The organism is Cohnella sp. 56, assembly GCF_037963805.1.
GTDB lineage: Bacteria > Bacillota > Bacilli > Paenibacillales > Paenibacillaceae > Cohnella.
In genome coordinates, this window is the sequence record NZ_JAZDQE010000021.1 from 1 (window position 1) to 57671 (window position 57671).

At 62.0% G+C, this 57671-nt stretch carries 36 protein-coding genes and 3 CRISPR repeat arrays (1 of these 39 running past the window's edge); of the genes, 25 read left to right on the forward strand and 11 right to left on the reverse strand.

Annotated features, from left to right (window positions below; translation table 11 throughout):
* The first annotated feature begins 145 nt into the window (after positions 1-145).
* A CRISPR array of direct repeats spans positions 146-513; the repeat unit is 32 nt; unit sequence GTTTCAATCCACGCTCCCGCACGGGGAGCGAC.
* A 272-nt stretch (positions 514-785) separates the two neighbouring features.
* On the reverse strand, positions 786-1640 hold the full coding sequence (locus VQ071_RS25910; RefSeq protein ID WP_340517292.1) for a helix-turn-helix transcriptional regulator: 855 nt from the start codon (positions 1638-1640) through the stop codon (positions 786-788).
* Positions 1641-1778: 138 nt separating this feature from the next.
* Here VQ071_RS25910 and VQ071_RS25915 point away from each other — a divergent pair, with 138 nt between their 5' ends.
* Positions 1779-3077, forward strand: a complete 1299-nt coding sequence (locus VQ071_RS25915; protein ID WP_340517293.1) for an alpha-glucosidase/alpha-galactosidase — start codon at positions 1779-1781, stop codon at positions 3075-3077.
* A 183-nt stretch (positions 3078-3260) separates the two neighbouring features.
* On the opposite strand, the gene VQ071_RS29365 is transcribed toward VQ071_RS25915, so the two are convergent.
* The 4 genes from VQ071_RS29365 to VQ071_RS25930 all read right to left on the reverse strand — a co-directional run bounded on the left by VQ071_RS29365 (position 3261) and on the right by VQ071_RS25930 (position 6421).
* Positions 3261-3794, reverse strand: coding sequence for a sensor histidine kinase (locus tag VQ071_RS29365; RefSeq protein ID WP_445293341.1), 534 nt, complete (start codon positions 3792-3794; stop codon positions 3261-3263).
* Complete coding sequence (locus tag VQ071_RS25920; RefSeq protein WP_340517295.1) at positions 3736-3972, reverse strand: sensor histidine kinase; 237 nt, start codon at positions 3970-3972, stop codon at positions 3736-3738. Before VQ071_RS25920 ends, VQ071_RS29365 begins: the two co-directional genes overlap by 59 nt.
* 2 nt (positions 3973-3974) lie before the next feature.
* A CRISPR array of direct repeats spans positions 3975-5002; the repeat unit is 32 nt; unit sequence GTTTCAATCCACGCTCCCGCGCGGGGAGCGAC.
* A 340-nt stretch (positions 5003-5342) separates the two neighbouring features.
* Positions 5343-6023: a GAF domain-containing protein gene (locus VQ071_RS25925; protein ID WP_340517296.1), complete on the reverse strand. Its 681-nt coding sequence runs from the start codon at positions 6021-6023 to the stop codon at positions 5343-5345.
* 23 nt (positions 6024-6046) lie between these two features.
* Entirely contained in the window at positions 6047-6421 is a 375-nt protein-coding gene (locus VQ071_RS25930) for a helix-turn-helix domain-containing protein (RefSeq protein ID WP_340517298.1), read from the reverse strand.
* A 143-nt stretch (positions 6422-6564) separates the two neighbouring features.
* On the opposite strand from VQ071_RS25930, the gene VQ071_RS25935 reads away from it, so the two are divergent.
* Both VQ071_RS25935 and VQ071_RS25940 read left to right on the forward strand, forming a co-directional pair.
* The gene (locus tag VQ071_RS25935) at positions 6565-8607 is read left to right on the forward strand and encodes an EAL domain-containing protein (RefSeq protein WP_340517300.1); all 2043 of its coding nucleotides are present in this window, start codon (positions 6565-6567) and stop codon (positions 8605-8607) included.
* A gap of 62 nt (positions 8608-8669) precedes the next feature.
* Entirely contained in the window at positions 8670-9023 is a 354-nt protein-coding gene (locus VQ071_RS25940; RefSeq protein ID WP_340517301.1) for a metal-sensitive transcriptional regulator, read from the forward strand.
* 83 nt (positions 9024-9106) lie between these two features.
* Here VQ071_RS25940 and VQ071_RS25945 read toward each other — a convergent pair whose 3' ends face one another.
* A complete protein-coding gene (locus VQ071_RS25945) occupies positions 9107-9574 on the reverse strand; it encodes a YhcN/YlaJ family sporulation lipoprotein (protein ID WP_340517303.1) in 468 nt (155 codons plus the stop codon).
* A 158-nt stretch (positions 9575-9732) separates the two neighbouring features.
* Here VQ071_RS25945 and VQ071_RS25950 point away from each other — a divergent pair, with 158 nt between their 5' ends.
* Positions 9733-9987 (forward strand): hypothetical protein, encoded by a 255-nt coding sequence (locus VQ071_RS25950; protein WP_340517305.1) that lies wholly within the window; start codon positions 9733-9735, stop codon positions 9985-9987.
* 48 nt (positions 9988-10035) lie between these two features.
* Positions 10036-10683 (forward strand): class F sortase, encoded by a 648-nt coding sequence (locus tag VQ071_RS25955; RefSeq protein WP_340517307.1) that lies wholly within the window; start codon positions 10036-10038, stop codon positions 10681-10683.
* A 54-nt stretch (positions 10684-10737) separates the two neighbouring features.
* Here VQ071_RS25955 and VQ071_RS25960 read toward each other — a convergent pair whose 3' ends face one another.
* Complete coding sequence (locus tag VQ071_RS25960; RefSeq protein WP_340517309.1) at positions 10738-11181, reverse strand: hypothetical protein; 444 nt, start codon at positions 11179-11181, stop codon at positions 10738-10740.
* 117 nt (positions 11182-11298) lie between these two features.
* Positions 11299-14454 (reverse strand): glycoside hydrolase family 2 TIM barrel-domain containing protein, encoded by a 3156-nt coding sequence (locus VQ071_RS25965; RefSeq protein ID WP_340517311.1) that lies wholly within the window; start codon positions 14452-14454, stop codon positions 11299-11301.
* A 118-nt stretch (positions 14455-14572) separates the two neighbouring features.
* Between VQ071_RS25965 and VQ071_RS25970 the strand changes: the two genes are divergently transcribed.
* The 8 genes from VQ071_RS25970 to VQ071_RS26005 all read left to right on the forward strand — a co-directional run bounded on the left by VQ071_RS25970 (position 14573) and on the right by VQ071_RS26005 (position 28234).
* Positions 14573-15397: an AraC family transcriptional regulator gene (locus VQ071_RS25970; RefSeq protein WP_340517313.1), complete on the forward strand. Its 825-nt coding sequence runs from the start codon at positions 14573-14575 to the stop codon at positions 15395-15397.
* Between the two features lie 305 nt (positions 15398-15702).
* A complete protein-coding gene (locus VQ071_RS25975) occupies positions 15703-18015 on the forward strand; it encodes an alginate lyase family protein (RefSeq protein ID WP_340517315.1) in 2313 nt (770 codons plus the stop codon).
* Positions 18016-18238: 223 nt separating this feature from the next.
* Positions 18239-20389: a CBM96 family carbohydrate-binding protein gene (locus tag VQ071_RS25980; RefSeq protein ID WP_340517317.1), complete on the forward strand. Its 2151-nt coding sequence runs from the start codon at positions 18239-18241 to the stop codon at positions 20387-20389.
* 579 nt (positions 20390-20968) lie between these two features.
* Positions 20969-22369, forward strand: coding sequence for a carbohydrate ABC transporter permease (locus tag VQ071_RS25985; protein WP_340517319.1), 1401 nt, complete (start codon positions 20969-20971; stop codon positions 22367-22369).
* Positions 22370-22384: 15 nt separating this feature from the next.
* The gene (locus VQ071_RS25990) at positions 22385-23215 is read left to right on the forward strand and encodes a carbohydrate ABC transporter permease (RefSeq protein WP_340517321.1); all 831 of its coding nucleotides are present in this window, start codon (positions 22385-22387) and stop codon (positions 23213-23215) included.
* A 104-nt stretch (positions 23216-23319) separates the two neighbouring features.
* Positions 23320-24711 carry an ABC transporter substrate-binding protein gene (locus VQ071_RS25995; RefSeq protein WP_340517323.1) on the forward strand — a complete coding sequence of 464 codons (1392 nt, stop codon included), beginning with the start codon at positions 23320-23322 and terminating at the stop codon, positions 24709-24711.
* 154 nt (positions 24712-24865) lie between these two features.
* A complete protein-coding gene (locus tag VQ071_RS26000; protein WP_340517325.1) occupies positions 24866-26587 on the forward strand; it encodes a sensor histidine kinase in 1722 nt (573 codons plus the stop codon).
* An 18-nt stretch (positions 26588-26605) separates the two neighbouring features.
* A complete protein-coding gene (locus VQ071_RS26005; RefSeq protein WP_340517327.1) occupies positions 26606-28234 on the forward strand; it encodes a response regulator transcription factor in 1629 nt (542 codons plus the stop codon).
* 147 nt (positions 28235-28381) lie between these two features.
* Here the strand turns inward: VQ071_RS26005 and VQ071_RS26010 are convergent, their stop codons facing one another.
* The gene (locus VQ071_RS26010; protein WP_340517329.1) at positions 28382-29281 is read right to left on the reverse strand and encodes a copper amine oxidase N-terminal domain-containing protein; all 900 of its coding nucleotides are present in this window, start codon (positions 29279-29281) and stop codon (positions 28382-28384) included.
* 327 nt (positions 29282-29608) lie between these two features.
* Positions 29609-32040: direct repeats of the CRISPR family, unit length 34 nt; unit sequence GTTTCAATCCACGCTCCCCGTGCAAGGGAGCGAC.
* Between the two features lie 464 nt (positions 32041-32504).
* Between VQ071_RS26010 and VQ071_RS26015 the strand changes: the two genes are divergently transcribed.
* The 11 genes from VQ071_RS26015 (at position 32505) to VQ071_RS26065 (ending at position 52489) form a co-directional block, all read left to right on the forward strand.
* Complete coding sequence (locus VQ071_RS26015) at positions 32505-34010, forward strand: PucR family transcriptional regulator (protein ID WP_340517331.1); 1506 nt, start codon at positions 32505-32507, stop codon at positions 34008-34010.
* A gap of 103 nt (positions 34011-34113) precedes the next feature.
* Positions 34114-35454, forward strand: coding sequence for a 4-aminobutyrate--2-oxoglutarate transaminase (gene gabT / locus VQ071_RS26020; RefSeq protein WP_340517333.1), 1341 nt, complete (start codon positions 34114-34116; stop codon positions 35452-35454).
* Positions 35455-35456: 2 nt separating this feature from the next.
* Positions 35457-36932: an aldehyde dehydrogenase family protein gene (locus VQ071_RS26025; RefSeq protein WP_340517335.1), complete on the forward strand. Its 1476-nt coding sequence runs from the start codon at positions 35457-35459 to the stop codon at positions 36930-36932.
* A 165-nt stretch (positions 36933-37097) separates the two neighbouring features.
* Positions 37098-37874: an alpha/beta hydrolase gene (locus tag VQ071_RS26030; protein ID WP_340517337.1), complete on the forward strand. Its 777-nt coding sequence runs from the start codon at positions 37098-37100 to the stop codon at positions 37872-37874.
* 1 nt (position 37875) lies between these two features.
* A complete protein-coding gene (locus VQ071_RS26035; protein ID WP_340517339.1) occupies positions 37876-40128 on the forward strand; it encodes a glycoside hydrolase family 2 protein in 2253 nt (750 codons plus the stop codon).
* A gap of 940 nt (positions 40129-41068) precedes the next feature.
* Positions 41069-42754 carry a hypothetical protein gene (locus tag VQ071_RS26040; RefSeq protein WP_340517341.1) on the forward strand — a complete coding sequence of 562 codons (1686 nt, stop codon included), beginning with the start codon at positions 41069-41071 and terminating at the stop codon, positions 42752-42754.
* An 81-nt stretch (positions 42755-42835) separates the two neighbouring features.
* The gene (locus tag VQ071_RS26045) at positions 42836-43765 is read left to right on the forward strand and encodes an ABC transporter permease (RefSeq protein WP_340517343.1); all 930 of its coding nucleotides are present in this window, start codon (positions 42836-42838) and stop codon (positions 43763-43765) included.
* A 108-nt stretch (positions 43766-43873) separates the two neighbouring features.
* Entirely contained in the window at positions 43874-44749 is an 876-nt protein-coding gene (locus VQ071_RS26050) for a carbohydrate ABC transporter permease (protein ID WP_340517345.1), read from the forward strand.
* Positions 44750-44782: 33 nt separating this feature from the next.
* Positions 44783-46603 (forward strand): sensor histidine kinase, encoded by a 1821-nt coding sequence (locus VQ071_RS26055; protein ID WP_340517347.1) that lies wholly within the window; start codon positions 44783-44785, stop codon positions 46601-46603.
* Positions 46581-48290 carry a response regulator gene (locus VQ071_RS26060; RefSeq protein WP_340517349.1) on the forward strand — a complete coding sequence of 570 codons (1710 nt, stop codon included), beginning with the start codon at positions 46581-46583 and terminating at the stop codon, positions 48288-48290. The genes VQ071_RS26055 and VQ071_RS26060 overlap by 23 nt, the downstream gene beginning before the upstream one ends.
* A gap of 17 nt (positions 48291-48307) precedes the next feature.
* A complete protein-coding gene (locus tag VQ071_RS26065) occupies positions 48308-52489 on the forward strand; it encodes a glycoside hydrolase family 9 protein (protein WP_340517351.1) in 4182 nt (1393 codons plus the stop codon).
* A gap of 575 nt (positions 52490-53064) precedes the next feature.
* Here the strand turns inward: VQ071_RS26065 and VQ071_RS26070 are convergent.
* Positions 53065-55008, reverse strand: a complete 1944-nt coding sequence (locus tag VQ071_RS26070; RefSeq protein WP_340517353.1) for a helix-turn-helix domain-containing protein — start codon at positions 55006-55008, stop codon at positions 53065-53067.
* Positions 55008-56780: a sensor histidine kinase gene (locus VQ071_RS26075; RefSeq protein ID WP_340517356.1), complete on the reverse strand. Its 1773-nt coding sequence runs from the start codon at positions 56778-56780 to the stop codon at positions 55008-55010. The genes VQ071_RS26070 and VQ071_RS26075 overlap by 1 nt, the downstream gene beginning before the upstream one ends.
* Positions 56781-57042: 262 nt before the next feature.
* On the opposite strand from VQ071_RS26075, the gene VQ071_RS26080 reads away from it, so the two are divergent.
* A protein-coding gene (locus VQ071_RS26080; RefSeq protein WP_340517358.1) for an ABC transporter permease crosses the window boundary here: on the forward strand, positions 57043-57671 show its 5' portion. Its footprint extends 301 nt past the window's final position; 629 of the gene's 930 nt are visible here — the first part of the coding sequence; the start codon lies at positions 57043-57045; its stop codon lies off the right edge, out of view.

Sequence of the window (57671 nt, forward strand, 5' to 3'; positions counted from 1 at the left end):
ATCTACATTTCTAATCCAGGGGGATGGCCCCCAGCTATTTATCGTGAAAGAATGCTATCACAAGCTGCTTAGTAACGGGATTTCTGTATGAGGGTGTTTTCAAACTGCACTTTTTTTGACAACTCCAGGAAAGCCATACGGCATGGTTTCAATCCACGCTCCCGCACGGGGAGCGACTCACGTAGCGGACGACGGTGAGGGCGCCGATGACCGCGTTTCAATCCACGCTCCCGCACGGGGAGCGACGATATTCATAACTGCCATTGCCACTCGTAGGGTAAGTTTCAATCCACGCTCCCGCACGGGGAGCGACTCTCGACCGCCGATACGTTTTGCAGACAGTATTCGTTTCAATCCACGCTCCCGCACGGGGAGCGACTACCAGATCGGCATCCGGTAATGTGGAGCATATTGTTTCAATCCACGCTCCCGCACGGGGAGCGACTGAGAAGCTTGTCCTTGCCCTTCTCGATCTCCAGATGTTTCAATCCACGCTCCCGCACGGGGAGCGACTGCACCCATAACCGGCCTTGCTGCACAAGGGATCTGGGCGATTTTTCGCGAACGTGATTCAACTCAGCGTAATTTAGCGTCTGCAACAGCCAATCGCGCCTAATCCCTTTTGTAGCTTGGTGCGCGAACCTCCCGGGATTTTCATGTTCGCTTGGGGTTCGCGCGTAGAGGGAGACAGGATTATAATACCATGTTTTCCTCGTTGAAAGAGCTATGGCGGCTGACATCGTTCTCCTAGTAGAGTCATCCGCCATAGCTCATATCTTTATTCCTCATTCCCCACCCCGCCCCAGCCGCCTATATGCCGAAGGCGTATATCCCGTCAGCTTCTTGAACGACTTGGAAAAGTAGAGCGGGTCGGTGTAGCCGACGGACAGGGCGACTTCCTCGACGGACAGCGGCTCTGCGAGCAGCGACCGGGCGCGCTCGATACGCAGTTGCTGCAGATAGGCGACGGGCGTCATGCCCGTCTCACGCTTGAACAGCTTGGTCAGGTGCGTGCGGTGGTAGCCGAGCTCGGCGGCCATCTGCGCGATGGTGACCGAGGGTGAGGATTGCTGCGCCTGCAGCCAGCGCGCCGCGCGGTCCGCCTCGACGGCGGCCGCGCTCCGGCGCTCGGCGCCCGCCGCGGGACCGCCCGGCCGGTTCGCCCTGGCCCATGCCGCGAACGCGAGGCGCAGCCAGCCCTCCGCCTCCCAGTCGGCGGTCCAGCCCTTCTTGGCGAAGGCGCCGTTCACGGCCCGAATCGCCCGCAGCGCTTCTTCTCCGCCTCCGCGCACGATGGGATGCGAGGCGTCGATTCCCGCCGCGGCCAGCCAGCGTTCGGCTTCGGGCCCGCGGAAGGCGATCCAGCGGTATCGCCAGGGCTGCGCTTTGTCCGACTGGTAGGCATGCATCTCGCCGGGCAGGATGACGAAGCTGTCACCCGGCTCCAGGTCGTAGTGAACGTCCCGGCATTTGAACCAGCCCTTCCCCTCTGCGATCGTATGAATGAGGATATGATCCAGCTTCTGCGGCCCCATCCGGTGCTCGGGTTCGGTCTGCGAATGTCCGGCGAACAGTACGGACAGCGCGCCCGAGGCGCGCGGGTTCGGGTGCACGGACGTGCGGCTGAACGGATTAGACATGAACGGTGACCCTCCACATAGCAGACTACATAATTCCATAAGAAGCACGAATTGTTCCATATGCCCGGAAGCGCTTTTTATTTATTATAGATCGCAGATAGGCTTAATACTACCGGGAATCAGGGAGGCTGCATCCTCATGTCCAAGATTACGTTCCTCGGAGCGGGCAGTACGGTATTTGTCAAAAATGTACTGGGTGATAGCATGCTCGTACCGTCGCTCCAAGGCTTCGAGCTGGCATTGTACGATATCAATCCGGAGCGGCTCAAGGAATCCGAGAGCATGCTCCGCAATATTCAAGCGTCGTCCGGCAGCAAGTGCCGCATCGTCGCGTATTCGGACCGCAAGGAGGCGCTGCGCGGCGCCAAATACGTCGTCAACGCGATCCAGGTCGGCGGCTACGACCCGTGCACGATCACCGACTTCGAGGTGCCCAAGAAATACGGCTTGCGCCAGACGATCGCGGACACGCTGGGTATCGGCGGCATTTTCCGCAATCTGCGCACGATCCCGGTCATGCTCGACTTCGCACGCGACATTCGCGAGGTATGTCCGGACGCCTGGTTCCTGAATTACACGAACCCGATGGCCGTGCTGACCAACGTCATGAACACCCATGGCGGCGTGAAGACGGTCGGTCTGTGCCACAGCGTCCAGGTGTGCGTCGATCATCTGTTCGACGGGCTCGGCATGGACAAGACGGGGGTAAAGTCCCGTATCGCGGGCATTAACCATATGGCGTGGCTGCTCGAAGTGTCCAAGGACGGCGTCGATCTGTATCCGGAGATCAAGCGCCTGGCGGCCGAGAAGCAGAAGGAGAAGCATCACGATATGGTGCGCTACGAGCTGATGCTGAAGTTCGGCTACTACGTCACGGAGTCAAGCGAGCACAACGCGGAATACCACCCGTACTTTATTAAGAAAAACTATCCGGAGCTGATCGAGCGCTTCAACATCCCGCTGGACGAGTATCCGCGGCGCTGCGTCAACCAGATCAAGGGCTGGGAGGAGATGCGCGACAGCATCGTGAACAATGCGAGCCTCTCGCACGAGCGTTCGCACGAGTATGCTTCGTATATCTTCGACGCGATGGAGACGAATGTGCCGTTCAAGATCGGCGGCAACGTCATGAACACCGGTCTGATCACGAACCTGCCGAAGGAAGCTTGCGTCGAAGTGCCGTGTCTCGTCGATGCGTCGGGCGTGTCGCCGACGTATGTCGGGGATCTGCCGCCTCAGTTGGCCGCGCTCAACCGCACCAACATCAATACGCAGCTGCTCACGATCGAAGCCGCTATGACGGGCAAGAAGGACCATATTTACCACGCCGCATTGCTCGACCCGCACACGTCCGCTGAGCTGTCGATGGACGACATCGTCTCCCTGTGCGACGATCTGATCGAAGCGCACGGCGACTGGCTGCCGAAGTTCCGCTGATTGGCTGAGAGAAGTGGTCCATGCCGTGTGCATGGGCCTCTTTGCGCTGATCCGATACAGTCCCCGCTCCTCGAGGACGCCTCATCTAGAAGCAATCCGTGTCCTCATATGCTCCCCTTGCATCTGAAATAGGAGTTCCACTTGGGAGAAAGTCGGAGCGCAGCAGAAGGCGGAAGCCTGCCATCACGAAGGAGGCGAGCTGGACCGAATTGAGGGCCAGATGCGTAGCTCAGGGGGCTGATCGAACGGGATACGTATCCGACAATGTACTGAGCCAGATCGCCTCCTTGCCGTCTGCGCTGAACAGCATTGGGGCCGGTTGAAGAGACGATCCGCAAGCTCGGCTACGACCAATCTGACGCGCTCATCCGTCACGTGCCAGGGCCTCCGCGAGGTCGGCGGAGCGGCAGCCCCCCCGTCAGGCAGCGTCGGGACGCGTACCGTCACCGCGGTCCCTTCGTGCGGCGCGCTAGTGATGACCAGGCCGTAGCGTTCTCCGTACAAAATTTTAATCCTTCGATCGATATTGGCGAGGCCGATGCCGTTGTCGCCGCCGGCCTCCGGCGCCGCCCGGGCGGAAGTCAGGCTGTCGCGCAGAGCGGCCAGCTCCTTCGGCGTCATCCCCGCGCCGTTATTTTGGATGACAAAAAGTAAAAATTCATCCTTGAGGAACCCCGGATAGCAGAACGTCCGCCTCCAGCCACGGCTTGAGCCCATGGTAGATGGCGTTTTCCACAATCGGCTGCTGATTGAACTTAATCACCCGGCATTCGAGGATAGCGGAACCCACATCCCATTCGAACCGGAAGCAGCCCCTGATCCGGATGTCGATGATACCGAAATAGTTGCGGATGCACGCCAGCCCCTCCTGAACCTGCCAACCGCGGAGCCGCATTTGTTTCTATCCACGCTCCCACGTGGGGAGCGACGGGGCGGCACAACCGGAGCGCCGGAAGGAAATGCGGTTTCAATCCACGCTCCCGCGCGGGGAGCGACGTAACCTGACTCGTTCTTTTTCCCATATGACTGCGTTTCAATCCACGCTCCCGTGCGGGGAGCGACGCAAAGTCGATGCGTTCAGATGCTGCTTCGGCAAGTTTCAATCCACGCTCCCGCGCGGGGAGCGACACGGACCAACCGCGCGAGTCAGCCGAGAACCAAGGGTTTCAATCCACGCTCCCGCGCGGGGAGCGACGTTAGCGATCGAATAAGGAGGGAGGGTACAAAATGGTTTCAATCCACGCTCCCGCGCGGGGAGCGACTCGGCAGCAAAGAAGACCCGGAGGACGTCGCCAAGTTTCAATCCACGCTCCCGCGCGGGGAGCGACAGTGCCTCGTCGATTTCGTTTGCCTGCAGATGCTTGTTTCAATCCACGCTCCCGCGCGGGGAGCGACACGCTGCGTCGCCTTGCGATCCAGCTCCGGCAACTCGTTTCAATCCACGCTCCCGCGCGGGGAGCGACCCGACAACCGTCGAGGAGCTATACGATCACGCGATGTTTCAATCCACGCTCCCGCGCGGGGAGCGACGACGTTATCGCCGGCACCGCGGTATACGTAGTGGTTTCAATCCACGCTCCCGCGCGGGGAGCGACTGGCGACAGCCGCCTTGGAGTACCTGCTATTTACGTTTCAATCCACGCTCCCGCGCGGGGAGCGACTGAGTCTTACAACGGTGGAGAATGCTCCGTCGTTGTTTCAATCCACGCTCCCGCGCGGGGAGCGACTATACGGCACCTCGTGCTTGCTTAAGATGCTGCCGTTTCAATCCACGCTCCCGCGCGGGGAGCGACAACATCAGGCGCACCTGCAACCGACTTCGGATATGGTTTCAATCCACGCTCCCGCGCGGGGAGCGACTGGGGATCGCGCAGAGCCTCGGCCACCCAAGGTGTTTCAATCCACGCTCCCGCGCGGGGAGCGACTGCACCCGTAAACCGGCCTTGCAGCGCAAGGGATTTGGGCGATTTTTCGCGAACGTGATTAACTTATTGTAGTTTATCGTTTCTTCGACTTCCATACGCATACAATTCCAGCAGTGGCGTGTTGCGCGAACCTCCCGAGATTTTCATGTTCGCTTGGGGTTCGCGCGCACAGCGGATATAGATTATAATACCATCTTTCCCACGGTAAATGAGCTTTCGGGTCTCACTCTCCAACGGAGTCAGCCGCCATAGCTTATATCCTTTCTCTCAATAGTTCCGCTAATCTGGCTGCAAGTAATCGTAAGAATCAAAAGGCCTTGAGATCCGGTCAGCGCCGGACTCAAGGCCGTTTTTTGTGTTTGTGTGCCGCCTGGGGTTCGGCTCGCTCGAACTGATCGATCATATAAGGCTTGATGGCGGCGAGTTCCCGTATCAAGTAGGCGGATGCGGCGGAGAAGCGCGATAGCTCTTGGGCCGTGAACTCGCGCGGACGCTCGGCGGAGATGAACTGATAGCCGATCGATTCGCTCCCGTGGACCAGCGGCAGCGTGACGAACGATTGGATCGCTGCCCGCTTGTACATATCGTAGTGGTTGCTCACGATCGGATGGTCCGAACGGAGCACGTTTTCGATTTTTAGCATATGGGTCGCATAGACGGGGGCGGGCGACTGCTCGGGGATATCCGGCCCCACATCCAGGCCTTGCGTGTATTCATTGAATACGTCGGGCATATGGGAGACCGAAGCGTTCCAGATCCGCAGCTTGTCCGTATCGTACAAGTACAGCGCGCCCCTTAATTCGGGGCAGTCGCTTCGCAAGCGGCTGAGATAGTGTCCCGTCGCAATCTTCGCCCGGAGGGCGAGGTATTCCGAGCGACCGATCAGCTCTTCCTGGTAGAGCTGCAGCAGCTGCACAGCTAGGTTGCTCTCATGCTTGCCCGACGGATCGAGACGGGCGAGCAGCTTTTTCAGCTCCCGGGTCTCCTTGAACTTTCTCAAGGAAGTGACGATTTGCTCCATAACCAAACATCTCTCCGAATTATTTAGGATGACTGTTCTTCTGCAGTTCGGCGTTTGTTATTGATTAGGATCGCTTCGATGAATTCGCGGATCGTCTCCAGCTCATGCTCGTCCAGCTCGGAACCGTCCCAGTGCAGCGTGCCGGCTCCCGCACGAATCTCTACAGGGGCCTGCAACAGCGGCTGTTCCTCGACATCCGTCAAGCCGAGCAAATAGTCGGACGTCGTATGCAGGACATGAGCCAGCCTGGAGATGACGGCGAGCGGCGGCTCCCGATTGCCGTTCTCGTACCCGGATATCGTCGTCTTGGCTACGCCTACCTCTGCGCCGAGCCGCTCCATGGTGAAGCCCCGCTTTTTCCTGAGCAGCTTCAGGCGGTTTCCGAATGGATTCGTCATAATTCTCCTTCTCATACAATCATTGAAAATAGGACCAATATCCTTTAAAATACAAACCGAGTACTCGAAATGAATACTTTTGCCTACCTTTATTATATCATATGGCCCATCTTGAGCTAAAACAATTATGGATGTGACCGGGGATGGAGCGATATTCGGCATTGTCAGCCGAAGAAGGGCAATTTGAGCAGAGCGCAAGGTTGTTATTGGGGCAGCATTCCGATATTGCATGGTGGATGAACGGGACCGGCGCGATGCTGGGATGCAATGAGGCATTCGAAGCTTTTTTCGGCAGCATTGCGGAGAAGATGTCCAGTCTCTGTTTTGAACGCATCGTCTCGCAGAAGGATCTGAAGCGCATATCGGGTTACTTCCTGAAGGCGAGAACGGGCCGCGCCCAGCATCTTGAGGCCGCCTTCATCCATCGCGATGGCAGAGAGGTTATGCTGCGCATTTCTTTCGTTCCGGTCTATGCGGGGGGCAAGGTGATCGGTTTATACAGTACCGCTATTCCCTCGCGTCGTGATGAGGCGGCCTGGCTGGAGTTCGCCGCAAGCTGCACGGAGGACAGGCAGACGGACAGTTCGTCTCCTCTCGTGAGGGAATTGGGCCAAGCGATCGACCGGAACCAGCTTCTTGTATATTATCAGCCGCAGCTTCATATTCGTACGGGACGGATTATGGGAGTCGAGGCGCTGCTGCGCTGGCAGCATCCGACGCTCGGGATCGTATCTCCGGGCGAGTTCATCCCGATTGCAGAGGAGACCGGGCAGATCATCCCGATCGGCGAATGGGTACTCCGGCAGGCCTGCGCCCAGATTAAAGCCTGGCAGGACAACGGGATGGAGCCGTTCACGGTCTCGGTCAATCTGTCACCGCGTCAGTTCGAGCAGTCGTCCATCGTCGATACCGTCAGCGCGGCGTTGACGGATACGGGGCTGGATGCCCGGTACTTGGAGCTGGAGATCACTGAAGGCATGACGATGGACGTGGAGCGGTCGAGCGCGACATTGAATGAATTGAAGAAGCTGGGTGTGAAAATCAGCGTCGACGACTTTGGCATCGGCTACAGCTCTCTTAATTATCTGAAGCGCTTTCCGATCGACACGTTAAAAATAGATCAATCGTTCATCCGGGATTGCACGACGGACGAGAGCGATGCCATGATCATCAAGACCATCATATCGATGGCGCATCATTTAAATATGAACGTAATCGCCGAGGGCATCGAGACGCCCGAGCATCTCATATTCCTGCAGCAGCATCTGTGCGACGAGGGCCAGGGCTACCTGTTCAGCAGACCGCTGCCGGCAGATCAATTCCTGCAGGAATACGGTCGGATCGGGTCCGTCGTCGAGAGCCTGGGCCTCAGCGCGTCGCTGACAGATCAGATGTGGATACAGGAGCAGCTGCGCGCAACCCGGCATGACCTGGAGACGACGCTGCGTCAGCAGCAGGGCAAGATTATGAAGTTCAGAGAAGAACACGGCAAGTTCATTCATTCCCTGTGCGACGGCGAGCTGCTCTACCGCATGGGCTTCACGCCAGGGCATATTGTCGGCAAGGAGCTGCGGGATTTCCTCCCCCCGCGCACGGCTGAACGAATCGAGAGCTTCTACAGAAAGGCATGGCTCGGCAACGACAATGTCACGTACGAAGATGAAATCAACGGGATCTGGTATCTCTCCTCGCTGCGCCCGATCCGCAGAGGCGGCAGGGTGGTGGAGGTCATCGGCTCGGCGATCGATATCACGCAGCGCAAACGAGCGGAGGAAGCGCTCCGGCAGATGTATGCCAGATTCCGGCTGATCGCAGAGAATACGACGGACTTAATATCGGTGTTCGACACGGACGGCAAGCTGCAATATGCATCCCCTTCGCACGAGCAGCTCTTAGGATTTGCATTGCAGTCGCTTGAAGGCAAGACGCTGTCGGATCTCATTCATCCTGACGATCATAACGCCGCGGCTGCTTTCTTTTCCGAAGTGGTAGAAAAGAAGAAAGCCGGCCATGAAGCGTTCAGGCTCAGGCATCGGGACGGAGGCTGGGTATGGGTGGAGACGGGCTGTACACCGGTGCTCGGGGGCGATGGCCGTGTCGAACGCATTATCAGCGTAGGACGGGATATTACGGTGAGGAAGCGGGAGGACGACCAGGATGAACACTCATGGAAGCCTGCCGAATGATACGGTTGCCATAGCATAGGGTGGGGGAGTATAATCGAGCTATAAGAAGGAGGCCGACGATTATGCATGCCGAATCTCAATCGCCTATTCCAGCCGAAGTCCCGAACGAAGCGGAATCTTGCCATCATGACGGGTCCGACCGCAGAAGCCACCACTCCGACAAGGTCAAGAGCAGCCTGATCAGCCGGCTGAACCGGATCGAAGGCCAGGTGCGCGGCATCAAGGGCCTGATCGAGCGGGATACCTACTGTGACGATGTGCTGAATCAGATCGCCTCCGTCCAGTCGGCGCTGAACGGCGTCGGCAAGCTGCTGCTCGAGCATCACCTCAAGAGCTGCGTGGTCGAACGCATTCAGGAGGGCGACACGGATGTGTTGGCCGAGCTGATGACGACGATGAACAAGCTGATCAAGTAAAAGGCCATAAAAAAGCAAAAGCAGCGGGTCGCGATTGTCGGCGAGTCCGCTGCTTTTTCTATTTGTACGGGGCCGGGTTCCATTCATCGGAATGGCGCAGTCGCCGTGCGGCCGACGTCCCGGATGATCGCAGCCACGTCTTCAGAGAAGTTGCGGACGGGATGTCCGTCCAATGGCTTCATCTGACCGTGAATTTGCTGAATCCGGGTGTGCAGGTTCCGGTCCGTCGTCACGTGTATGCGGTGTCCGGGCAGCGCCCGCTCGGCGGCTTGTTGGGCCTCCTGTGCGACAAGTGCGGACTGGGGGCCTGACTTGACGTCGAGTCCGACGACCGCTTCATGATTGTTCACCAATACAGTCGCTTTGTCTACGCCTTGAATGCGTGCGATTTTGGCGGACAATTCATCGGCCTTCCGCATATCCTGCGTGGCCGAGTCGTGAATCATGTGCTGCTCCTTCGACTTGGTCTTAACGCCGTTGGATGAAGCGCCGCATCCCGACAATCCGATCGCGAGTACCAGAGCACCCGCCAGCAGCATTGTTTTTTTCATAATTGATCACCTCCGACATTAATTTTCCTCTCCTGCTTGCTTATTATTCGCTTCAGTAATCTGGATGCATTGACATCAACTTGTTCGTTCCTAAATCCCGCAAACGGGGGATGATAGCTCTCGGACCATAAACCAAACATTCAGGAGGCTTGCCACGCGTGAAAAAAATCGCTGTTGCCGTTGTCGCTGCTTGTATGCTGATCTCCGCCAGCTCTGCTGCATCCGCTGCAGCGCCGATGACCGAGAAAAAGCATGAGACGATGCACCACAAACATGCAGGAAAAGCACACAAGCTTCATGCCAAATCGAACGGGAAAATGAAAATGCTGGAAACCGACAAAAAGCTGAGCGCGAAAGATGTAACGAAGCTTCCGAAAACGGGCTTCGGCGGTGCCAGCGAGCAAACCGAATAGCAAAGGAGATAGCCGGAGGAGAGCGCTTGTGGGCGGCTCCTTCGGCTGTTGACCAACCAGATGAAATATCTCCTGAAATGTATCGTCCTCATGATGAGCGCTTTAATTGTAGTTTCTTGCTCCAGTCAGAACGACATTCGCACAAAACCTGAGAAACCCGCGCCGCAATCGCACGATAAGGCGCTAGACATAACGGAAAACAAGAAATCGAATCCAACGCGGTTCGCTCCCCAAGCGACGAATTGGAGAGGCATACAGCCAGTCCGAATGTACATCCCGGCGATCGATCTTCATGCCGATATCGAGCCGGTTCACGTATCGCTTCAAGGAAGTATGGAGGTTCCGAAAAGCACGGAAACAATCGGGTATCTGGAAGACGGCACGCTTCCCGGCGCAAAAGGGAACGCGGTGATGGACGGTCATGTGGACAGCTATACCGGGCCAGCCGTGTTCTATCATCTTAAAAAGCTGAAGCCGGGAGATTCGGTCTATGTGAAGGATGCAAAAGGAACCGCGATTGAATTCAGGGTCGAGGCGATTGGCGTCTACAAAACGGAGAATGCCCCTGTGCAAAGAATATTCGGACCATCTGACGAACCGAGGCTTAACTTAATTACCTGCACAGGCAAATACAGCAGGAAAATGAAAGAGCACCAAGAGCGTCTAGTCGTGTATACGAAACGCGCAGGCGCATAAAGACAGCATCAGACAGCAGCGACGGCACTGACGGCACCGACGGCAGGGCGGACTTCATTTGTGTACGGATGCCGAAGCTTGCCGCATCTGTCGCCTTGCCTTCGCCTGAAGGCCGAGCCAGAGAAAGGGGAACGGAAAAATAAAGGTCCAGTAGATGCGTTCGGGATCGTATTCGAATCGAAATATCTCAGTGATTGCGATGCCTTGAAGGTTGTAGGCCATAAAATAAAGCCAATGAAAGCCCATTCTGCCCGGATGATACCACAGCCAGGCGCCCATCAGTCCGCCGACCAGGCTTACCGGAATGACGGACAACAGGTTGAGCGTTGCTGAACGAAGGGGCTTCAGGTACACGAATGCGAGCGCCGCATAGCCTGCCAGCGCCAGCAGCAGCACGATCGCGTAGCTAATCGGGCCGCGGCAGCCCGAATACAAAAAGCCGCTCGCCGCGAGCACTAGCGCATGAATGGCGAACGAGCGAAGCGAATTGCGCAGCATGCGACAGCCCCTTTTCTATGGATGCCAGAATTATATGTAAATTATACCACATGCAGGTGCGATATAAATAAACAGAGCCGTCGGCAGCCGCCGGCGGCTCTGTCCATCTATATCGGTTTATTGCGTCGGATCGAGAGGCCCGAATGCAAACTTGAACGAATAAGGCCGATTCGCGGGCAGCGTGTACGCTTCGTGCGTGCGCGCGCCCCAGCTGTCGTCGCCGCCGACGCCCATCTGGCGGTAGTTTACACGCACGATGGTGCCGCGGCTCTGCGGCAGCTTGTACGGATGGTCGCTCGCTTCGAGCTCGACGGGCGTCCAGGGCAGCGCGCTCAGCTCAAACGGCATGGCGCTCGTGAATCGCAGGCCGAGCCCGTCGGCGCCGGTCAGTTCGGCATGGCGCACATCGGTCTTGTTGCCGCACTCCTGCGGCCGCAGATACGGGACGAACTGATCGGCGACCTTGCCTGCGAAGCGGCCGAGACGCGCGCCCGTCCGGCGGTCCCAATAGCTCTCGTGCGGACCGCGGCCGTACCAGGAGAGCGCATCCAGCCCGCCGTCCAGCTCGAGCATCACGCCGAATGCCGGCAGCTCGGGCAGCGTGTCGCCGCCCGGACGGAGCTCCTGAGTCACCTCGACGGTGCCGTCCGCTCCGATCGCATAGTGCAGCGTAAGCGCAGTCGACGGATCGTCCGACAGACGGTATGCTGCGATCACGGTGACCTGCCTGTCGCTCGTGCGGCTATCCAGGCCCACGAGCTGCAGGCGGCTGCCCGCCTCGCGCCAGATCGCGCAGCGCTCGGTCATCTTGTTGCCCCGGTCGTTGTCGGTCTCGGGCCGCCAGAAGTACGGGTGCAGCGGCGCGATCAGCAGCTCGCGGCCATCGACCGCGTAGGAGACCAGCTCCCCGGTCGCTCGGCTGAACCGCAAGGCGAAGCGCTCGCCCGATACCGCCAGCGCATCCGCCGATTCGGCGGCGACCGGCGCCTGCGCGTCCGAGGCTTCCACGGGCAGTGCGGTCCGGGCCTTGATTACGAATTGCTCCCAAGCGACCTCGTGCCCTCGGCCGGCCCAAGCCGTATCCGACTTGAGCACGAGCGCCAGCAGCAGCGTCGCCTCCCGGTCGTCCGGCAGCGAAGCCCAGTCGTACGGCACTGCGAGCTCGGCGCTCTCGCCGGGCGCAGCGGCCAGAGCCAGCGTGCCGTGCAGGGGCTTTTCACCGGATGCCGCCCCTTCTCCGGCCGGCACGCCGTCCAGCGCGATCTCCCATCGCAGCTCGTAGGCGGACAGATCGGTGAACAGATGCTTGTTGCGCACGACGAAGCGGCCTTCCATCAGGTCTACCGCCTGCCAGGACGCGTTCTGATAGCACTTTTTGACCTCGTACAGCTTGGGGCTCTCCGTCCGGTCCGCGAAGATCAGGCCGTTGCCGCTGAAGTTGCCGTCGTGAGGAGACTCGCCGAAGTCGCCGCCGTAGGCCATATACTCGGTCCCGTCGGGCGTGCGCGTGCGGATCGCCTGATCCACCCAATCCCAGATGAACGCGCCCTGCAGAATGTCGTGGCGGTCGAACAGCTCCCAGTACAGATGCAGGCCGCCGCAGGAGTTGCCCATCGCATGGCTGTACTCGCACAGAATGTACGGTTTTTTCCCCCGATTGTATACGTAGCGCTCCAGGTCGGCGGGCTTGGCGTACATCGTCGATTCGATATCCGACGCCGCCTCGTAAGCCCGATGGTGAAAGATCCCCTCGTAATGCACGAGTCGGGACGGATCGGCGGCCTTCAAAAAGTCGTGCATGGCGATGAAGTTCTCGCCCCCAAACGACTCGTTGCCGAGCGACCAGATGACGATCGACGGATGGTTCTTGTCCCGCTGGAACATCGAGTTGGCGCGGTCGAGCACATTGTCCCGCCACTGCGGCTTGCTGCCGGGCACGTTGCCCTCTTCCTCCACGCCCTCCTGGTCGTACCGCCAGCTGCCGTGGGTCTCGAGGTTCGTCTCGTCGATGACGTACAGACCGTATTCGTCGCACAGCTCGTACCAGACGGGCTGATTCGGATAATGCGACGTGCGGACGGCATTGATATTGTGGCGCTTCATGAGCAGGATGTCGCGGATCATGTCCGCCTTGGCCAGCGCGCGGCCGGTATCGCAGGAGAACTCGTGACGGTTGACGCCCTTGAAGACGATGCGCTGCCCGTTGATCTTCATGAGTCCGTCCTTGAGCTCGAACGTGCGGAAGCCGATCCTGCATCCGGTCGCATGCAGCAGCGCCCCGTCGTCGCCGTACAGCGTCAATACCAGCGTGTAAAGGCGGGGCGTCTCGGCGCTCCATTTGCGCGGGGCGGCGACGTCGGCGGACAGCGTCAGCGCCAGCTCGCCCTCGGCGGACGAAACGACCGCGGTCGAAGGCGCCGTGTCCCATACCGCGCGTCCGTCCCCGTCGTACAGCTGCATGTCCAGCCGACCGGCGGCACAGCGTCCGCCGAAGTAGTTGTCCAGCTTGACGTCCACGTCCAGCACGGCGTCGCGATAATCCGCGTCGAGCGTCGGCTTCGCGAAGAAGTCGGAGATTCGCAGCGCGGGTGCCGAGTACAGATACACGTCGCGGAAGATGCCGGAGAGCCGCCAGAAGTCCTGATCCTCCAGCCAGCTCGCGTCGCACCAGCGGTACACCTCGACGGCAAGCTTGTTTTCTCCATCGATCAGACAGGGCGTGAGGTCGAACTCCGCCGGCGTAAACGTATCCTCGCTGTACCCGGCCAGCTCGCCGTTGACCCATACGTAAAAGGCGGACTCGACGCCCTGGAAGCTGATGAATACCGGCTGTCCCGCCCACGCCGCGGGCACCTCGAACGTGCGGACGTAGGAACCGACCGGGTTGTAGGCAGTGGGAGCGAACGGGGGCTTGAGCTCCGGCTCGCGCTCGGACCACGGGTAGCGGACGTTCGTATACTGCGGATAGTCGTAGCCCTGCAGCTGCCAATGCGACGGCACCGGCATGTCCGCCCAGCCGCTCGTGTCGAAGTCCATCCGGTAAAAGTCGCGCGCGCGCTGCTCAGGCGTATCCGCCAGCGCGAACTTCCACGTGCCGTTCAGCGAGCGGTAATAGGGGGACGCGGCGGGATCGCCGTTCAGCGCGGCTTCGACGGACGGATAAGCCATCATATGCGCATGCGCTTCCATCCGGTTGAGCTGGAAGACGTCGGGGTTATTGTTCCATTCGGGGTAGCCGTTGGCGGGCGGCGTATAGACGAATTTGTGACGCACGGGCAGCGCTCCTTCAGATACGTATTGGTTAATATATTCACATTATAATAGGTGTGATAGAGTCGTTATATAAAAGGATATTGCCTCCGGGTATTAAAATATGAAACGAGTGATCGCGATGAAAAGCAAGCTGCTGTTCGCGCAGCCCGACCGGACTTCCCTGCTGCCGGTCTACGTCACCTCGGTCGGCTATTGGGAGCATCAGCCGGAGATGGCGCGGGAGGACGGCTTCCCCGATTATCAGATTCACCAGACGCTTCGGGGCACGGGCGAGTATACGCTGCAAGGCCGCACGATCCGGGTCGGGCCGGGCGAGGTATGCGTGCTGTATCCCGGCGAGCGGCATGTGTACAAGTCGGCGGGCGGACGCTGGGAGATGGCATGGGTCGCGTTCAACGGCAGGGAAGCGAGCGCGCTGCTCCGGTATGCGGGCTGGCAGTCGTCGGGCGGCGGCAGGCTCGGGGATACGGAGCTGATCGGGCCGTTCAGGGATATGCTCGGCGGCGACTCTCTCTCCTACGAGGCCAATCTGGAGCGGTCGCATCTCATGTACGCGCTGCTGCTCGAGCTGGGCCGCGCCGCGCGGAGCGCGGGAGGCGGGCAGGACATGAACCGGCTGAAGCCGATCCTGGCGCACATCGAGGACCATCTGCACCGGCCGCTCACGCTGCGGGAGCTGGCGGATGCCGCGGCGATGTCGCCGCAGTATCTGTGCCGCTTGTTCAAGAAGACGATGGCGATGCGGCCGCTTCAATACGTCAACATGCAGCGCGTGGGACGGGCCAAGCAGCTGATGTTCGCTGCGCAGGGCTTGCGGATGCATGAGGTGGCGAGGGCGGTCGGCTTCGACAGCGCCAGCTATTTCGGCGCGGTGTTCAAGCGCGCGACCGGGTTCAGCCCCGAGCAGTTCCGCAGGCTGTACGGCCTGCCCGCGGGGGATTGACGGGGGGCTGGAGGGAGGCTGGCAGGGGGCTTGTGAGGGATTGGCGAGGGGCTGACGAGAGGCTGACGGGGGAGCGGCGAGAGATTGACGAGGGGCTGACGCTGGACTAATGAGGGGCCGGCGAGGTGATGACGAAGTGGTCAAAAAAGTGCACGCATTTGTCTAAATTGCCCTTCGCCTGATCCGCGCCCGGCAGCTATGATTGGAGGAACGGCAGGATTGTCGCAGACAAGGAGCGTGCAGCGCAGGTGGAAGCAAGCGATTGCGGATGCGCCGCGCGAGCCGAAGACGAGGAGCGGCGGGCGATGAGGATGGAACATGACAAGGCTGGATGGGGCGCGAAGGCTGACCCGGCCGAGGCCGCGGACGCGGCTTGGCTGCGGGCCGCCGAGCTATGGGAGAACGCCGGAGCGGATGCGGCGCTCGGGATGCTGCGGGAGCTGGACGGGGCGGATACGGCGCTCGGGATGCTGCGGGAGCTGGATGGAGCGGATGCGGCGCTCGGGATGCTGCAGGAGCTGGATGGAGCGGATGCGGCGCTCGGGATGCTGCGGGAGCTGGACGGAGCGGATGCGGCGCTGCAGATGCTGCACGATCGCTTCACGGGCCCGGCCATGCCTGAGCTGTATGTGAGCGAGGGCGATCGCGAAGCGCTGCTCGCTTATATTCGCCGGCACGGCGGCGAGGAGCTGGAGGAAGCGCTGCGGACGGCCGGAGAAGTGGCCGGGCGGCGGTTCGCGTTCCGGTTCCGCTGGGATATGGAGCGGTCGCATGTGCCGGTCGACTTCCCGGAGCGGATCGACTGGCAGCATGTGCCGGCGGGCGACGAGGAGTGGGCGTACATGCTCAACCGGCACCGCTATTGGGTCGCGCTCGGTCAAGCCTACTGGCTGACGGGAGACGAGCGCTACGCGCGGACGTATGCCGAACAGCTGGCGAATTGGATCGCAGCCAATCCTTGGCGGCCCGGCGAGCCGAGCCTGGCGTGGCGGTCCATCGAGGCGGGGCTGCGGGCGGCGAACTGGATCAAGGCGTTCGCTTACTTCAGGCGCAGCCCGTCCATGACGCCGGAGCTGCTGGGCAGCATGCTGGCATCGCTCTGCGCGCACGCCCGCTGCCTGGCCGAGCAGCCCGGCGGCTGGCGCAGCATCAGCAATTGGGGCGTGCTGGAGAACCAGGGCTTGTTTGCGTTGTCCCTCTTCCTGGACGGGTTCCCGTCCGCCGCGCAGTGGCGCAGCCAATCGCTCGCACGGCTGAAGGAGATGGCGCGGCTGCAGGTGAGCCGCGACGGCTGGCACTGGGAGCAGTCGCCGATGTATCACAATGAGGTGCTGCACGGCCTGCTCGACGTGCTGCTGCTGGCACAGCGTAGCGGGACGGCGCTCGACCCCGCGATCGTCGAGACGGCGCGGCGCATGGCCTACGCCGATCTGTATGTGGCGAAGCCGAACGGGCGTCAGCCGATGCTGGGCGACAGCGACGACACGGACATGCGGGATATCGTGACGTATGCAGCCGGGCTGCTCGGGGACGGCTGTCTGAAGTCGGGCGGCTACGCGTGCATCGATTATGACAGCGCCTGGAGCTTCGGCACGGCGGGCATCGCCGCATATGAGGCGCTGGAAGCTGCGCGGCCGCCTGAGGTTTCGCATGCCTTTGCAGCGTCCGGCAACTTTGTGATGCGCTCATCGTGGGATGCGGACGCAGCATACTTGTTTTTCCACTGTGCGCCGATCGGCGGCGGCCACGGGCATGCGGACCTGCTGCACTTCGATGTCCATGCCTACGGCCGGGATCTGCTCACCGATCTCGGGCGGCACAATTACAGCGAGGGCGACGCGCTGCGCCTCGTGCTGAAGCGCTGCGCGAGCCACAATACGACGACGGTGGACGGCATCGATTTCACCGAATGTCTGGGCACCTGGAGCTTCGGACGCATGGCGCGTCCTGCCGGCGTCCAGTGGCTGTCGGAGGCGGCGTTCGATTACGTGGAGGGCAGCCACGACGGCTATCTGCATCTGCCCGACCCGGTCGTGCCGCTGCGCCGAATCCTATTCGTCAAGCCGGGCTTCTGGGTGCTGTGCGACAGCTTCAGAGCGGCGGGGGCGCATGCGTACGCGCAGCATTTCCACTTCCCGCCGGGAGAAGTGCAGGTCGAGCAGGCGGGAGGCGTCGTCCGGACATTGAACGAGAGTGCGGCGAATCTCGCGATCGTCCCGGTGCGTCCGGAGGAGCTGACGGTGGCGATCGAGGCGGAGCGGATCGCGCCTGTGTACAATCAGAGCGCGGACAACTATGCCGCCACCTGTCGCATGCAGGCCTCCGGCTTCGCTTCGATCGTGCAGGTGCTCTATCCGCTCTGTCCGGGCGAGGCGGCGCTGCCCGTGGTCGAGGCGATTCCGGTGCACACCTATCTCGGCGAGGAGGTCGGTCGCGACACCGCCGAGGCATGCCGGATCACACTGCCGGATTCGGGAGACGTGTACGACGTCCTCATCTGCCACAAGCGGCCGATGCTCCATCACGAGTCGTATGTCGTCGACGACGTACAGGTGTTCGGAGAAGTCGTGCTGATCAAGCGGGATGCAGCGGGCGTAGAGGTTGTGACGGTCAAATAGGGGACCCAAGTGTGCACGTAGATCAACAGTGGGCGGGTGCGTGGGGGCCCGGGAGCCGAAGCGTGCACGTAGATCAACAGTAAGCGGCCCCACTTCCTCCACGCACGTAACAGCCAAAATACTGCACACAAATGTAAAGGAAGTATACGCCGCTCGCATTTGAAAGCGGTTACGATATGGGCGTACCTGCTCGATGCAAGTCCATATCAAAGGAGGAGAATTAATGAGAAAAAGTCTGAAGCTTGTCCTGGCCACCGCACTGCTCGCCGCGCCGGTCGCAACGGCTGCCGTATCGCCCGTCGGGACGGCGAGCGCAGCCGGCACGACATACTACGTCGACGCGTCCGGCGGCAGCGACGGCAACAGCGGCCAATCGTCGTCCGCCGCCTGGCAGACGCTCGCCAAGGTCAACGCCACGACGTTCGCGCCGGGCGACAAAATTCTGTTCAAGTCGGGCAGCTCCTGGACGGGACAGCTATGGCCCAAAGGCTCCGGCGCCTCGGGCAATCCGATCGTCATCGACCGCTACGGCACGGGCGCCAAGCCCGCGATCAACGGCGGCGGCTCGAGCTTCACGCAGACCGTATCGGGCGCGACGACGACGTACAACAGCGGCACCGTATTTCTGAAGAATCAGGAATACTGGGAGATCAACAACCTCGACGTGAGCAACGACGAGAATCTCGCCACCGACAACAACAGCTCCACCGCGCTGCGCGCCGGCGTGTTCTTCGCCATCGACGCCAATGCGAGCGACCGCGTCTACAATCACATCTACATCCGCGGTGTCGACGTGCATGACGTGGACGGCTACAACAACCCGAGCGCCAAGGCGAACGGCGGCATCATCGGCATGATCGTCGGCACCTACAACAAGACGACGGCGACGAGCGCACATTTCAACGACATCCGCATCGAGAACAACACCGTCCGCAAGGTCGACCGCTCCGGCATTCGCCTCACCGATCACAGCCTGTACTTGAGCGACGATTCCTTCAGCACGACATCCGTCCTGAAGTACGGCAACTGGGATACGAATGTGTACGTCGGGAACAACACGCTGTCCGAGATCGGCGGCGACGGCATCGTCGTACGCTGCACGGATGCAGGCATCGTCGAGCGCAACACCCTCACCAGCTTCGGCACCCACGTCACATCCGCGATTGCCGGCATCTGGGCGACCGTCTCGCAGAACAACATTTTCCAATACAACGAAGTGTACGGCGGCCCCGCGAGCAACCAGGACGGCATGGCCTACGACCTCGATCTGTACCTCAAGAATACGACCTTCCAGTACAACTACAGCCACGACAATCCGCAGGGCTTCCTGCTGCTGATGGGCAACAACGAGGGCGACGTGGTCCGCTACAACATCAGCCAGAACGACGGCATCTTCCTCAAGTGGGTCAGCTCCAAGGAGAAGACGCCCGCCTACCTCTACAACAACATCTACTACTACGACGGGGCCAAGGCCAAGATGACGGCGGACGACGCGTTCCCCGCGGGGGCCGGACTCAAGCTGTACAACAACGTGTTCTATAATAAAAGCTCTACGCCGACCAACTGGGGGACGGTCAACTGGGCGGATGCGGCGACGTTCAGCAACAACGTTTTTTATGAGGCGGGAGGCACCCATCCGGCGAGCGAACCTGCGGATTCGGCCAAGGTAACGGCCAATCCGGGCTTCGCGAATGCAGGCAGCGGCGGCATAGGACTCGGTACGCTGACCGGGTATCAGCTAAGCGCCGGTTCGCCGCTCATCAACCACGGCCTCGCCGTCTCCGGCAACGGCGGCCAGGACTTCTGGGGCAATCCGTTGTACAACGGCACGCCCGACATCGGCGCGCACGAGAAGACCGGCGCCGTCGGCTCGGGCACCGAATACGCGCCGTCGGCGGACGCGTTCGTGCGGGACGGCTCCTATGCCGGGACCAACTACGGCACCGCGACCGATCTGATGGTCAAGTCCGACGCGTCCGGCTATGCCCGCAAGACGTACCTCAAGTTCAGCTTCTCCTCGTTCGCCGGCTCGACCGCGGCCTCGGCCAAGCTGCGCCTGTACGTCAGCGGCGTCAACACGGACGCGCTCCGTACGCTGAAGGTGTACAGCACCGGCGAGACGTGGACCGAGACGGGCCTCACCTGGAACAATGCGCCGGCGACGGTGACGGCGGGCCCATCCGTCAACATCGGCAATGCGTCCGGCGTCTGGATCGAGATCGACGTGACCGCGCTCGTGAACGCCAATATGGACGACAAGCAAATCTCGCTGCTGCTCGTCAACGAAGGCGCAGCCAGCAGTAAGGGCGACGTGCAATCCAGCTCGCGCGAGGCATCCACGGCCGCCAACCGGCCGCTGCTGGTCATCTCGTAAGCGCACTGCACGGCCCATCGACACGCCAGAGCCTCCCGGCAACGGGAGGCTTTTTGTCGCACGGCAGCCCGAGTCCGCTAACCTCCTCATGGCCACATAGCGGAAAAAAGTACCGCTATAGGCCGCCAAGTAACCTCCTCTTGGCCGCATAGCGGAAAAAAGTACCGCTAAGGGCCGCCAAGTAACCTCCTCATGGCCGCATAGCGGAAAAAAGTACCGCTAAGGGCCGCCAAGTAACCTCCTCTTGGCCGCATAGCGGAAAAAAGTTCCGTTATGGGCCGCTAAGTAACCTACTCTTGGGCGCATAGCGGAAAAAAGTTCCGTTATGGGCCGCTAAGTAACCTACTTTTGGGCGCATAGCGGAAAAAGGTTCCGCTATGGGTTGCCAAGTAACCACCATACTGCCGCATAGCGGAAAAAAGTTCCGCTAGAGGCCTCTGCACAGCCCCGTCGCGGGCAGAACGTCACCTCCAGGCCGGCAGGTAAAGAAAGTGCACATAACGGTTGAATTCGTCCGTATCTGGCCGCCTGCCCGGATTTTATACTGGGGAGGACAAAAAGACATGAGGTGACCAAACCATGGAACCGATAAAATCGATCGCCACTAACGGGGGGGCGAATCCGGCACCGGCTGCCGGCCACACGGGCTCACCCATCGGTAGCGCCGCCGCCGCAGGTTCCGCCGCCTTGCCAGCCGCAGGAGGACCAGGCGCAGCGCCGGCCGCCCACGCCGCCGCAGGCCCCACCGGCTCGCCGGCCGCCCACGCCGCCGCAGGCCCCACCGGCTCGCCGGCCGCCCATGCCGCCGCAGGCCCCACCGGCTCGCTGGCCGCCCACGCCGCCGCAGGCCCCACCGGCTCGCCGGCCGCCCATGCCGCCGCAGGCCCCACCGGCTCGCTGGCCGCCCACGCCGCCGCAGGCCCCACCGGCTCGCTGGCCGCCCACGCCGCCGCAGGCCCCACCGGCTCGCCGGCCGCCCACGCCGCCGCAGGCCCCACCGGCTCGCCAGCCGCCGCTCCCGCCGGGCCCACGGCCACCCGCGCCGGCGCCGCGCCCGCCACCCCGCCCGCCACCCCGCCCGGCGCAGGCCGCCGCGCCTACTGGACGAACCGCCGCCGGGAAGCGGCCGTCGGGCTGCTGTTCGTCGCGCCGGAGTTTCTGGGCATCATCCTGCTGGGCGTATTCCCGCTGCTGTTCTCGCTGTACCTGAGCTTCACGGAGTGGAACCTGGTCGGCGGCCTGAAGGCGATTCACTTCATCGGCCTCGACAACTACGCGGACCTGCTCCATGACGACAAGTTCTACCATTCGCTGCGCAACAACCTGCTCTATACGGCCGTGACCGTGCCGGCCAGCATGGGGCTTGGATTTCTGTTCGCGGTCGTGATCAACTCGAGCGTCTTCATCAAGGATTACTTCAAGGTCGTCTTCTTCATCCCGTACATCGCGACGACGGTGGCGGTCGCCGCGATCTTCTCGGCACTTTTCCACCCGTCCAAGGGGCCGGTCAACCATCTGCTCATGACACTCGGCATCTCCGATCCGCCCAGATGGCTGGGGAGCACGAATACGGCGATGTGGGCGATCATCATCGTCGCCGTCTGGCAGGCGATCGGCTACAACATCGTCGTCTACATGGCGGGGCTCACCAATATCCCGGACGATCTGTACGAGGCGGCTGAGATCGACGGCGCCACCTGGATGCAGCGCTTCACGAAGATTACGTTCCCGCTGCTCGGACCGACGACGTTTTTCCTCAGCATTACCGCCATCGTCGCTTCCTTCAAGGTGTTCGACCTGATCGCCTTCCTGACCGAGGGCGGGCCGAACAACAGCACCAATGTGCTCGTTTACTACATCTACGAGGAAGGCTTCCGCAACTTCCGCATGGGCTACGCCTCCGCGTTGTCCTGGGCGCTGTTCCTGATCATCGCCGTGATTACCCTGATTACATGGAGAGCGCAGAGAAAACAATTTTAGAAGGGAGGTATTCGTATGCAATCGAAGAGATGGTCCAAAATCATCGTCACGGCAGTAATGGCGCTGCTGTCGGTCGCGTTCCTGACGCCGCTGCTCTGGATGCTGTCCGCGGCCTCCAAGGTCGAGAAGGACGTCATGTCGTTCCCGATCCGGTGGATTCCCGAGCATTGGAACCTGATCGCGAACTTCAAGACGGTATGGATGGGAACGATTCCGTTCGACCTCAACTACTACAACTCGCTGAAGCTGGCCGTCATCGAGACGCTGCTCACGCTGCTGTTCTCGTCGATGGCGGGATTCTCGTTCGCCAAGCTGAACTTCCCTTTCAAGAACCAGCTGTTCATCCTGCTGCTTTGCTTCTTCCTCATCCCGAACGAGTCGACGCTCGTGCCGCGCTTTATTATGATAAGATGGCTACACTTGTACGACACGCATGTCGCGCTCATCCTGATGGGGGCGTTCACGATCACGCTGACGTTCCTCATGCGGCAGTTCATGCTCAGCATCCATACGGAATTCCTCGAGGCGGCCAGGATCGACGGCGCCGGCTACCTGCGCACCTACTGGCAGATCGTGCTGCCGATGGCCAGACCCATCGTCGCGACCGTAGGCATCCTCAAGTTCCTGTGGACGTGGAACGACTACCAGGGACCGCTCATCTTCCTGCGCAGCCCGAAGCTGTTCACGATCCCGCTCGGCATCCAGTCGTTCAACGCCGAGTACGCGAGCAGCTACGCCGTCATGATGATGGCGGCCGTATCCGCGATCATCCCGCTCATCCTGCTGTTCGTCGTGCTGCAGAAGCAGGTCATCAACGGCATCGCGGGCGGCGGCGTCAAAGGATAACCATAATAGTGCACATAGAGATCAAGATACTGCACACCGGGCCTTCGGTGAACCGCTTACAATAACGATGTAACCAATATAAAGTCTCCTAGGGGGAAATGAAAATGAAGGTCGCAAAAGCACTTCTCGTATCGGGCGTCGCTGCGGCGATGCTGGCCGGCTGCGGCAATAACAACAACGGGAAGGCATCGCCGTCGGCAAGCGCAGGCGGCAGCACGGCACCGGCGGCATCCGGAACGGCTTCGGCTTCGGCCTCTGCAAGCACTGGCTCCAAGGTCACGATCAAATACTACAGCTGGGACAACGGCAAGACGAAGGATCAGGTCGACCAGATCATCGCGAACTTCGAGAAGGAACACCCGGAGATCGACGTCGTCAACGAGCCGCTCGTCACGAACGGCAACTCGACCGACTACTACAAGAAGCTCGACCTGATCGCGGCTTCCGGCGATCCGATCGACGTCGCGGCGTTCTCCCATGTCGACTTCCTGAGCGAGCGCGCCGCCCGCGGCGTGCTGATCCCGATCGACGAGTATCTGAGCGCGGACGGCATCAACGCCGACGAAGACTACTACATGACACCCAAGTACGACGGCAAAGTGTACGGTCTGCAGGACCTGTCCTCGCCATGGCTCGTCGCCCTCAACAAGGACGCGCTCGACGCGGCGAACTTGCCGGTGCCGACCTGGGGCTGGACGTGGGACGATTTCCGCGACTATGCCAAGAAGCTGACCAAGGGCTCGGGCGACGACGAGCAGTACGGCGCCTTCTTCCATACATGGGGCGAATACGCCAACCCGATCGCTTACTCGGAGCTGCCGCATCCGTACCTGACCCAGGACCACAAGCCGGTGTTCGACGACAAGTCCTTCACCTACTTCTTCAATCTGCGCCGGACGATGGAGAAGGACGACAAGTCGGCCAAGACCTATTCCGACGTCATCGGCGGCAAGCTGCGCTACGACTCCGAGTTTTTCGGCGGCAAGGCGGCGATGATCCCGACGGCGACCTTCATCGTCAATCTGGCGCTCGACACCGAGAAGTTCCCGCACGACTTCAAGACGGTGTTCGCGCCGCTGCCGGCCGCGTCCAAGGATACGGAGATCGGCACGTCCTACATCGGCGGCCACTATCTGGCGGTCGGCCAGACGTCGCAGCACAAGAAGGAATCGTATGAATTCCTCAAGTACATGGCTCAGCAGACGGACGTCATCCGCGACTTCCCGGGCTCCAAGAAGGCCGACCAGTCCAAGGTGCTGAGCGCGCTCGTCGGCGACAAGACGAACCTGATCGACACCGATTCGCTGGCCGCCACCGTATTCGACAAGCGCATCAAGACGATCTACGATCCGAGCTACTCCACGGCGTACTCCAGCCAGCTCAAGACGGTGCTCGAGAACGGCCTCGCCACCTTCCTGCTCGACAACCTGAGCGCGGAGGACGCGGAGAAGCAAATGATCGACGAAGCGAACAAGATCATCGGTCAGAACAAGTAAGCCGCAGAGCCTGAAGAGGGCGACCGCAAGGTCGTCCTTTCTGCATCGATCGCGCAAAAGGGCCGGTATACGCTATAGTAGGGACAAGCGCGGACGATCGTGCGAGTGCCGGAACAGGAACGGACAGACGCTGATAAGCTGGAGGAATGGCATCATGGATTGGCTGCTTCGGTTTTCCTTTTATACGAGAACGCAAATCTCGCTGTTCATCTTCATCCTGCTCCCGCTCGCAATCGTATCGCTGCTGTCCTACTACTTGATCAAGGAAGTCGTCATCGACAAATTCCATGCGTCCAATCGGAGCGTCGTCGAAGTCATCTCCTCCGATCTGGACAAGAACGTAGAGGACATCATCTACGCCTCGAATCTGTTCGCCAGCGCGGACAGCAGCTCGATCGCCGATCTGATGGCCTTCAAGGACGTCGGCTCGATCGACTCCTCCAAGGACTACTTTATATACAAGCGGCTGTCCGAATCGATGAACCTCGCCTTCTCCAAAACCTCGGGACTCAACGCGCAGGTTTTTTTCGTCAATAACAGCGGGTTTGTCGTGTATGCGGCCAACAATGTGCTCGACTTCCCGGCGCTGAAGGGCTGGATGAACGGCGTGCTGAGCGGCATGGCCCGTGACGAGAGCCTCGGAGGGCGCATGCGCTGGGTGAAGGCGGACAGCCTGAAGCTGTATTCGAGCGGGGAGACGCAGGGGTTCTACTATGCGGTCAAGACGATCAGAGACCCATCGATGAAAAAGAAGGTCGGGACGCTGTTCGTGGGCGTGCCGATCGAGTACTTCGAGAAGCTGCTGAGCAAAGACGGGGGCGAGGGAGAGTTCGAGCTGCTGTCGGAGGACGGTAAGACGATCTACCGCTATCCGGCGCGGACCGAATCGCAGGCGGCCGGGGATTGGATGGAGATCAGGGAAGCCGTCGCCAAGCCGGGCTGGGAACTGGTCTATCGTTATTCGTCCAAGGCGATCACGGCCGAGATCTCCCGCATGTTCCGCGTCTATGCGCTCATCCTGTCGCTGTGCGTCCTGGCGTTCCTCCTCATCTCCGTGCTGATCGCCCGGACGCTGCACCGTCCGCTGGGCAAGCTGCGCCGTACGGCGGAGCGCTTCGGCGAGGGCGACCGGATGCTGCGGTTCCCGGTCCGGGGCAGGGACGAGGTGGCCGTGCTCGGCTCGGCCTTCAACCGGATGCTCGACCGGATCAACCAGCTGATCGTGGACGTCGAGCAGGAGCAGGAGGAGAAGCGGGCGATCGAGCTGCAGGCGCTGTTCTCCCAGATCCGGCCGCACTTCCTGCTTAACACGCTCAACTCGATCAAGTGCAATCTGGCGACGGACGGAGACGCCGTCAACAGCAAGCAGATCGACGCCTTGATGAGCCTGCTGCGGGCGTATATGCGGGTCAACGAGAACTGTACGCTCGCGCAGGAGTGCAAGCTGCTGGGCGACTATGTCGAGATCATGCAGATGCGCAGCGAGATCCCGGTGCGTCTCCACGTCCACATCGACGAGTCGCTCGAGAGCCTCGAGGTGCCGCGGCTGCTGCTGCAGCCGCTCGTCGAGAATGCGATCGTGCACGGCTTCGCCGAGCTGCCGGACGACGCGGCGATCTGGGTGCGGGCGACGGAGGACGGCGGATACTGCCGGATCGAGATCAAGGATAACGGCGCGGGGATGAGCCAAGCCGAGCGGGAGGCGCTCGGCCGGGCCGCAGCCTCGGACGCGGAGCCGCAGGCGTCCAACCGGCGCATCGGGCTCGCCAATGTGTACAGCAGGCTCCGGCTGACCTACGGCGCCGGCGTCTCGATGGACATCGCCGGGAACGAGACCGGCGGCGTCTCGGTCATCCTTCGTTTTCCCAAGCGCTAGCGAACAGGAGGAAGTGACATGCTGAAGGTCATGCTCGTCGACGACGATGCGCCGATGCTGCGGTACTTGCACAAGCTGATCCCGTGGAAGGAGATGGGGCTGGCGATCGCGGCGACCGCCCAGAGCGGGGTCAAGGCGCTGGAGCAATTCGAGGAGACGCAGCCGCATCTGGTCGTCACCGATATCGGTATGCCGAAGATGGACGGGCTTGAGCTTGCGGCGCGCCTGCGCGGGCTGCGGCCGGACGTGCGCATCATTTTCCTCACCTGCCACGAGGACTTCACCTATGCACGGTCGGCCGTCCAGCTCGGCGCCGACGACTATCTGATCAAGGACGAGCTGACGGCGGACGCGCTGCGGGCCAGCGTGGACAAGGCGAGCCGGCTCATCCGCCTCGCGGAGGAGAGCGCTGTGCAGTCTTCCTATCGCGAGGAGGTGACGCGCAACCGCGAAGTGCTCCAGCGCTCCTACTGGCATCGTATCGTCTCCGGCGATCTGTCGGACGCCTCGCTCGACGCGGGCAGGCGCCTGGGCATCGAATGGCGCGAATCCGACTTCATGCTCGGCCTCGTCCATATCGACCGCGCCTCGATCATGCGGCAGTACGGGCTCAAGGACGCGCCCCTTATCCGCTACGGCGTATACAACATCGCGCAGGAGCTCGCGCAGACGTTCGCCGCCGGCCGGATCACCGTGATCGCGGACGAGCGCCGTGACCTGATCTGCATCATGAACTACAGGCGCAATCTGGCGGTCAACGCCCAGGAGGCATTCCGCGGGTTCGCCGCCGAGCTGCGGTGCAAGGCCGAAGATTATATGCGGATCGGCATCGGCTTCGTGGCGGGCTGCGAATTCAAAGGCCTGGCCGAGCTGGGCGGCAGATTCGCCGAGCTGCAGCGGTTCGATCAGGCGCTGTACTATGCGGCGGGCGACGTGCACGGCATGACCGCCGCCGGCGCCGCGAAGCCGGCGGCTGCTCCCCTTGCCCCAGGCGCCGGATCGGCCGCCCCGAAGCGGAGCGATATGCGGGAAGCGCTGATCAGAGCCTGCCGCGACCGCGACGAGAGTGACGTGATGCGCTTGTTCGACGAATTCGCGTTGGCCTGCGCGGCGGACGGCACACCCCTCGGGGCGGTCGTCTCCCAGTTCTCCCAGTGGGTGCGCCTGCTCGAATACGAGACCGGCTACGAGGAGGACAGCGCGACGTTCCACGCCGACCTCGCGCTCACCGCGCGCCTCTCCGAGACGCTGCGCTGCGCCCAGGATCGCGCCCGGACCATCCTGCTCGCCGGCATTATGCAGACGGATTCGGCCGCAGCGGGCGCCCAGGTCAAGCTGTCACTCATCGACCGCTATATTACGGAACACCTGTCCGAGAACATCTCGCTCGTCTCGGCTGCCAACTACCTGTACATGAATCCGAGCTACTTTTCCCGCTACTTCAAGAAGCTCGCCGGCGTCAACTTCACCGACTACGTGAACCGCTGCAAGATGGACGTCGCCAAGCAGCTCATGAAAAACCGGGACATGACGGTGGAGATGATCTCCGACAAGCTGGGGTATTCGGACCGGACCTACTTCTCCAAGGTGTTCAAAAAGTACAACGGGGCAAGTCCGGCGGAGTACAAGGGGAGCATGGGCAAGTGAACGACGGCCGACGGGACGCGATAGCAGGAAAAAGCACGATCCATCCGCTGCGGATCGATCGTGCTTTTTGACGCTGCCATCCCCGGACATACGCAGAATGGTGGGCAGGATGCCGGAATGCTTGGATAATCGAGGCCGCCGCCGATATTACTTTTCCCCGTCAATGGCATAAACGGTCAACTTGTCGAACGCTCCAACTTTGCTCTCCAGCTCGTTCCGTTTGCCCTTGTCATCCATCACGCCATAGTCGATCAGACCTGCCATCCACCCATGTTGAAAATAAACATAGGCACCGTTATAGGTCGGGCGAGTCCCCCACTCCTCCTTGACGGCTGGAACCAGATTCGGAATTGCATCCGGCGCATTGGCTTTTTTGCTTATCTCATGGCCTTCCCATTTTTGCCACGCCGCGCCATTTTGAACTTCAAAGTAGCGAATATAATCCCCTTTCTCAATGAAAAATTTCTGTGATTGCCCGTAAGGAAAATAATACGTCGTTGTACGAATTTCCTGCGTAAAGCCAAGATGTTCCCGCAAGTTGATCTGCGGCAATTCTACAGCAGCCTGCCGTGCGGTGACGAGGTCGGCGCTTTTATAATTGTCATTCGCCGGGAAGGGATAGATGACAGCCGTTCTGGTAGCCGCATCCCATGCCACAAAAGCATCCAGCGATTCGCCAATAAAACGCAAAGGCACATACACAGAACCGCCGATGTTGCGGGGCGGCACGCTTACGTTCAAAGCGGTCGTTCCTTTTGCAGCTTCCGTGTGCCCGACGGTCAGCTTGAGCACTTCCTTCGAGTTCGTGTTGGTTACGGACACCGTTTTGGTTTTGTTATTCCAATCGACGTGAAAATGAGGAAGCTGGGAGACGGTCCGAATCGGCACCATCGTGGTCTGATCGATAATGACCGGTTGTTGATCTGTGAGCTTCACTCCGTTCACGTTAAGAGAAAGGGGAACTTGAGCGGCGGCGGATACGCTGTTCCCGATTCCAAACAACATGGCGGTCAAAACCAACCCGCTTAAGATGCTTTTTTTACCCATGATTGCAGTCTCCTTCAGCAATAATAGTAGTTGGTGCAAGCTCTTAAATTAGAACAAATCTTTGGCATCTGCCTTGTTAAACGAGAGAAATCATCTTTAGTTGCTGATATTAAACCTTTTTATGGATAATTACCTTATTGCGGAATCTTATAAATCATGCTATTGCTGAAATATCGGAGGGGATCAGACGGGCTGCGCTGGTTTGATGGGGGTGGTTCTGACTGCGTGTTGCAGTCGTTGATTGGGGGGGGAGGTTGAAATTTTAATTTATGTTCCCTGTGCAGGGAGGAGACAATCAAAAGGTCAATTCGACGTCTGCATAGAGGCGTTTCAATCCACGCTCCCCGCACAAGGGAGCGACCGCGTACTCGGAAATATGGCCGAGCTCATGAATGTTTCAATCCACGCTCCATATGCAAGGGAGCGACGCAGCGGCACAAATTATTTCCGCAAATTACGACCGGTTTCAATCCACGCTCCCCGTACAAGGGAGCGACCTCGTCACGAACATCGCATTCACAGCGTTCCCGGACGTTTCAATCCACGCTCCCCGTACAAGGGAGCGACGATTTCTCCGCCGGTGGCTTCATTGGCACGGATGCGGTTTCAATCCACGCTCCCCGCACAAGGAAGCGACGTAGATCGTGACGACGCCGTTTGGGTCCGGAACGTTTCAATCCACGCTCCCTATACAAGGGAGCGACATCGGGCATGGATTTGCTCCCAAAGCGGTAGAGGTTTCAATCCACGCTCCCCGTACAAGGGAGCGACGTCTGCCCATAATCAATAATGATCCATTGATGCGGTTTCAATCCACGCTCCCCGTACAAGGGAGCGACAGCCAGGCCCGGATTCGCAGAAGCACGTTTAGGCGGTTTCAATCCACGCTCCCCGTACAAGGGAGCGACCCAGTTCCTTGATGTCGTCCTTTGTAGCGTCGAAGGTTTCAATCCACGCTCCCCGTACAAGGGAGCGACGTATCCTCCTCCCTCGTCGTCGTCCGTCTCATGGTTTCAATCCACGCTCCCCGTACAAGGGAGCGACCGACCTCTGTCCTAATGACTTCGAGTTCATTGGTGTTTCAATCCACGCTCCCCGTACAAGGGAGCGACCAGTAACGGGCTATTCCAGCCGCCGCTCGAGGTCGGTTTCAATCCACGCTCCCCGTGCAAGGGAGCGACAATTTCAGGGTGCTCCGTATTCTTCTTAATCTCTTCGTTTCAATCCACGCTCCCCGTGCAAGGGAGCGACCAAAGGCGGAGGACGCCATGAGCGAGTTATCTATTGGTTTCAATCCACGCTCCCCGTGCAAGGGAGCGACGGTAGTAACGCCCCAAGCGGTTAACTCTTATTTAAGTTTCAATCCACGCTCCCCGTGCAAGGGAGCGACTTTGTTCTTTTCATCGAGCGCCGAATCGTTTTGCTGTTTCAATCCACGCTCCCCGTGCAAGGGAGCGACGGGGATAGCTTCCATTCTGCGTTGCGATATATGGGCTGTTTCAATCCACGCTCCCCGTGCAAGGGAGCGACTCGTGAGATGCAAGCAGCAGCTCCTTCCTCTCCGGTTTCAATCCACGCTCCCCGTGCAAGGGAGCGACTGGCAATCGTTCAATCGGTAAAACACATGGAGTATTGTTTCAATCCACGCTCCCCGTGCAAGGGAGCGACCCGCCGAGATCGCCGTCGCCGATCGCTATCCGCGTGTTTCAATCCACGCTCCCCGTGCAAGGGAGCGACCTGGCCCATTATCGTGTTGACCGTATTGGCATTCGTTTCAATCCACGCTCCCCGTGCAAGGGAGCGACTCAGGGGACACCTTGGCTTCTCGGAAAGCTGAACCGGTTTCAATCCACGCTCCCCGTGCAAGGGAGCGACGGCTGACTTGATCTTTTCATTCTGTACCACTTTCTGTTTCAATCCACGCTCCCCGTGCAAGGGAGCGACTCGCTGACGACGACGGACAGCATGCGGCGTGTACGTTTCAATCCACGCTCCCCGTGCAAGGGAGCGACAAGCACCGTAACAAGGGAAATCGTCGTATCCCTGTTTCAATCCACGCTCCCTATGCAAGGGAGCGACTTCCGCAGGTTGCGGACCGTTCACCCATTCCGAGTTTCAATCCACGCTCCCTATGCAAGGGAGCGACCCAGATGCGGCCGACATCCTCAACGAACTGATAGTTTCAATCCACGCTCCCTATGCAAGGGAGCGACAAGGCCAAGAACAGGATACTGGATAGTTGAGGGAGGTTTCAATCCACGCTCCCTATGCAAGGGAGCGACAGGGGAGCTGCCGCGCCCTGTATGTGCGCCTGGAGTTTCAATCCACGCTCCCTATGCAAGGGAGCGACCGGGATAGATTTTACAGCGGCAATCGTACGCGTCGGGTTTCAATCCACGCTCCCTATGCAAGGGAGCGACTAAGGCGAAAGGAGATGACTATGGCATCTTACCCGTTTCAATCCACGCTCCCTATGCAAGGGAGCGACGCATATTCCATTCGCAACAGCGATGGGATCCGCGTTTCAATCCACGCTCCCTATGCAAGGGAGCGACTAATCGTCGGCATCTTGCGACGCAAGCTGATGCTGTTTCAATCCACGCTCCCTATGCAAGGGAGCGACTCACGCCGTTGTTGGTTGTCGGAGATCTTAGTCAGTTTCAATCCACGCTCCCTATGCAAGGGAGCGACCGTTTTGACAAAGGATCTGTACGAGCAAGTAAAGGTTTCAATCCACGCTCCCTATGCAAGGGAGCGACAGCAAAAACAGCCTAAATTTATGCCACACAGGCATGGGAAAGCTCAAATCTTTACAAACAATCTCTCAAATAGCATGGATCGCCACTTGACGGAAAGGAATTTTTGTGGAAAATGGCAGCTTTCGACAAATTTCGAGGTGCGAATCCCTCGGTGTTTTTATGGGAGCTTGCCATTCGCACTTGTTTTCTAGCTTTATTTTAATAGAATGGCGCATTTCTGCCAATTCAAAGTAAATTATAAAATAGAGAGGGTCTTTTACAGCAACAGCAACACACGGGTCGTTCCCCCCAAGAGGACGTGGCTGCTTCAAAAAGCATGTCGCACCAGCTTCACCGACTCTGTCTGCCGAATAACACGGGATTTTCAAAAAAGGATTGCCGCGACGGCCGTAGAAATTGTATGTCAATATTCGCGTCTGTCGGTCCGACTGGCGGGAAGCGGCCATTTGCAAAGGAGCACCGTAATGAGACTAGAGCAAGCGATGCTGTTGAACACACTGTCCGCGGCGCGGGTCGTCGCCGGCGCGGCGGGGTTGGACCGGACGGTGCGCTGGGTCCATGTCGTCGACCTGCCCGATCCGCTGCCATGGGTGCGCGAGGGGGAGCTGGTGCTGACGACCGGCTATGCGTGGCCGCGGAAGGCGGAGGCGCAGCGGGAGCTGGTGGCCGCGCTGGCGGGCATCGGTCTGGCCGGCATCGGCTTCGGCGTGCCGGGCAGCATCAAGCGCATTCCCGACGCCACGCGCGAGGCGGCGGAGGCGCAGGGGCTGCCGCTGCTGGAGATTCCGTGGGAGGTCCCGTTCTCCTCGGTGACGCAGGAGCTGCTCGGCGCGATCGTCGCTTCGCAGTACGAGACGATCGTGCAGTCGGAGGAGATTCACCGGCAGCTGATGGGCGCGGCGCTGGAGGCGGACAGCCTGCAGGATATTGTCGCGCTGCTCGGGCGGCTGATCGGCAGGGCGGTCCGCTTCGAGCGCGCGGACGGTGTCGTGCTGGCGTCATGGGTGGAGCGGACAGAGAGCGTGGCGCACACAGACGCAGACACAGGCAGGGCCGCCTATGCCGACCGCTGGACGTCCTACCCGGTCTATGTGAAAAAAGAGCGCATCGGCGCACTCGCCGTAGCCGACGCGGGCGCGCCGCCGACGGAGCTGGAGCGGCGCGCCGCTGAGTTCGCAACCCTGGTCGCTGCGCTGCACTTGTCGGGCCAGCGCCAGTTGGCGTCGCTGGAGTCGCAGCTTGGCGTATCGTTCCTGTATGCGTTGCAGGAGGGCGCCTTCGAGCCGACGCCGCAGACGATTGAGCGGGCGAAGCTGCTCGGCTTCGATCCGCGGCATGAATGCTGCGTCGTGCTGGCCGTACTCGATGTGCCTGTGCCGCTGTCTCCGGATGACATCGTGCGGCGCGAGCGGCTGGCGGAGCGGCTCAAGTCCAGGCTCAAGGGGCTGGGCGCTCCCCAGCTCGTGTCGTACGCGCAGGAGCAGCTTTCTTACCTCGCGCCGGATGAGGCGACCGCAAGACGGCTATGCGAGTCGTTCGGCGCGCCGGGGGCGAGCTTCGCCGTGAGCCGGCCGCATACGGGCTTCGGCGGCGTGAGCCAAGGCTACGCAGAAGTCCGCGCCATGCTGCCGCATCTGGAAAAGGGACGCTGCTTCACCTACGACGAGCTGCTGCTGCCGCGGCTGCTGGCGGGCGAAAGGGAGGCGCGCGCGCCTTTTCTCCAAAGCCTGTTCCGGCCATTCGCGGCCGTCCGCAACGGCCGCCTGTTCGTCGACACGCTCGCGGAGACGGCCCGCTGCGGCTACCAGCTCCGGCGCGCGGCCGAGCGGCTGTCCATCCATCCGAAGACGCTGCGCTACCGCCTCGACCGTGCGGCCGAGATCGGCGGATTCGACTTGGCGGATGAAGAGACGCGCTTCAATCTGCAGCTCGCGGCCCGAATTTTATCCCCCGAGGATAAATTCGACTGATCATAATTGGCTCCCGCCGCCGATGCTCGCAGCGTCAGGCTCTCCTACAATAGCCTGTAACGAGGAGATCGGCGATGATCTCCCGACAGAGGAGTGAGCGAGCATGGACGCACAGCAGCGCAAGTATGTATCCGTCAGGCCGGATCTGCCCGGCCCGCGGACCGAGCAATTATTGAAGCGGCGGGTCGAATACGTGTCCCGAGGCGCCGGCAACAATCATCCGCTATTCGTCGACAGCGCCGAAGGCGCGCTCATCGTCGACGTCGACGGCAACACGTACCTGGACTTCGCGGGCGCGATCGGCACGCTGAATGCCGGACACCGCCCGCCCGAGGTCGTCCGCGCGATCAAGGAACAGCTTGACCGCTACATCCATCCCTGCTTCCATGTCGGCATGTACGAGCCGTATGTCGCGCTCGCGCAGAAGCTGACCGAGATCACCCCCGGCGACTACGCCAAAAAAGCGCTGCTGCTCAGCAGCGGCGCCGAAGCCGTCGAGAACGCGGTGAAGCTGGCCCGCAAATATACGAACCGCCCCGGCATCGTCTCCTTTACGAGAGGCTTCCATGGCCGGACACTGCTCGGCATGTCGCTGACGAGCAAGGTGAAGCCGTACAAGTTTCGGATGGGCCCCTACGCTCCTGCCACCTACAAAGCGCCGTATCCCTACCCGCTCCATCGTCCCGCCCCCATGACCGAGGAGGAATATGCTCTGTATTGCGTCAGCCAATTCGAAGCCTTCCTGCTGACCGAGGCTGCGCCCGAGGAGCTGGCCGCCGTCATCATGGAGCCGGTGCAGGGCGAGGGCGGCTTCATCGTGCCGCCTGCGTCGTTCGTGCGGGGCGTCTACGATATTTGCCGCAGACACGGCATTCTGTTTATCGCCGACGAGATTCAGACCGGGTTCGGCCGGACGGGGCATATGTTCGCGAGCACCCACTTCGGCATTGAACCGGACCTGATCACGTTGTCGAAATCGATCGCGGCCGGTCTGCCGCTGAGTGCGGTCGTCGGACGCGCGGACGTGATGGATGCGGCGGACCCCGGCGAGGTCGGCGGCACTTATGGCGGCAGCCCGCTCGGCTGCGTCGCCGCGCTCGCCGTCATCGAGCAGATGGAGCGCGAGGACCTGCCGGGCAGAGCCGCTAGCATGGGCGAGACGCTGCGCCGCTACTTCGCGGAGCTGGCGGCACGGCATCCGGTTATCGCGGAGGTGCGCGGACTCGGCGCGATGTGTGCGATCGAGCTGGCGCATCCGGCCGACGGCAGTCCCGCGCCCGATCTCGCGGCCCGGCTCATCCGCCGCTGCTTCGAGAAAGGTGTCGTCCTGCTCGGCGCCGGCATCTACGGCAATGTGATCCGCTTCCTGCCGCCGCTCGTCATGACGGACGAGCAGCTGCTGGAGGGGCTCGACATTATGAAGGAGGCGCTGGAGGAGCTATGACGATGACCGGCACAACAGGCATGACGGGTACGGCGGGCATGGCGGGCGGCAAACGGCATCTGCTGATCGGCGGCGAGGACATTCCCGCCCGTCGCTATGTCCCGCTGTATGCGCCGTACTCGGGCGAGCGGCTGGCGGACGTCGCCTGGGCCGACGAGGCGGAGACGGACCTCGCCATCCGCTCGGCGACGCGGGCCGCGGCCGTCATGCGGCGGCTGCCCGCGCATCAGCGGGCGGACATTCTGGGGCGGCTCGTCGCCGCGCTGGCGGAGCGGCGGGAGGAGGCGGCCCGGCTCATCGCGCTGGAGGCGGCCAAGCCGATCGCCGCCGCCCGCGCCGAGGTCGAGCGGACGATCCAGACATACCGCTTCGCCGCGGAGGAAGCGAGGCGCATCTGCGGCGAGACGGTGCCGATGGACGCGGCGCCCGGCGGCGAAGGGCGCATCGGCTACACGGTGCGCGAGCCGCTCGGCGTCATCGGCGCGATCACGCCGTTCAACTTTCCGATGAACCTCGTCGCGCACAAGGTCGGGCCGGCGCTCGCCGCCGGCAATGCCGTCGTGCTGAAGCCGGCCGAGCAGACGCCGCTGTCGGCGTACTTCATCGGCGAGCTGCTGCGGGAGGCGGGGCTGCCTCCCGGTGCGCTCAATATCGTGAGCGGCGACGGCCGCGTCGTCGGCGAGCGGCTTGTGCAGGACGCGCGCGTGAAGATGCTCACCTTCACGGGCAGCCCGGCGGTCGGCATCGGCATCCGCAGCCGGGCGGGGCTGAAGCGCGTGACACTGGAGCTCGGCTCGAATGCTGCCCTGATCGTCGACGGCGGCGTCGATGCGGACGCAGTCGCCGCGCGCTGCGCAGTCGGTGCCTTCTCCTATCAGGGGCAGGTATGCATCTCGTTGCAGCGCATCTATGCGGTCGAAGCCGTTTACGACGCGCTGGTGAACGGCCTCGTCCGCGAGGCGGCCGCCATCAAGACAGGCGATCCGCTCGATCCCGAGGTCGGCGTGTCCGCGCTGATCTCGCGGAGCGCGACCGAGCGGGCGCTGGCCTGGATTGCCGAGGCCGTGGGGGAAGGCGCGGTCGTCGCCGCGGGCGGCATCGTGTCGGCGGACGGGGTGCTGCTGCCGACCGTGCTGCTGAATGTACCCGAGTCGGCGAGCATCTGCCGCAAGGAAGCGTTCGCGCCCGTCGTCGTCGTGTGCCAAGTGCGCTCGGTGGACGAGGCGATCGGACGGGTCAACGATTCCGAGTACGGTCTGCAGGCGGGCATCTACACCCGCGATATCGGCACGGCGCTGAGGGCGGTCGAGGAGCTGCAGGTCGGCGGCGTCATCGTCAACGATATCCCGACCTACCGCGTCGACCATATGCCGTACGGCGGCGTCAAAAACAGCGGGCTCGGGCGCGAAGGCGTCAAGTATGCGACAGAGGACATGACCGAGCAGAAGCTGGTCGTGTTCAACCGCGGGACGCTGTAGCAGGCGGCGCTGTGCGGCGCCCCCGGCCGGTTCGGACGGGATGCAAATTCATTAGGCGGATCGCTTCCTGCCAAGCGATTGGAGCGCGCCTCTTGCCGGCGCCCGCCGTACCGCTTTAAGCTAGTGGCAGCCCACGATTAAATTGGCACAAGGAGCGTTTATAGGATGGCATTGATTCAATGCGGATTTTACTCGGAAATGCTGGGCTTCGCGACTTCGATGAACGTCATCGTGCCTCAGACGCTCGGAGGCGCTGCGGGGAAGCGCGTATACCCGGTGCTGTACCTGCTGCATGGACTGACCGACGATCATACCGCGTGGCTTCGTTATTCCTCCGTCGAACGGTACGCCGCCGCGCGCGGCCTCGCCGTCGTCATGCCCGAGGCGCATCGCAGCTTTTACAGTGATATGGACCGGTATCGGCGGTATTGGACGTTCGTCAGCGAGGAGCTGCCGACGATTGCGGAGTCGCTGTTCCCGGTGGCGGACAGCCGTCGTCAGCGCTATGCGGCGGGGCTATCGATGGGCGGCTACGGCGCACTCAAGCTGGCGCTGGGCCGTCCGGATCGCTACTATGCGGCGGCCAGCCTGTCCGGCGTGACCGACCTCGGGGCAATCGGCTCATTTATGGGCGACGAGGCGGAGATGGTATATGGCGGGCGGCCTCCCGCAGGCTCGGATGGCGACCTGTTCGAGCTGGCACGGCGCGTGGCGGGCTCCGATGGACCGAGACCGCTGTTGTACCAGTGCTGCGGGACAGAGGACGAGCTATATGGGGAAAATGTTCGTTTCCGCGACCATGCCGCCGGACTGGGTCTTAACCTTCACTACGAGGAGGAACCGGGGGGGCACGATTGGGACTACTGGGACCGCAATATCCGTCGTGTCATCGACTGGCTGCCGCTCGGTCCGGATGCGGGCCCTGCGCGGGAGGAGAGCTGACATGGGACGGACGAAGCATGCGTTGACATGGACGGTCGGGCATTCGGACAGCCCGGTCACTCGTCCGCCGGTCGCCGTAACCGCGAGCGTGCCGGGCGCGGTGCAGCTGGATTGGGCGCGGGCCGAGGGCTTGCCGGATTACGCATACGGTCAGAACTATCTGGCGTACGAATGGATGGAGGATCGCTACTGGCATTACAGCGCCATCCTGCCGGAGCTGCCGGAGCTTAGGGCCGGACAGCGGCTGTACCTGACCGGGCGGGGGATCGACTATCAGTTCCTGATCCGGCTGGACGGGAAGGAGCTGCACAGGCAGGAAGGCATGTTCACGCCGTTTGAGCTGGAGCTGACGCAGGCGTCCGCCGCCGGCGGGACGCTGGAGATCGTCGTCTACCCGGCCCCGAAGCGCGAGGGGGCGGCGAAGGACAGATCGCAAGCCTCGCAGAGCTGCAAACCCGCCGTCAGCTACGGCTGGGACTGGCACCCGCGGCTGATCCCGCTCGGCATCTGGGACGAGCTGTGCCTGGAGGTGCGGGAGGCGGCGCATATCCGGCGGGCGGAGACATTCGCGCGCTTGCTGCCTGGCGCGGCAGAGAGCGCGGCGGCGTCCGTCCGGCTGGAGGCGCAGCTGGCCGGGACGGCGGACAAGCTCCTGTGGCGGTTGTACGATCCCGCCGGACGGCCGGTCGCCGAGCGCGAGGCGAGCCTTGGACGGGAGGCCGCCGACGTCGTGGTTCGGCTCGATATCGCGCTCGACGAGCCCCGGCTTTGGTGGCCCAACGGACACGGCGAGCCTAGCCTGTATACATCCGAGACGCTGCTGCTCGACAGCCGGGGCACCGTGCTCGATACCGCAACCTCGCGGCTCGGCATACGCAGCATCAGGCTCGTGATGCACGAGGGCGCCTGGGACGAGCCGTCCGCATTTCCCAAGAGCCGCAGCCATCCGCCGATCACGCTTGAGGTGAACGGCCGCCGACTGTTCGCCAAAGGCACGAACTGGGTCAACCCGGACATCTTCCCGGGTAGGCTTAACCGGGAGCGTTATGGAGAGCTGCTGAAGCTGGCGCACGGCGCGCACATGAACCTGATCCGCGTCTGGGGCGGCGGCATCGTCAACAAGTCGTCCTTTTTCGATCTGTGCGACGAGCTGGGACTGATGGTGTGGCAGGAATTCCCGCTGGCGTGCAACGATTACGAGGGGACGCCCGCGTACCTGGACATTTTGGACCGCGAATCCCGCTCGATCATCCTCGCGCTCCGCTCCCGGGCCTGCCTGGCGATCTGGTGCGGCGGCAACGAGCTGTTCAACGCCTGGTCCGGCATGACGGATCAGTCGCTCGCGCTGCGGCTGCTGAACCGCAACTGCTACGATCTTGACCCTCATACCCCCTTTTTGGCGACCTCGCCGCTGGACGGGATGGGGCATGGGCATTATTTGTTCCGCGATGCGGGCAGCGGCGAGGAAGTGTATCAGTGGATGCCGCGCGCATCCTGTACGGCGTATACCGAATTCGGCATGCCGTCTCCCGCGCACGAGCGGCTGCTGACGCGCTTCATCCCGCCCGAGGAGCTGTACCCGCCGGAGCCGGGCGGCGCCTGGGAGGCGCATCACGCCTTCGGCGCCTGGGAGGGCGACACCTGGCTATGCCGGGAGACGATCGCGCATTACTTCGGACCGTCCGATACGCTGGGCGAGCTTGTGGAGCGGGGGCAACTGCTTCAGGCCGAAGGCTACAAGTGCATCTACGAGGAAGCGCGGCGACAGCAGCCCAAGTGCGCGATGGCGCTTAACTGGTGCTTCAACGAGGCATGGCCGACCGCCGCGGGCAACAGCCTCGTCAGTTGGCCCGCGGAGCCGAAGCCGGCGCTGTATGCCGTCGGCCAGGCCTGCCGCCCGGTGCTGGCCAGCGCGCGGATCCCGAAGTTCGCCTGGACGTCCGGCGAATGGTTCGAGCCGCAGCTGTGGCTGCTGAGCGACGCCCCCTTCGCCGTCGCGGCCGGTCAACTCACGGCGACGCTGCTCGTCGGCGAACGCAGCTACCGCTTGCTGGCCTGGGAATACCCCGGGCTGCCGCCCGCCGCCAACGCGCCCGGCCCGACCGTCCGCTTCCGCTTGCCTGAAGCCTCGGCCGACGGTCGAATGACCCTGCGCCTGGAGACGGAGAGTCACCCGGAGTGGACTTCGTCATACACGCTGCTGCTCCGGCCCGCCACAGACGCACCGCGCTTCCAGCGCACGCTCAATCATTAACAGCAAGCTCAAGGCGCCGCCGCCCACCCGCTCGTCCGTCCACAGCCAGCGAATTGTTTTCGAGGCGTTTGCGGACGGCAGCAGCATATTTGGGCGGCGGCGCCTGTCGTTTGCGAAGCGCGCGGGCGGTCGTCGTCATCGTTTGACCGCTATCCCCTTCGCACAGGGCAAGCGCTCTTGCCCATCGTTTGACCGCTATCCCCTTCGCACAGGCAGGCGCTCTTGCTCGCCGTTTGACCGCTATCCCCTTCGCACAGGGCAGGCGCTCCTGCTCACCGTTTGACCGCTATCCCCTTCGCACAGGCAGGCGCTCTTGCTCGCCGTTTGACCGCTATCCCCTTCGCACAGGGCAAGCGCTCTTGCCCACCGTTTGACCGCTATCCCCTTCGCACAGGCAGGCGCTCTTTTTCCACCATTTGAACACTATCCCCTTCGCACAGGCCCGACGAGCGGCGACAGGATGTCAGCGCGCTGATGAGATATCGGTGGGCATTTGTACGTTTTTTTTGGAACGATGACGATTCCGGTGACTGGCGTAACTGTCTGAATGACAAGGCGTGAAGCTAGAATGGTCCAATCAAGGTAGCGCGGAGGAGAGGCGTTCCTGAATGAAGGGGATACCGTTAAAACGAAAAAACCAGTCGGATACTGTCGCGGCGGCGGTGTGACGGTCGGCTTGAAGTCGGCGTGACGGATGGCAGCATCGGCCATAGACGCTCGTCGCTTGACGGACGACGCTCGTGAGGAACGAACCCTCGAAGACGGCCGCAGCCGCGCGCCGCTGTATCCGATTGCCTTCGCCGGCCATCGAGCTGTCCGCCCTGTCGAATCGCCCAATATAGTGCCATAAACTTGATAGCTTTCCATATCGAGGGCCGAACGGCCGCTCCTATAATGAAGGTGCGTTGACGATGGCAGCGATGAAGATGGAGGGATGGGCATGAGGAAGGGTCTGGGAAAATGGATGTCGATGACGCTCGCGGCGGCGGTGCTGCTGACGGGGGCAGGCTGTTCGGGCAAGAGCGGCAACGGGGAGGCCGAGCCTTCGGGTTCGAGCTCGCCTGCACCGACGCAGACGGCGGTTAGCTCGCCGAGCGCGGAGGCTTCGCCGTGGGCGGCGAAGAAGTTCGATCCGCCGGTGACGATCTCGAGCGCGATCGCGATCCGGGATCTGGACAAGCTGCGGGGCGGAGACACCTACGAGGATAATCCGCTGACCCGCTGGTACAAGGACAATCTGGGCATTGTGACCAAGTACAAGTGGCTGCTCACGGACCAGGGGGATGCGCTCAATCAGAAGATCCGGCTCGCGCTGGCGAGCGGCGAGGAGCTGCCGGACGTGCTGCCGATCGACGACAATGTGCTGCTGAACGAGCTGATCGAGTCGGGGCAGATCATGTCGATCGACGAGATGTTCGACAAGTACGCGTCGCCGCGCACGAAGGAAGCGTACGAGAAAAATCCGGACGTATGGACGGCGGTCACGAAGGACGGCAAGAAGTGGGGACTGCCGCAAATCTCGGACGGCAACATCGGCGACTCGATCATGTGGGTGCGTCAGGACTGGCTGGACGCGGTCGGGCTGCCGGCGCCGAAGACGCTGGCGGAGTTCGAGGCCGTGCTCGCCGCCTTCAAGGCGAAGTATCCGGGCAAGACGCCGCTCGCCGTATCGGGCAAGGCGATGCAGCCGCTGGCCGGCTATATGGGCGACGCCGAGTTCGTGTTCGGCGCGACGCAGCCGTACATCTGGGACGAGAGCGCGGACGGCAAGCTGCAGTACGGATCCGTGCAGCCGGGCTTCAAGTCCGGACTGTCCAAAATAAAAGAGTGGTTCGACAAAGGCTACATCAACAAGGAATTCGCCACGCACGACGAGCAGAAGGCGGCTTCGCTGTTCACCTCCGGCGACGCGGGCATTATATTCGGTCCGGGCTGGATGGGCGCCTGGCCGCTGGAGGATACGACTAAAAACGTGGACGGCGCGGTCGTCAAGCCGTACGAACTGCCTTCGGGCGTGGACGGCGAGGTCGGCCGGATCGGCACGAAGCTGGTCTATATCACTTATGTGTTCCGCAAAGGGTTCGAGCATATGGACGCGCTGTTCCAGTATTACGACGTCTCGATGGGCAGTCTGCTGGAGGACCCGGACAGCCCGTTCGCGGCGGGGGCCGGCGAGGGCTACGACTATGTGATGAAGGACGGCAAGCCGAGCTGGGACGTGCCGGACGGCGCCATCGAGCTGCGCTATACGATCGCGACAGTCGGCAATACGCCGCCGGGCATGCTCACCGGGGAGACGATCTTCGAGCGCGTAGCGGCGGGCAAAAAGGACACGATCTATGAGCAGAAGCTCGCCTTCTCCAGCTCGCCGCTCTACCTGGAGGGACGGATCGTCTCCTTCAAGCAGCTGGACAAGGCGCGCCGCAACAAGTTCATCGGAGCGCCGGTGCCGACGATGGTGAGCAAGTGGCCGCTGCTGACGCAGATGGAGAGCGAGGCGACGGTCAGCTACATCTACGGCAAGACGACCGACGCCGATCTCGACAAGTATATGCAGGACTGGATGTCCAAGGGCGGACAGAAGGTAACGGACGAAGTGAACGCGTGGTACGCGTCGTCCAAGTAAGTGCTACAAGCGGCGATGCGGGTGCGGCGGAGCTTGGTCTCTCGTCTGCATCCGTATCGTCATTGAAGGGAGGAATCGCCGATGGCGGCCGCTATCGCGACGCGGGCCAAACCTCGCGGCAGATGGAATTTTCGCAAGACGTGGATGCTGCACCTGTTTTTGCTGCCGTCGGTGCTGCTGCTGCTCGTATACAGCTATGTGCCGATGGCGGGCATCGTGATCGCGTTTCAGAACTACAAGACGTATAAAGGCATCCGCGGCTCGGAATGGGTGGGCTTCGAGCATTTCCGCACGATGTTCACGGACGAGAGGATCGTGCAGATCATCTCCAACACGCTCGTCATCGCGGTGTCCAAGATGGTCGCGGGCTGGATCGTGCCGCTGCTGTTCGCGCTGCTGCTGAACGAGATTCGGATCTCGCTCGTCAAGCGGACGGTGCAGACGCTCGTCTACCTGCCGCATTTCCTGTCCTGGGTCGTGCTCGGCGGCATACTGACCGACATGCTGTCGGAGCAGGGGATCGTCAACGGGCTGCTGCGCTCGCTCGGATTGCCTTCCGTGTTTTTTCTTGGAAACGGGAACTGGTTCCAGTTCACGCTGGTCGTGAGCGACGTGTGGAAGGAGTTCGGCTTCGGCACGATCATCTATCTCGCGGCGCTCGCCGGCGTCAACCAGTCGCTCTACGAGGCGGCGGAGATCGACGGCGCGAACCGGTGGAGGCAGACGCTGCACATCACGCTGCCGTCGATCCTGCCGGTCGGCGTCATCATCGGCACGCTGTCGCTCGGCAATATCCTGAACGCGGGCTTCGATCAGGTGTTCAACATGATGAACCCGATCGTGGCGGGCAGGGGCGAGATCATCGACACGTACGTGTACAAGATCGGCCTGCTGCAGGGCGCCTTCTCGTTCGCAACGGCGGTGGGACTGTTCAAGTCGGTCGTCTCGCTGCTCCTGATCGGCGTCACCTATCGGCTGGCGTACCGCTTCGCAGGCTACCGGATTTTCTGACGATTACACATCACAGATCATGACCGCGGCCGCCGCCCGCGATGTCCGGCAGTCACGATCGGCCGTGTATCGCAGGCGGCAACGCCGCTTCGATGGAGGGAATGCCTCATGTACTACAAATCGCCGGGCTACCGGGCGTTCGCCTATGCGAATACGCTGCTGCTGACCTTGATCTCCATCGCCTGCGTGCTCCCGCTCGTTCACGTCGTGGCGGTCTCGCTCAGCTCGAGCGAGGCGGCGACCGCCAATCTCGTGACGCTGTGGCCGGTCGGCTGGAACGTGGACAACTACGCCAAAACGTTCGGCAGCGCCCACTTCATGAGCGCGCTGCGCGTCAGCGTGCTGCGCACGGTGCTCGGCACGCTGCTCAGCATGCTGCTCTGCGTGCTGGCCGCCTACGCGATGTCCAAGGACGATTACCGCTTTCGCGGCCGCACCTTTTACGCATGGTTTTTTGTCGTCACGATGCTGTTCAACGGCGGGCTCATCCCGTCGTACATCGTCGTCGTCAAGACCGGCATCAACCATACGCTGCTCGCGCTCATCCTGCCGGGCGCGGTCGCTGTGTTCAACGTCGTGCTGATGATGAACTTCTTCCGCGGCATTCCCGGCGAGCTGGAGGAGGCGTCCCAGATGGACGGCGCGTCCCATGCCCGGACACTGTTCAACGTCTACCTGCCGATCTCCATGCCGTCGATCGCGACGCTGTCGCTGTTCACGATGGTCGGCCATTGGAACGCCTGGTTCGACGGGCTGATCTATATGGACGTCACGCAGCAGCCGCTCGCCACGATGATTCAGGCGCTCGTCGCCAATCTCGACCTGACGCGGATCAACCTGAATCCGGAGGATATTAAAAATTTGTCCCAGCGGGGACTGCGCTCGACTCAGATTTTCCTCGGTGCGCTGCCGATTTTGGTCGCGTATCCGTTTCTGCAAAAATACTTCGTCAAGGGCATGACGCTCGGCGCCGTCAAGGAATAAATCGCCGGTGGCGCGAGCGACGGGAGGGACGGCATGTTTCAGAGAGATATTTTCCGCAACATGCTGCTCGCCATCGTCTCGCTGCTGCTGCCGACGCTCGGGCTGCTGTTCTACTCCAACGAGACCGGGATCGCGGTCGTCGAGCGGGAGATCAAGGCATCGTCCTATCACAAGCTGTCGTTCCTCCGCAGCCAGCTCGACGCGCAAATCTATCAATTGAACGCCAACATGCTGACGATGGTGCGCGATGTCGAGGCGATGAAGTATGCGACGCGGTTCGAGGAGGACCCGTACGCGCGCACGCTCATCCGCTCGGAGCTGGAGAAGAAGCTGCTGCTGCTCAGCATCACGAGCCCGTGGACGAACCGGATCGCACTGTACGCGCCCCAGACCGGCGCGATCGTCGCGAGCGACGGCAAGGAGTGGCTCGGCGCGACGGGCGCAGGCGCGGACGCGAATGCGGACGAGGGCGGCAGAACCGGATGGCCGCTCGCGGCGGAGCCGCAGCAGCCGGGCGTGTGGCGGTTCGAGGGGGAGCCGGGGCAGCCGAGCACATGGACGTTTATCCGGCGGATGGCGGACGTCCGGACGGACGGGGCCGACGGACGAGAGCCCGCGCTCGTCGTCGAGTCGAGCTTCGCGGCGCTCAGCCTGCAGAGCATGCTCGACCAGTACAAGGCCGGCAGCTCGGGCAATCCGCTGCTGTGGCTGCCGGACAGCGGCATCGCGGTCGGCAGCCGCGGCGCCTCCGCTAGCCGGATGGAGGCGGTGACGCGTTCGCTGCGTGCCTCTCTGCTCGACCGGGACGACGGCGCGGCGGTCGTCGAGCTGGACGAGGGCGGCAAATACATGACGACCAGCCTCTACATCGACGCCCTGCGCGCCTACTTGATCGACTATGTGCCGCTTGGCGAGTCGCTCGCTCCGATCTCGCGCCAGCGCAGCCTGTTCTATCTCGTGTCGGCGCTGATGCTGGCGACTGCGGCGCTGGCCGCGATTCTGCTGTACCGCAATGTGCGCGTGCCGATCCGCCGGCTCGTCGACGGCGTGCAGCGCATCCGCCGGGGCGACTACGGCAGCCGCATTCACGACCGGGCGAGCTCCGAGTTCGAATATTTGTACCTGCGGTTCAATCAGATGGCGGAGCAGATTCAGCAGCTGATCGAGAACGTCTACGAGGAGCGCATCCGCACGAAGGACGCCACGCTCAAGCAATTGCAGTCGCAGATCAACCCGCATTTTCTGTACAACTGCTTTGCCCATATTATCCATATGTCCGAGATGGGCAACCAGGAGGGCGTGACGGCGATGTCGCACAACTTGAGCGACTACTTCCGGTACACGACCCGGGCGGACAAAGGCGCCGCGACGCTCGCGGAGGAGGTGATGCTGGTCGTCAATTATTTGGAAATTCAGAAGATGAGGCTGTCGCGGCTGGACTACCGGATCGACATGCCTGCGGAACTGGCGGCGCTGCCGCTGCCGCGCCTGCTGCTGCAGCCGCTCGTCGAGAACGCCGTCGTACACGGCATCGAGCCCTATGCCCGGCGCGGCATGCTCGTCGTCGCGGGAGAGCGCGACGACGAAGGCTATGTCCGCCTGTGCGTGAGCGACAGCGGAGCCGGACTGGCGGATGACGAGCTGGCAGCATTGGCTGCAAGGTTCGGCCAGCCGGCTGCGGAGGGCGAGAGCTATGGCCTGTACAATGTGCATCACCGTCTGCAATTGACGTACGGACCGGCGGCCGGCCTGTCGTTCGGACGGGCGCCCGAGGGCGGGCTGCAGGCGACGATCGTGCTGCCTCCGCCGGGCAGCGGAACGGAGGAACGCGATGACCCAGGTACTGATCGTTGACGACGAGGTTCAGATTGCAAACGGCATCGCCGCCCAGCTCGCAGCCGAGGAGCTGGGTATTGGCCCTGTGCACAAAGCCTACTCCGCTGCACAGGCGCTCGCGCTGCTGGCGGCGAACGCGATCGGCGTCGTCGTCACCGATATCCGGATGCCCGAGATGGACGGCATCGCGCTGCTGCGCGCGATCAAGGCGAAGTGGCCGCGGACCAAGGTGATCCTGCTGACCGGGTATGCCGACTTCGAGTACGCCCGGACGGCGATTCGCGAGGAGGCGACGGACTACCTGCTCAAGCCGGTCCGCAAGGAGGCGCTGGCCGACGCGGTCGGCCGGGCGCTCGCGCAGTCGCGCCTGGAGTGGGAGGAGATCTCGTCGGCGGAGGCGGCGATGCGGACGCTGCGGGGCTATATGCCCGAGCTGAAGGGCAAGCTGCTGGCCGACCTGACGGCAGGCCTGCGGTACGGCGACGAGGCGCTGCGCGAGCGGCTGTCGTGGTTCGAGCTGCCGCATCGCCCCGGCGATCGCTGCCTGCTGCTGCTCGTGCGGACCGAGCTGCCTCCGGAGCGTTGCGTCGACGCCAACGGCAAGGCGCTGCTCGAATACGGGCTCGAGAATATCGCGCACGAGATATTCCGCAGCGAGTTCGCGTGCTGGTGCTGCCGCGACGCCTACCGCCACCTGGTGTTCCTCCTGTCGCCGCCGGAGCGTGCGGCCGGGGGCGGCGCTGGTGCCGGTGGCGAGCTTGCGCCGTCTCCGGCGGACGACGAGGCGCTGCTGCGCGCCGCGGAGCGCTGCGCCGTAGAGTTCCACGCCCACGCCGAGCGCTATCTGCGGCTTCGGGTGACGGTCTACATCGGCCCGCTGGGGGAGTTCCCCGGTCAGGTGCAGCCGATGTACGAGCGGGCGCTGTCCGCCGTCCGCAGAGACGGAGCGCGCTCGGAGCGCTATGTCGTGCGCGCGGGCGAGCCTGCGGGTGACGGACTCGCGCCGGGCTATCTGCGCAGCCTGCACGAGCCGCCCCGGCTGCGGAGCCTGCTCGAGATCGGCGACTGGGACGCCGCGCGCGACAAGCTGACGCAGGCGCTGGACGAGATCGCGGGCGAGGCGGGTAGCGGGAGCGAGGAGCAGCTGGCCGAGGTGTACCACACGTTCGCGGCGGCGGTGTATGCGCATCTGCACAAGCATGGCCGGCGGCTGTCCGAGCTGCTGGCCGACGAGCGGCAGGAGGGCTGGTCGGGTTCGCCGGCGGACCCGCCGCTATGGTCGGCCGCGCAGCTGTCGGCATGGGCCGGGCGCGTGCTGGACCGGCTGCGGGAGCAGGCGGGCGGCGAGCAGGGCGGGCGGCATGCGGATATCGCGGCGCAGCTGCAGCAGTTCGCGGCGGCGCATCTGTCCGAGGATCTGTCGCTGCAGCGGCTGGCGGATCATGTGTTCATGCACCCGACGCATCTGTCCAAGATTTACAAGCGGGAGACCGGCGAAGGAATCAGCGAATATATCGCCCGGCTGCGCATGGAGCGGGCGGCCGAGCTGCTCGGCAGTACGGACGAGCGAATCTACGAGATCGGCTGCAAGACGGGTTATATGAACGCCAATTACTTCATTAAAGTGTTCCGCAAGCAGTACGGCGCCACGCCGCAGGAATACAGGGAACGGATGCGGCGGGGCGCCCGCATGGGAGACTCATAATCGACGGAGGAGATTGAATGACGTTAACGAAACGGAATTATAAAAGCATATGGCTGGCCTTATTATGTCTATGCCTGTTCGCGGGCAGCTGGCCGGGATCGGGCGCCAAGGCGTCAGCCGCCGAAGCGCTGCCGGGCGTCACCGTGCAGAAGTATATTATGATCGACCAGTTCGGCTATCTGCCGGACGGGGACAAGGTGGCCGTGCTCGTCGATCCGCAGGTCGGCTTCAACGCCGCCGACGCGTATACGCCGGGCAGCACGATGCAGGTGCGCCGGGTATCCGACGACGCGGTCGTATTCAGCGGCGCGCCGACGGTATGGAACGGCGGCAGAACGCAGGAGAAGTCCGGCGACCGCGGCTGGTGGTTCGACTTTTCCCAAGTGACGGCAGTCGGGGATTACTATATTTACGATCCCGCGGGCAACGTCAAGTCCTATAACTTTACGATCTCCCCCGACGTATACAAGGAAGTGCTGAAGGCGGCGATCAAGACTTTCTATTATCAGCGCATCGGCACGCCTCACTTGGCGCAGCACGCCGGAGCGGCGTTCGCGGACGACGCGGCGCTCATCGGTCCGGGGCAGGATTCGCAGGCCCGCAGCGTGTTCGACCGCAACAATCCCGCCACCGAGCGCGATCTGTCGGGCGGCTGGATGGACGCCGGCGACTACAACAAGTACGTGACGTATACCGCGCAGCCGATCAACGAGCTGCTGTCGGCGTACGAGGAGAAGCCGGACATTTTCACCGACGACTACAACATTCCTGAATCCGGCAACGGCATTCCCGACATCATCGACGAGGTGAAGTGGGAGCTGGACTGGCTGAAGAAGATGCAGGATGAAGACGGCGGCGTGCTGATGAAGGTCGGCTTCCCGAGCTACGGGAAAACCGGCGATTACAACGACAGGCCGAGTCAAATTACGTTCCAGCGCTATTATCTGCCCAAGACATCCGCTTCGACGATCGTCACGGCGCTTAACTTCGCGCATGCGTCGATCACGCTGCGGCAGTTCCCGGAGCTGGCGAGCTATGCGGCCGATCTGCGGGAGCGGGCGATCAAGGCGTGGGAATGGTACCAGAACAATCCGAAGGAAACGAATGTGGACAACGGAGATGTAGAGGTCGGTGACGCCGACGTCGACCTGGACAAACAAGCTCAGGTGGCGACTGTCGCGGCCGCCTATCTGTTCGCGCTGACGGGCGATCAGACGTATCACGATTACTTCAAGGCCAACTACAAGACGACCTGGCCGATGTCCGACGCATACTGGGGACTGTACTTCGGCGAGCAGGCCGACGGCGTCATGTTCTATACGACGCTGCCGAACGCCGACCCTGCGGTCAAGGCGTATATTCTGGAGCGCCGCGACTTGCACGACTTCACCCAGTCGCTCGAGGACAACGACGATCTGTACCGCTCCTATGTGCCGGATTTCTCCTACCATTGGGGCAGCCTGCAGGTGAGAGCGCGTTCGGGCGCTTCCTCCTATGACTTTTATCAATACGATATCAATCCTGCGAAGCGCGACAACTTCTACAAGAAGGCGCAGAACGTACTGCACTATTTCCACGGCGTCAATCCGTTCGCCTTCACGTACCTGACCAACATGCAGGCGTACGGCGCGGAAAATTCGATCAAGCAAATCTACCATAGCTGGTTCGCCGACAATACGCAGTGGGACAATGCGCCTCCGGGCTACATCCCGGGCGGTCCGAGCGAGCAATACACGGGAACCGAGTCTCCGCCGCGCAATCAGCCGGCCCAGAAGACGTACAAGGACTGGAACGGCATCGTTGACCAAGGGGCGCATCGGGATATCTCCTGGGAGATTACCGAGAACGGCATCTACTATCAGGCCGGTTATATCAAGCTGCTCGCCAAGTTCGTGACTGCGCCCGGAGCGTCTACTCAAGCTCCGCAGACGCCGGCTAACCTCACCGCCACTGCTGCGGAGAGCACGACGGCGCTTCAGTTGAACTGGAGCCGCTCCCTGGGCGCGACGAGCTACGATGTCGAGCTGGACGGCGTCGTACGGGAAAATGTGAAGACGCTCTTCATCACGCATGACGGCCTGCAGCCGGGCACCGAGCATTCGTACCGCGTGCGGGCGAAAAACGCAATCGGCGCCAGCGCCTGGAGCCCGCTCGTGATCGGGACCACGTCCGTGCCGCCGCTGCCTCCCGAAACGCCGACCGGCCTCAAAGCCGTTCCGGCAAGCGCATTTGCAATAACGGTAAGCTGGAACGAAAGCGATCGTACGAAAAAGTACGAGCTTGAAGTGGACGGCACGGTCGTAAACAACGCCAAGCAGACCACCTACAAGCACAAGGGGCTGGACCCTGTCTCCACGCATACCTACCGGGTGCGTGCGATCAACCTCGGCGGAGTGAGCGCATGGAGCGCGCCGGTGACGGCGACGACGCCGGTAGCGCCGCCGACCAGCGTGATCGATCTCTCGCACAACGGCAATAGCGGCTACACGTTCGGCCAGGCCAACGACCAGGTCAAACGCTATCAGACATTTGTCGCCGACATGTATCCGGTGCTGACGAGCGTGGAGGTCATGCTGCGCAAGTTCGGCAATGCGACCGATGCCACGGTAGCGCTGCATGCGACCGACGCCGACGGCAAGCCGACGGGCAATGCGCTGGCAACCGGGACGATCGCGGCCAACACCGTGACCGAGGACTTCAAGGCGATGTCCGTGCCGCTGAAGTACAGCGGCCTGCAGAAGGGCAAGAAGTATGCGCTCGTACTCGGCCAGGTTACGCCGAACAGCCAAAACTACATCTACGAGTGGCTCGCGGGCTACAATGTGAGCAACGACACCGAGTTCGGCAAGTTCAACGGTTCGGCGTATATCGACGAGTCGGAACTTGGAGACGGCTGGACGAAGCTGTACGTCGCCCAAAGCGCCGATCCGCAGCAGCCGCCGGCAGTGCCGACGGGTGTGACGGCGACCGCAGCGAGCAGCACGTCGATCACGCTCGGCTGGACGGCCGTGACGGGCGCGACGAGCTACCAGATCGAGGTCGACGGTTCGTCGACGTACGTATCTGCGACGGGCACGTCGTACACGCATAGCGGCCTTGCGGCCGGATCGACACACAAGTACCGCGTGCGCGCGGTCAACGCTGCGGGCACGAGCGGCTGGAGCGCCCTCGCGACCGCGACGACGAGCCAGAATCCGCAGCCGCCGGCAGTGCCGACGGGTGTGACTGCGACGGCAGCCAGCACTTCGTCGATCACGCTCGGCTGGAATGCCGTGACGGGCGCGACCGGCTATCAGATCGAGATTGACGGCTCGTCGACGTATGTATCTGCGACGGGCACGTCGTACACGCATAGCGGCCTCGCAGCCGGCTCGACGCATACGTACCGCGTACGCGCAGTCAACGCTGCGGGCGCGAGCGGCTGGAGCGCCGCCGCTACCGCGACGACGAACCAGAACCAACCGCAGCCGCCGGCAGTACCTACGGGTCTGACCGCGACGGCAGCAAGCAGCACGTCGATCGCGCTCGGCTGGAATGCCGTAACGGGCGCCACGAGCTATCAGATCGAGATCGACGGCGCGACGACGTATGTGTCGATGACCGGCGCATCGTACACGCATAGCGGCCTCGCGGCCGGTTCGACGCATACGTACCGCGTACGCGCAGTCAACGCTGCGGGCGCGAGCGCCTGGAGCGCCGTCGCGAGCGCGACGACGCCGGGTCAGTCTTCCTCGTCCGTCATCGACATCTCGCACAACGGCACGGACGGCTACACGTTCGGCGAGACGAGCGACCAGGTCAAGCGTTATCAGACGTTCAAAGCCAATTCGAACGCCAATATCACGAAGCTTGAAGTTAAGGTTAAAAAGTACAATAATCCGGCCAACCTGACCGTCAGCCTGTACGCGACCAAGAGCGACAAGCCGACGGGCTCCGCGCTCGCGACCGTGACCGTCAAGGCATCCGACATCGGCGAAGACTTCGCCCTCGTCAGCGTGCCGCTGACCTACAGCGGCCTCGTGAACGGCACGACGTACGCGATCGTGCTCGGCCAATCCAAAAACTCGGACTACGCCAACTATGAATGGTGCACATCCGAGGTCAGCGCCGCGCTGAAGTACGGCAAGTACAGCGGCGGCAAGTGGATCGACGAGTCCGGCATCGGCGACGGCTGGCTGAAGGTGTACGTCGGCCAGTAACGACGATTGAACGAAGCCTTGGCTACCGGAGGCTGACACAAGGACGGAATGAGACGGACGTTGTCCGCTTCGTTCCGTTCTTTTTTATGTTCGGAGGCATCCAGGAGGCATTTGTCATTAAAATGTACTTCAAGGCGGCCGTCGGTTGGTAACGTTCAGGATGTCGCGGCAAGCGATAACTGCAAATATACATCTATTTCGTGATGCTGCATGCAAAATCAGCTGAATAGCTGCAAATATGCATTTAAATTCAGAAGTGCGGCTAACTTTTGGGCTGTTCGTGTACATTTAGCTGCATTTTTGCAGTTATCGGCGGTGTTCGGAGGCTGACAATTGAATTAGTTGTAAATATGCAGTTATCGCGAGGGATGGAGGGGCAGGAGTGGCGGAAGCGGGATGCGGGTACAGATTGCGGCACAGGATTTAAGCACGGATCGGGCGAGATGCAGGCTGTAGACGCGAGGAGCGGCTGCGAGGCATGGATATGAGACGTGGAAGCGGGATGCGGCTGCAGGCTGTAGATGAGGGACACGGATGCGGTGCGGGGAGCGGCGATTGCTGCTCCCCGCGGCTCGTTACTGCTGCTTCCGATACTGGGCGGGCGCGACGCCGACGTACTTTTTGAAGTGCTTGTAGAAGTGCGCCGTGTCCCAGTAGCCGACCGCCTCCGCGATCTCCTGCATCTTCATCGGCGTTGCGAGCATCAGCTCGGTCGCCCTGCCGATGCGCAGCCGATTCAGGTAGTCGGAGAAGGTCTGGCCGGTCTCCTTCTGGAACAGCTGGCCGAGGTAGACGGGGTGAACCCGGTATTCCTGCGCGAGCGTCTTGAGCGAATATTCCTTGTGGCAGGCGGACTCGATCTGCTTCAGGATCTGCCGGACGACCGGGCTGGTCTCTTCGCGCTCGCCGAGCGCCTCGGACACGGCCTTGGCCATCCCGAGCACCGATTCTTTGAGCTGCTCGAGCGAGGCGGAGGAGAGAATCCGATTTACGGCATCGTGGTAAGACTGATAGGCGGGATGGCCGGGGGGCGCGTCCTTGAGCAGCTTTTTGAGCTGCATGACCATCTCCAGGGCGCCATGCCGCAGCTGCTCGGGCTTCATGCCCTCCAGCCTGGCGAAGGCGTCGAAGTCGTCCTCGATCTGCGTGGACAGCCGGCTCATATCGTGAGCGAGCACGAGCCGCGCATACGTATCGGCATCCGCCGCCGGCGCATAGTCGCTGCCGGACAGGCCGGCAAGACGCGAGTAGGCCAGCACCGGCTCAGTCGGGTACAGCAGCGCATACTCCAGGGCCAGCAGCGCATGGCGGTAGCTGTCCGGCGCCTGCTCGAAGCCGGGCTCCAGCGAGCCCGCGGCGATGACCGCGCGAGGCATCGCTATCGTCCGTGCATCCGCGCGTCCCGCCGTCCCGCGCGCATCGCCCGCGGCACCGTCGTCCCGCACATCCGCGCGCACCGCCGCTCCGCTCGCCCCGCCCGCGGCACCGTCGTCCCGCGCATCCGCGCGCACCGCCGTCCCGCGCGCCCCGCCAGCGGCACCGTCGTCCCGCACATCCGCGCGCACCGCCGCCCCGCGCGCATCGCCCGTGGCGCCGTCGTCCCGTGCATCCGCGCGTCCCGCCGTCCCGAGCGCATCGCCCGCGGCACCGTCGTCCCGCGCATCCGCGCGTCCCGCCGCTCCGCGCGCCCCGCCCGCGGCACGGTCGTCCCGCGCATCCGGCCCGCCGGGCTCGCCATCGAGCGCCTCATGCCGCGCGATCACGTCCCCCAGCTCCGTCGCGAGCGCTTCAAGCCGCTTCATCAAGCCGTCGAGCTCATCCGCGGACGTCCCCTGCGCACCGATGAGCAGCACGGTGTCGTCGTCGGTGTTCTGGAAGCACAGATGCGGCAGGCCGAGCGGCCTCACGAACGCTTCGGTCCGCTCCCGAATCCGCTGCTGCAGCGCGCCGCGGTCCGGCATACCGGCGTCCGCGAGCCTGACGATTGCCGCGCAGACGGCGGGCGCCGCGAGGCGCAGCCCGAGGAACTCGGAGCGCAGCTGCCACTGCTCCCGCCCGATCCGGCCGGCGATCCAGCGGTACAATATATTGTCCTTCAGCAGGCCGACCTGATCGCGGCTCAGTCGTTCGATGCGGGCCCGGTTCAGCTTTTCGACCGTATGGATCAGCGTCTCCCGCAGCTCCTCCAGATTGATCGGCTTGAGCAGATAGTTCTCGATGCCGATATTCATGCCTTCCTTGATGTAGTCGAATTCGTTGTACCCGCTCAGGACGATCGCCCGCAGCTCGGGGCAGCGCCGCTTCAGCTCGCGCAGCAGCGCGAGGCCGTCCATCTCCGGCATCGCGATGTCGGTGATCAGAATATCGACCTGCGCCTGCGCCTCATCGATCTGCTCGAGCGCATCCAGCCCGTGCTCCGCCTGTCCGGCGAGCGAGAGGCCCATCGACGTCCAATCCACGATCCCGGCCAGTCCGTCGAGAATAAACGGTTCGTCGTCCACGATCCAAACGTTGTACATCAAGCTGTCCCCCTCTCGTAAGGCAAGCGGACGAGGATGCGGGTGCCCGCCCCCGGCTCGCTGCGAATGTCCAGTCCGTAAGCCTCGCCGTAGGTGAGGCGCAGCCGCTCATGCACGCTGCGGATGCCGAGCGAGGCTTGGCCCCCGGCGGCCGCTCTGCCCTCCAGCATCGCCCGGACCGTCTTGAGCCGCTCGGGCGTCATGCCCTTGCCGTTGTCCGCCACCTCGACGACGAGTACGGACGGCTGCTCGGCCTCGTCCGCATAGGCGCGGATCGTCACGAGGTTGCCGCTGCGCGAGGAGCGGAGCCCGTGCACGACCGCATTCTCGATGAGCGGCTGCAGCAGCAGCTTGAACACAGGCACGTGACGGCAGCCCTCGCCGATATCGATCCGGTACTGGATCTTGTCCTTGAACCGCACCCGGTGCAGCTCCAGATATTGGCGGCAATAAGCGGCTTCCTCCTCCAGCGGTACGAGCGTCTCCGGCTTCACGGCGTAGCGGAACAGCGCGCCGAGCAGGTACAGCATCTCGCCCGCCTCGGTCGCGCCGCTGACCATGGCGTTCATGCGGATCGCCTCCAGCGTGTTGTACAGGAAGTGAGGGTTGATCTGCGCCTGGAAGGCGGTCAGCTCGGCCTGCTTCTGCTTGATCTCCGACACGTACACCTGGTTGATATAGCTCATCAGCTCCTCGCACATGCGGTTGAAGCTCGTCGAGATCTCGTCGAGCTCGTCGTTGCGGCCGACCGGCACGCGGAAGCTCAGATTGCCCTGCTGCGCCTGCTTCATCGCCTTGACGATCGTCTGCGTGCGCCTGGCGTAGCGGTACATCGCCAGATAGGAGAAGACGATCGTGAGGGCGATCCCGAGGGCCGTGATGACGATCAGGCTGCGGCGGAAGCCGGCATAGCGGTCCGACAGCTCCCGGAACGGTACGATCCCGCCCACGAGAATGTCCGACTTGGCCGAGCGGGTCGAGACCGTGTACGAGCGGTCGCCCAGCCGGGCGACGCCGCCCGATTCGTCGAGCTGCCTGGCGTACGGGTAGGGCTGCCCGTCATACCGGTGCCGGGAGTCGTACAGCGCATAGCCGTCCGCGGTCAGCACCAGGTTGAAGCCCATCGGCCTGTCGTCGCTCATGGACAGCGCGCGCCCGAGGCTGTCGGGCTTGTAGGTGACGATCAGCGCGCCCTCCGTCTGCAGGCGGTCCGGATCGTTGAGATCGTACGCGACGGTGTAGCCGTGCGTCTGCTTGAGCTGGAGGACGTCGGCGAGGCCGAGCGCCTCCGTGCGGTTCACCTTACGGAAGCGCATCGTCTCGATCGCCGCCGCCACCTTGGCCTCGTTGTCCCCGAGCGTGTGCAGGTACTGCGTCTTGTCGCTGTTGAACGTGAACAATACCGCCTGGCTGCGGCTGTATACCGAGATCTGCATGATGTCCGGGTCGCGCTCGAGCTCCCTTTTGACGAAGGTCTCCATATTGTTGTCTTCGGTCCGCGCGCTCGACATGAAGTTGTTGAACCGGTACTGGATATAGAGCGGGAAGTCATGGCGCAAAAAGTACAGCATGTCGTTGAGCAGCAGCTGGTTCTGATACAGCTGGAGGACGATCTCCTGCGACTGGTCCATCTGCCGGTCGAGGTAGCGTGAGAGGTCGTTCACGGCCTGCCGCTGCGCGCCGACCTCCTTTTGCACCATGGAATTCATTGAGAACTTGTATACGAGCACCGCCAGCGAGCAGAAGGTGACGATCGTCAGCACCGAGAACACGAGGATGATCCGGTTGAAGAGCCGCGTGCGGAAAAAAATGTACGTAACCTCAGATAGTCTCGCCGTAACCGCTCACTCCCGGGAAGTAACCGCTTTAAAAAGATGTACGTCTACGATAACACGGGGCAGGTCGGCGGACAATCCGCCGCGCCGGAGAAGCTTTGCTTTGTACAACAAAGCTTGGATTTGTTCAATAGAACGGCCTGCGGGCCCGTGATAGATTAGGAATGCGACGCGAGAACGACAAGGGGGGAACGGGATAATGCGAGCGTTTCTACGGGATCTGAACCACAACAAAGCGTTCCTGACGATGGTGCTGCCGGGGACGATCTGGTTCCTGTTGTTCTGCTACTTGCCCATGCCGGGGGCGCTGCTCGCCTTCAAGAAGTACCGGCTTGATCAGGGCGGATTTTTCTCGGCGCTCCTGCATTCGGAGTGGACGGGATTTAAAAATTTCGAGTTTCTGTTCCGCGCCGAGGACGCCTACATCATTACGCGGAATACGGTGCTGTACAACCTGGTGTTCATTTTCCTCGGCCTCGTGCTGTCGGTGGCGCTGGCGATCATTCTGTTCAACCTGACGCAGAAGCGGTGGGCCAAGTTCTACCAGACCGCGATGTTCCTGCCGTACTTCTTGTCCTGGGTCATCGTGAGCTACTTCGCGTTCAGCTTCCTGAGCGTCGACAAGGGGCTGCTGAACCAGGTGCTGGCCTGGTTCGGCGCCGAGCCGATCCAGTGGTACGCGGATAAGAAGTACTGGCCGTTCATCCTCGTCTTCATGAGCATGTGGAAAAGCGTCGGCTACTCCAGCGTCATCTATCTGGCGGCGATCTCGGGCATCGACAAATCGTACTACGAGGCGGCGATGATCGACGGGGCGAGCAAGTGGCA

Bases quoted from the DNA above. Each gene is read 5' to 3' on its own strand.
- VQ071_RS25910 (WP_340517292.1), bottom strand. From the start codon at position 1,640: ATGTCTAATCCGTTCAGCCGCACGTCCGTGCACCCGAACCCGCGCGCC.
- VQ071_RS25915 (WP_340517293.1), top strand. From the start codon at position 1,779: ATGTCCAAGATTACGTTCCTCGGAGCGGGCAGTACGGTATTTGTCAAA.
- VQ071_RS29365 (WP_445293341.1), bottom strand. From the start codon at position 3,794: ATGGGCTCAAGCCGTGGCTGGAGGCGGACGTTCTGCTATCCGGGGTTC.
- VQ071_RS25920 (WP_340517295.1), bottom strand. From the start codon at position 3,972: ATGCGGCTCCGCGGTTGGCAGGTTCAGGAGGGGCTGGCGTGCATCCGC.
- VQ071_RS25925 (WP_340517296.1), bottom strand. From the start codon at position 6,023: ATGGAGCAAATCGTCACTTCCTTGAGAAAGTTCAAGGAGACCCGGGAG.
- VQ071_RS25930 (WP_340517298.1), bottom strand. From the start codon at position 6,421: ATGACGAATCCATTCGGAAACCGCCTGAAGCTGCTCAGGAAAAAGCGG.
- VQ071_RS25935 (WP_340517300.1), top strand. From the start codon at position 6,565: ATGGAGCGATATTCGGCATTGTCAGCCGAAGAAGGGCAATTTGAGCAG.
- VQ071_RS25940 (WP_340517301.1), top strand. From the start codon at position 8,670: ATGCATGCCGAATCTCAATCGCCTATTCCAGCCGAAGTCCCGAACGAA.
- VQ071_RS25945 (WP_340517303.1), bottom strand. From the start codon at position 9,574: ATGAAAAAAACAATGCTGCTGGCGGGTGCTCTGGTACTCGCGATCGGA.
- VQ071_RS25960 (WP_340517309.1), bottom strand. From the start codon at position 11,181: ATGCTGCGCAATTCGCTTCGCTCGTTCGCCATTCATGCGCTAGTGCTC.
- VQ071_RS25970 (WP_340517313.1), top strand. From the start codon at position 14,573: ATGAAAAGCAAGCTGCTGTTCGCGCAGCCCGACCGGACTTCCCTGCTG.
- VQ071_RS25975 (WP_340517315.1), top strand. From the start codon at position 15,703: ATGAGGATGGAACATGACAAGGCTGGATGGGGCGCGAAGGCTGACCCG.
- VQ071_RS25980 (WP_340517317.1), top strand. From the start codon at position 18,239: ATGAGAAAAAGTCTGAAGCTTGTCCTGGCCACCGCACTGCTCGCCGCG.
- VQ071_RS25985 (WP_340517319.1), top strand. From the start codon at position 20,969: ATGGAACCGATAAAATCGATCGCCACTAACGGGGGGGCGAATCCGGCA.
- VQ071_RS25990 (WP_340517321.1), top strand. From the start codon at position 22,385: ATGCAATCGAAGAGATGGTCCAAAATCATCGTCACGGCAGTAATGGCG.
- VQ071_RS25995 (WP_340517323.1), top strand. From the start codon at position 23,320: ATGAAGGTCGCAAAAGCACTTCTCGTATCGGGCGTCGCTGCGGCGATG.
- VQ071_RS26000 (WP_340517325.1), top strand. From the start codon at position 24,866: ATGGATTGGCTGCTTCGGTTTTCCTTTTATACGAGAACGCAAATCTCG.
- VQ071_RS26005 (WP_340517327.1), top strand. From the start codon at position 26,606: ATGCTGAAGGTCATGCTCGTCGACGACGATGCGCCGATGCTGCGGTAC.
- VQ071_RS26010 (WP_340517329.1), bottom strand. From the start codon at position 29,281: ATGGGTAAAAAAAGCATCTTAAGCGGGTTGGTTTTGACCGCCATGTTG.
- VQ071_RS26015 (WP_340517331.1), top strand. From the start codon at position 32,505: ATGAGACTAGAGCAAGCGATGCTGTTGAACACACTGTCCGCGGCGCGG.
- gabT (WP_340517333.1), top strand. From the start codon at position 34,114: ATGGACGCACAGCAGCGCAAGTATGTATCCGTCAGGCCGGATCTGCCC.
- VQ071_RS26025 (WP_340517335.1), top strand. From the start codon at position 35,457: ATGACCGGCACAACAGGCATGACGGGTACGGCGGGCATGGCGGGCGGC.
- VQ071_RS26030 (WP_340517337.1), top strand. From the start codon at position 37,098: ATGGCATTGATTCAATGCGGATTTTACTCGGAAATGCTGGGCTTCGCG.
- VQ071_RS26035 (WP_340517339.1), top strand. From the start codon at position 37,876: ATGGGACGGACGAAGCATGCGTTGACATGGACGGTCGGGCATTCGGAC.
- VQ071_RS26040 (WP_340517341.1), top strand. From the start codon at position 41,069: ATGAGGAAGGGTCTGGGAAAATGGATGTCGATGACGCTCGCGGCGGCG.
- VQ071_RS26045 (WP_340517343.1), top strand. From the start codon at position 42,836: ATGGCGGCCGCTATCGCGACGCGGGCCAAACCTCGCGGCAGATGGAAT.
- VQ071_RS26050 (WP_340517345.1), top strand. From the start codon at position 43,874: ATGTACTACAAATCGCCGGGCTACCGGGCGTTCGCCTATGCGAATACG.
- VQ071_RS26055 (WP_340517347.1), top strand. From the start codon at position 44,783: ATGTTTCAGAGAGATATTTTCCGCAACATGCTGCTCGCCATCGTCTCG.
- VQ071_RS26060 (WP_340517349.1), top strand. From the start codon at position 46,581: ATGACCCAGGTACTGATCGTTGACGACGAGGTTCAGATTGCAAACGGC.
- VQ071_RS26065 (WP_340517351.1), top strand. From the start codon at position 48,308: ATGACGTTAACGAAACGGAATTATAAAAGCATATGGCTGGCCTTATTA.
- VQ071_RS26070 (WP_340517353.1), bottom strand. From the start codon at position 55,008: ATGTACAACGTTTGGATCGTGGACGACGAACCGTTTATTCTCGACGGA.